Raw genomic sequence first — 57,671 nt, forward strand, 5'->3', positions numbered from 1 at the left:
GCAAAACCGCTGTACCTGCCCGGTAGGCGCTAACTGCAAGCATGTGCTGGCCGTATTGCTGCGGCTGCAACGCGATTACCAGCAACACAAGCTGCAACTGGAGCAACAACCGGTACGCCAGCTCAACCAGTGGTTTGAACAGGTAGAACAATCACTTGCCCCGGCGCAAGATGAAAAAGATGTGGTGCTGTATCTATTGTCATACGGCCAGGCCGGGCTGCAACTTAGCCCGCGCCGGGTGCGCGAAAGCAAAAAAGGCGGTTATACCAAAGGCGTTGCCATTGGCAAATACGATTTGGTGACACCCGGCATACCGCACTGGATTGATGAACAGGATTACCGCCTGCTAAGTTATTTCCGTGCTCAAAGCCTACGCGATTTACCGCTACTGGAAGGTGACTGGGGCTATCAGTTGTTGCAACAATTACTGGGCAGTGGCCGCTGCTTTTTTTCTGAAGCGCGCTACGCGGTGCAGCAAGGGCCGAAACGGGCACTGGCTTTTACCTGGCAGGATACCGCCGCAGGCCAGCAACTGGGCTGGCAACTGGACGACGATGACCGCGACTTCGAACTGGTATATACCGATCCGCCCTGTTATCTGGACACCAGTTACTACCAGATAGGCGAACTGGACACCGCCCTGAGCAGTGCGCAGTTAAAGCTGTTAAACAAAATGCCGCCTATACCGCAGCAGGCGCTGGCACCCAGCATCAGTCGCTTGCAGCAGCTGTTTAACCAAACCAGCCTGCCATTACCCAGCGCCGCCGGATTAAAACAAATCAGCAGCACACCTCGGCCGGTATTGCAGCTAAAAATGCTGCCACACAAAGCTAAAAACCGCAGCGAACCCACTGCTGTACTGCAGTTTCAGTATGCCAGCTACCTGTTGCCGCTTAATCTGACACAAGCACAAACTGAGCTGGTGCAGGACAACACCACCGTTTTTATAAAACGCCACCGGGCGACAGAAACCAGCGCGCTGGAGCAATTGTTACAGCTTGAACTGCTGCAACTGCCGGCATTGCCACCACCTTATAGCGAGCAAAGTGCGTTTGGCGTCGGCGAAGGGCCAGACAACCCGCTGCTATGGCAACCCTTGCTGGACGCCCTGCCACAGTTGGAACAACAAGGCTGGCATATCGCCCGCGATGATAATTTTAATCTGGATATATTAAGCGATGCGCCCTACCTGCAGGTGCAGGACAACGCTGTAGGTGGTTTTGCTTTAGCCATACAGGTTGATATCGACGGCACTCAGGTGCCGCTGTTGCCGTTGATCAGCCAGTGGCTGCGCCAGCACGGCCTGCCCGACGCCGGTAAACCCATCTGGTTGTCATTACCGCAAGGTAAGCTGGCCTTACCGCTGGCGCTGATCCAGCCGTTTATCGACACCATTATTGAACTGCTAAACCCGAACAAGCCACAGTTCAGCCTGGATTTACCAGCCTTTAAAGCGGCATTATTACCGCCAGAAACCGCGAAGGACATTCAGTTTTTAAACGCCCAGCGTGTACAGCGCCTGAGCCACCTGTTACATAATTTTAATGGTATTACGCCGTGCGACGTGCCGCAGGGCCTGCAAGCATCACTACGTGATTATCAATTACAGGGCTTAAGCTGGCTGAGCTTTTTGCGTGAGTTTGGCTTAGGCGGCATTTTGGCCGACGATATGGGCCTGGGTAAAACACTGCAAACGCTAAGCCTGCTACTGCTGCAAAAGCAGCGTGGTGAACTGCAACACCCGGCGCTGATTATCTGCCCTACCAGCGTGTTGGGTAACTGGCTGGCCGAGGCTGAGCGGTTTACACCACAGCTGCGGGTATTACAAATTCATGGCAATAAACGCCAGCCTCTGTTTAATGAACTGGCCAATTACGATCTGATCGTAACCAGCTATCCGCTGGTGGTGCGGGATCATAAGTATTATCAGAACCAGCCGCTGAGCGCCGTTATTCTGGACGAAGCCCAGCATATTAAAAATGCCGGCAGCCTGGCGGCCAAAGCTGTGCGCTTATTAAAAGCTGACTTTAAACTGGCACTGTCGGGCACCCCGCTGGAAAACCACTTAGGCGAGTTAAAATCGATTTTTGATTTTGTGCTGCCGGGCCTGCTGGGTAATGACGCCCACTTTAACCAGGTATACCGCAAACCGATTGAAAAACACGGCGATGCAGAGCGCGCCCATGCATTAAAGGCCCGTATCGCGCCCTTTATGCTGCGCCGCACCAAGGCTCAGGTAGCCAGCGAGTTACCAGACAAAACCGAGATAGTGCAACTGCTGGAATTAGAAAGCGACCAGCGCAACCTGTACGAAAGTATCCGCCTGGTAATGGAAACCAAAGTACGCGAATTATTTGTGCAAAAAGGCGTGGCCGCCAGCCAGATCCAGTTTTTAGATGCACTGTTAAAGCTGCGCCAGGCCTGTTGCGACGCCCGGCTGGTGCCGGTTGAGCATGCCCGCTCGGTGCAAAGCAATGCCAAGTTACAATGGCTGCGCGACACCCTGCCGGAAATGCTGGAAGAGGGCCGCAATATTTTACTCTTCAGCCAGTTTGCCAGCATGCTGACACTGATAGAAGATGAGCTAAACGCACTGGGCATCAGCTACAGCAAACTCACCGGCCAGACCAAACACCGCCAGCAACAGATTGATGCCTTTCAAAGTGGTGAAACCCGGGTATTTTTGATCAGTTTAAAAGCCGGCGGCACCGGTTTAAACCTTACCGCCGCCGATACCGTAATTCACTACGATCCGTGGTGGAACCCGGCCGCAGAAGCGCAGGCTACCGATCGCGCCCACCGCATTGGCCAGAAAAAAGCCGTGTTTGTTTATAAGCTTATCGCCAGCAATACGGTAGAGCAAAAAGTACAACTGCTGCAGCAACACAAACGCCAGCTGGCCGACCAGCTGTTTGCCGGTGGCCAGGGTCAGCCATGGCAAGGCAAGGCCGAAGATTTACTGGCGTTATTCAGTGCTGACTAAGCATAAACTACTTAGTCGGCATACCACATTCTGACCTGGCGTGCCGGAATGCTGAAGTTGTAGCTGCCACCATTGATATACACCAGATTGCCGCCACTTAGCACATCGCGGTAATTGCGATACCAGTAAAAACGGCCGTTGGTGTTAATGTTAAAGCTCTGGTTGCTGCTGCACTTATTAATGCCTACCACCCCTTCCTGGCCACGACGGAACAAAATGGCGCAATCATTCCAGGCCAGCATTTCCATGCCCTGCCCCTGCATACGGTTATGGAAATTCAGCATTTTGCCAATATGATCGGCTTTATAAGCATTGACCCAGCGGTTGCTATCAGTACCGGTGCTGTCACTAAATATCAGCGGTTTACCGCCATCACGGCCCATAATGTAGGCATAGGCCAGATACTCGTCGGTAGCATCCATAATCAGATAGCGAAAGCCGTCATTGGTAGGAATATCATGCGTAATCGTAAAGGTTACCGCCCGGCTGTTTTGCAGCGCCTGGCCGTTAGATAACGGGTTAACCAGCTGGCTTAAGCTACCGCCAAAACCAAAGGCACTGCGAATCGCGCTAAACAGCGGAAAATCGTAGGCTTTATGGTCGGTATAGGCCAGGTAAGGCGATAAAAAGCTGTCGTACTCATTATTACCGGCGCCTCCACTGGTAATTATTTCACCAAATACGTACATGCCGCTTTTAATGCTGCTGGTGAAAATTTCATTAATATGCCAGATAGTCATATGCTTGGCCGCATCAACCCGAAAGCCCTTTACGCCCAGTGCTTTTAACGCACTAAGATAAGCGCGCTGTTGCTGTACCACCCAGCTGTTGGGGTTTAAATCCGGTAAACCGGCATCACCCGCGCCGCCGCACAGCCGCCAGTTTTGTACCTGCCATACATCGTTATAGTTGCTGATACAGTTGGCCGGGTTAAAGTCGCTGGCACCAAACAAGCCCTGGGTTAAATTGCCAAATAAACGCTGGTTATTCCAGTAACTGCTGTTACTGCCATAGCTATTTACTGCCGCCTGGCCGGGGAAATCGGTCGCGCCGTTACGCTCATTTGCCATATGGTTTAATACTATATCGGCGTATACATCAACTTTACGCGCCGGGTTGGCGTCGTTCAGGGCATTGATCATATTTACAAACGACTGCTTGTTGCCTTTGCAGTGGTCAATTACGCGGATATCCTGCGGCTGATAACGCTGCCACCAGGCACAGTTACCCGCGTTCGATTTTAGCGGCGGCGCCACTAATACCGCTTTGTAACCCAGATTTTTAATTTCAGTCGCCTTAGCGGCGACTTCGTCATAATGCCAGTCAAACGCATGTAAAATCGCATCGGCAACAGCAGCCGACGAAAATACGCCTGAACTAACAACTAATGTCAGCCACAATAGCTGACGCTTTAACATGGTACTGATTACTTGCATTGGTCTATCCTTTATTTTTCATTGGTTTATGCAAGCCATCCGTGAGTGGGTAGCAGTGTGGTTAAGCCCACACCACTAAGTGTTATTGACAACAAGCTCCGTTAACACACCGCGAGCCTACGCCTTTAGCTGCAAAATTTATTGCCTATATACGCCAATTTTACAACTTAGCTACATTGGGAACAAAGTGTCTCATTGACCCGTTGCCATGCCGGATTTAGGCTTAGCAACACCTGAGTTAACACCAGACAACAGCAGGCAGAATAACAATGAAAAACCTGACCGAACATTTAAGCCAGTACGCTTTGTACCACCGCGACGAGCGCAATATTCTTACCCACTACGCCGGCATACCGCTAATAGTGGTGGCAGTATTTGCCCTGCTGTACTGGCCATTATTTACGCTGGCAGGCATGGTTATTACACCGGCATTATTATTGTTTATTGGCAGTATGGTGTTTTACCTGCGGCTGGACTTGCGCTTTGGCCTGGTTATGTTTGTTTTTAGCGGCATTAGCCTGCTGCTGGCGGCGAAACTGGCCGCCTTACCCTTCGGGCTTTGGCTTGGGAGTTCAATCGCCCTCTTTGTTGTCGGTTGGGTATTGCAGTTTATTGGCCATTATTACGAAGGCAAAAAACCGGCCTTTGTCGACGACTTAGTGGGCTTACTGATTGGCCCATTATTTATTATGGCCGAACTGGGTTTTAAACTTGGCCTGCGCAAACCGCTGCAGCACCGCATTGAGCAAATTGCCGGTAAGACGCATTAAGTCAGTTGCTGTTCAGCGCGGCTGATTAAGCTGAGCAGCGAAAATAAATTGTCGTAGCAGAGATCGGCTTGCTGTAAGTCAACCGTTGAAGGCATGGATGCCTGAGTCGAGCCCCCACGGAAGGGTTTACGGCGTGTTGACGTGAGCAAGGCGAGCTCTGCGTCAACAGCTGCATGGCTGTTCTCACTGAAGTAAGTGGTAGTGAATGAAGTTTTTATCCTGTTGTACCGGCAGCTTTTTGCTGCTGTTTTCTGTATTTGCTTTAGCTGCACCCGCCAATTTTGACCAGGCCAAACGTTTAGCCCAGCGCATTCACGCCCCTGAAGCAAAAAGCTTTTATTGCGACTGCGACATTAGCTGGCAAGGCAAAAAAGGCATACCCGATTTAGCTGGCTGCGGTTACCAGGTGCGTAAAAATGGCCCGCGCGCTAACCGGATAGAGTGGGAGCACGTTATGCCGGCGCATCACTTTGGCCACCAGCGCCAGTGCTGGCAAGACAGCGGGCGCAAAAACTGCGTAAAAACCGACAGCGTATTTCGTGCCATGGAAGCCGACTTATACAATCTGGTACCAGCGATTGGCGAGGTAAACGGCGATCGCAGTAATTACCGCTTTGGCGTATTACCCTCTACTCCGGCAAAGCACGGCGCCTGCCCGGTTAAGGTAGATTTTAAACAACAGGTATTCGAGCCCGCCCCACCGGTGCGCGGCGATATAGCCCGTATCTACTTTTATATGGCCGACAAATACAACCTAAACCTGTCCCGCGCCCAGCAGCAGCTGTTTATCGCCTGGCACAAGCAAGACCCGGTAACGCCGCAAGAAATTGAGCTAAACCAGCGCATCCAGCAACATATGGGCCACGACAACCCCTTTGTCAGCGGCAAGCGCGAATGGAATTTAGGCTACAAGCCAACGGGCTATGGTTTAAAGGTCAGCCGGTAAAGTGGCTGGTAACTTTTACCAGCTGCAAGCAATAGTTACCTTTACGGCACGGCCCCGCTGACAGCAGCTAATTTGTAACCTCATAATATAAATCATGTTTTGTAAAAAATTCGCCACTGGCACTTTCTTTGCTCTATCTAGATGCATGAAAAAACCCACTTACCCATAAGGAAAGTTAACATGAGCGAAGTTATTACAGGTTTATTTAAAAGTTCTTCGGCCGCCAGCAACGCTATTTTTCGTTTAGAAAGTGCCGGTGTTACCCACAATGATATTTCAGTTATTGCCAATGGTACTCACTCTAAAGAAAATTTTGCCGTAGATGAGGGCACAAAAGCCACTGAGGGCGGAGTAATCGGTGCCGCGTCAACCGGCATTGTAGCGGCGGTGATCGCTGGCATGACCGCTGTCGGCGCAGTAGCAACCGGCGGTGCTGGCCTTGTTGTAGCAGGCCCCTTAGTTGCCGCGCTTGCCGCAGGTGGCGCAGGTGCCGCGGTTGGCGGTTCACTGGGTGCAATCATCGGTGCTTTTATTCCTGAGCATGAAATAAAGTACTATGAAGATGCCATTAAAGAAGGCTCTGTTCTGGTAGGTGTAAAATACACCAGCCATAACAAAGACAGAATCAAAGACATTTTGGAACAGGCCGGTGCAGAGAAGGTTGCCACAGCCTAGTTAAACAACAACGGAAAGAGACTTCAGTTCTCTTTTCGTTGTCCTCTTCTGATATATTTTTATATGCCGACAAATACAACCTCAACCTGTCCCGTCCCCCGCAACAGCTGTTTATCGCCAGGCATAAGCAAAACACCACAAGAAATTGAGCTAAACCAGCGCATCCAGCAACATATGGGCCACGACAAACCCTTTGTCAGCGGCAAGCGCGAGAGGAACTTAGGCTATAAGCCAACGGGCTATGGTTCAAAAGTCAGCCAATAATATGGCTGGTAAAACCACGATATAAGCCTGTAGATGCCTCTATTTAGTTTTTATCCACAACTTGCGAGCAGTAAACCCGCAAGTTACCTGCCTTGTTTTTAAACAAATTTAAAATGCTTGATTTAAAAACAACCAGCAGCCTAGACTAGGTGCAATTTTAGAACTTCTTAGATCTGAGCCAATTTATTTGCGGGTTTAGAGCTTCTGTACAAGCATTTGTGTATCCATATGAAGGAGATGAAGTGTCAACTGAGATAGAGCTGGAATTACATAAACAATTTAAGGCCGCACAAGAGAGGTACATTTATTTTTTGCTTGCAGTGTCAGTATCTGCCATCGGTTACGCAATCACTCAAATCAAAGTAGAGCCTTTCAACTTAAATCATATTGCTTTTGCTCTTTCAATAACTTTATGGTCACTCAGTTTTATATCAGGGTTAAAATTTGCTCAGCTGACTGTCGATTCTACTTTTAAAAATATGATTTACCTTTTTCTTAAGCGTGAGCTTAAAAACTATCCCGAGCACACTGAGCTGATCTCTAAATACAAATCTGATTTACTAAACAGTAGTCAAAACAGGATGAAGAAACTGGCTTTTTATGGCGGATTGCAGAGCATGCTGCTACTTCTAGGTGCTTTGTCATATATTTGCTGGCACGGATTACTGATATTGTCAGTAACTCCATAACCAAGCCAATAAAAGTTATGCAGTCGTTAAGCACGCTGAACTCTTATATTTACAACTGAGGGTTAGATCCAATTGTTACGGTATCCGCAAGTTAACTATTAATGAAGCGATTGCCTGGAAAATCTCAGGGCCTCAAGAGGTCGAAGATCAAGAGATTGAGAATAAATGGTGGTGAACCGGCAAACAGTGACCGCCATAACTAAAACCGTGAAACAACACCAAGCAGCAGTAGTCAGGAGACATGACAATGGACAGTATTCACATTGATGGTGTAGCGGTAACACCAGCGGCGTTGCGGATATACGAAGAACTAATAGACATAGAGTTACTGCATGTCGAAGAAAACACGGTATTTCCAAAAAAGGCTAACACCCTGAGCTATGCCTTTGCCAAAGACGGTATTGCCATGGGTTACTATAAAATACTGTCTGCAAAAGCCTCTGAAGTGGAAGGGCTGACATTATTTACGCTGCATAAACAGTAATAAAACCTGAAATTTCTTCTATGGTTTGTCGGATTACGCACTGGCTGGAGGACGTTGTAGTCGGCGCCATATTGACAGTACTCTGCGCCACATATAAGTTTGCCATCCACCAACACATTACCCTGACGCTTATAAACGCCCCGCAACGACTTAGAAAATGGACTCCTGTATGCGCTACTGGCAAATCTTCGTTCTGCCCCTTGTTACTATCCTCGCCGCTTGCAGCGATAATAATGCCCGTATGCACCAACAACTGTGCAGTGCAGAATACCGCTACAACACCGAAGGGGCAGATGCAGCCATCGCCGCCATGCGTGAAGTTGGCAACGACCGCGAGTATGTTGTAGGCAACAATGTTGCGCGGTTTTTAATTCTGCGCGGTGCTAAAACTCAAAGCATTAATGACTTTGATAAAGCCAATGCCATACTGGACGCGATGGAGCCGCTGCCTGATGATCCGGAGCAAGTTACTGCCCGCTACATTAGTGTGCTTCGGTTTCTGGCCACAGCCAACGGCAGCAGCGATAATGGTGCCCGCGAGGAATTGACACAGTATTGTAGCGGGTCGGCTGAACCGGAAGCTGAGTGCCTGCACGCAAATATAATGGAGATCTTTCAGATACTCGGCACCAGCAATGGCACAACAAACAAGTCGTCTCAGGATTTGGCGAACCTCTTCAACCAAACCTATAGTGCTGTGTTTAATGACCCAAGCCTGGACGTGCAGCTGGATTATTCCCGCTCAGTAGTTACCAGTTGCGGCAGCCATGAGTAACGCCCTTTTCTGGCTACGTTAGCGGCCGGTCTGTTCTCGATCAATAAGCAACTAAGCCAGAGGAGCCTGTAATGAAAACGCCCGGTTACATTACCGCTGACCAGCCACCCACTGCGTCTGAATATATCGCCCTGCGTTGCAAAGTGGGCTGGGACAGCGTTGAGCTTAGCACTGCGCAAAACAGCCTGAATAGCTCACTGTTCAACACCACCGTGCGGCTTGATGGCCAGCTTATTGGTATGGCGCGTGTTGTGGGTGATGGCTTTATGTATTTTTATATTCAGGACGTGATTGTTGACCCTGACTATCAGGGCCTTGGTATCGGCCATATGCTTATGGCCAGAGTAGAAGCCTATTTGGCCAGCGCCTGCACAAACGGTGCTACCGTTGGGCTATTGGCTGCCAAAGGCAAAGAGCCATTTTACCGCCGCTACGGTTTTATTGAGCGCGATGGCGAGACACTGGGTAAAGGTATGTGCCGTTTTGTAGGCGAATAACACAAGAGACAGCCTGCTTTAAATTTAAATGCCCCCGTTAACTCCTTGCAAAGAGTAAAGAGGGGCATTTAGCTATGCTGACACAGAGTTTTTATTAAACCCTACAATTTAAAGCGGCCTACTTCCTGCTGCAGTGACGCGGCAAGGTTTGCCAGTTCCTGCGCTTGTGCTTTGGCAGCCTGGGCTTCAGTTGATAAACTTTCTGATACAGTCCGGATAGATTCTGTGTTGCGGTTAATTTCACTGGTAACCGATGTTTGCTCTTCGGCTGCGGTGGCTATTTGAATCGCCATACCAGAAATTTCGTGAATGGCCTGGCTGATTTTTACCAAACTCTCACTGGCTGAGTGGGCGTCACTTACGCTGGTTTCTGCCATTTGGTGGCTTTGCGTCATCGACTTCACCGCTTTGGCTGCAGTTTGTTGCAGGGTTTCAATCATGGTTTGAATTTCTTGTGTTGATGAGTGCGTCCGCTGCGACAGCACCCGTACTTCATCGGCTACCACGGCAAAGCCCCGCCCTTGATCACCGGCGCGAGCAGCTTCAATAGCTGCGTTTAATGCCAATAAGTTGGTTTGCTCAGCAATGCCACTGATGGTAGATAAAATACTGCTGATTTTTTGCGAATGGGCGTTTAATTCACCAATAATGGTACTGGCTGTTTCTACTTCATGGGCCAGATCGCGAATAGAAGTCTGGCTTTTTGTTACTTGCTGTTTGCCGTGTTCAGACAAGCCTACCGCATCTTGTGCCGTTTGCGCCGTATGATCGGCATTGCCGGCAATTTCCTCAGTGGCGGCAGCCATTTCAGTAACAGCAGTGGCCACCATGGTGACTTCATCTTGTTGTACTTCAATGCGCTGGCTGGTTTGCATGGCAGAGTTACTGCTGCTTTTTGCCTGAATTTCCAATTGGCCGGCAATATCGTGCATGCGTGAAATCATGCCGTGTAAACGCGAAACAAAACGGTTAAAACCAGAGGCGAGTATGCCAATTTCATCGTGCTGGCTGGCCGTTTTAATGCTAACAGTCAGGTCGCCTTCACCTTCGGCAATATTATTAAGCGCCTGGGCAACACGCTCTAAATCGCGGAACTGCAGTTTGAAAATCGCAATAAGAATAATGCCGAACAATATCATTAAGGCACCGCCGGCGAATGACATAATCCAGGCCAAACCGGTAGATTGCGCCATAATCTCCTGCTTACCCATAACAAAAATTAAGGCCCAATCGGTGTGTGGAATAGCAGTGGTGTAAACCAATTTGGTGGCACCATCCAGAGTGTGCTCTGTCAGCGTGGCGGTACCCATAGTTTGGGCTAACCACGGCAGCGTAAAGCTGCTGTCTATGTCGGTAATTTGTTTTTCATTCAGTACTTTGTCGGGGTGGCTGATAATCAGGCCAGTTTTTTGCACCATAATGCCATAACCGTCGCCGGGTACTTTCAGCTTTAAAACGGCATCGGTTAACTGTTCAATAGTGAGGTTGGCTGCAACGACACCATGCAGCCGGCCGGAAACCATCACCGGTTCGGCAATGGTAACAACTTGTTTTTTTAGCGATGAACTAATGTAAGGCGCGGTAATGGCAATAGTGCCTGCGGCTTTTGCATCCAGATACCAGGGCCGGGTGCGCGGGTCCAGGTTGGCGTTGTCCAGTGCTGCGTCCTGGTACATCATTACTCCTGCTTCACTACCAAAAAAGGTAGAGCCAAACCGGGCTGCATTTTGAGTTTGCAGTAAATGCAGCCGCACATTTACTTCCGGGTCCGCTTCAATGATTGATTTCAAACTGCTGATGTTACTTTTTTTGTCTTCCATCCACTGCCCTACACCACCGGCAAAGGTAATGGCCAGTTGGTCTATTTTTTCCTGGGTGTCGGTCAAGGCATGATGGCGGATAAAGTAGGTCGTAAGGCTAACCAGTGTAATCACGGTAACCAAAACAGCGGCTAAGCTGCTAAATAACAGCCGCATTTTTAGCGTAGAGTGCATGAAGATTTCCTTGTGCTGTAGCTCTGACAAGCATTAGGACAGAATGAGTACTGCAAGTATAGATTAATTTAAAAAACAACGAGCTGGGCAAAGGCTGTGTTGTGCTTGTCTCAACTGTTGTTAGTACAAAGATACCGCAGTTTGTTTCACTATTGCTAAAAACTGCCAACGGTTAAAGCCAAACTGATAATCATACTAAACCAATTGAGATACTAAGGCAGAATTCATGACTGTAGTGGCCAATAGCTGCACAAAGCTTATCTTGCACTGGCGATTAACGGTTTTGTGTCTATGGTGTCGGTTTGAGTTAGTTGATTTGCCATAAGATGGAAATACAATCCGTGTTGCTGTTGCATAAGTTCTGTATGTGAGCCTTGCTGTACTACACAGCCGTCTGATAACACCAGAATACGGTCAGCCTCGACGATAGTGGAATAACGATGAGCAATAATAAATGTAGTACGACCTGCCATCAGAGTGCTTAACGCTTGCTGTACCTTGGCTTCACTGGCTGAGTCGAGTGCGCTTGTTGCTTCGTCCAGGATCAGTATTTTCGGATCCCGCAGTAATGCTCTGGCAATAGCAATACGTTGCTTCTGACCGCCGGATAGCTGAACTCCACGATCGCCCACCACTGTTTGGTAGCCCGCAGCAAAACTTTGAATAAACTCATCCGCATTGGCCAGCTTTGCCGCTCTTATCACATCGTCTGAGCTAACATCTTTGCCCGCTACGGCAAAGGCTATGTTTTCAAAGATAGTACCAGAAAATAATGATGGCTCCTGTTCAACGATAGCAATGTTTTCACGCAGATGGCTGACATTCTCAGGCTGCATACTAATGTTGTCAAAACTAATCCGGCCTTTATCAGCCATATAAAAGCCTAGGATCATACTAGCAATTGTCGACTTACCCGCGCCGGATGAGCCAACCAACGCCACTATCTCACCTGCAATGACGTTGAAACTGACTCGGTTCAGCGCGAGCTGGGTTGAGCGCTCCGGGTAAGAAAACGACACATTATCAAAGCTGATATTACCCGTTAATGCAGGGTGTGTTGCGCTTTGCGGTTCATCTGATGGCGCACTGGCAATAATCTCAAAAACTCTGTCAGTAGCACCTATAGTGCGCATCCACTCCGTCCAGAAGTCACCAATAGCCGCCGCTGCATTGGTTACCATAGCAGCGTAAATAATAAAACTGGTTAACTCACCAATAGAAAGACTACCACTACTAATCAACGTAGCACCAAACCACAACGTAATCAGCAAAGCCATGTAGGTCAGAAAAGACGTGATGCCATGAAAATAAGCAAAAAATCTGACACAGGCTACAGATACTTGTAATGCGCTATTCGTTGCAGACGCATAAGCTTTTTTCGCCGAAGCCTGCTGATTAAAAGCATGCACTAAACGTATGTTGGTAAAATGCTCATGAGCCACTTTGCCACACAAAGCTTGCTGTTGCTGCACGGCCGTAGCCCGTTGCGTGATCCGCCTACCCACCCAGCGTCCCAGATATAAACTCAGCGGTACAAACACAACTAACATTACACTTAGTGCTGGAGAAATCAGCAGCAGCATGATGACGCCGCCGACAAATGTCAGCGCCGCCCTTAATGAAATAGCCAGCCCCATGGTTAGGGTATCATGCAGTATTTCTACATCAGCTGATAGCCGGTTGGTTAATTCACCCACATTGTGTTTGTCATAAAACCTTATTGGTTGTCTCAGTATTGCATTGTATACCAATTGCCTGATCTTACTAACAACCATGTAACCTGTTGATTCAAAACAGTAGTATCGCATCGCCGTTGCCACAGCTTGCACAGATAACAGCACTAACATGGCGATAGCAAAAGTGCTATACCAACTGCTGTCTTGCTGCAGCTGAATATTATCAATGAAATATGCCAGCGCTTTAGGGTAACTTAGCTGAATGACAACAGTCAGCAGCATGATCAGCAAGCCCAGCGCTAACCGCCGACCGAACCCCTGCAGCAACGCAAAGCGCTGATAATGCTGATTCAGTGAACCGGCTTGATGGCCGTTCAATTTAACGCTCCTGCACTTTGCTGTATTTCCATCATCTGTTCACAGAAGCTTTGCCAGTTTTCATCACCCAAAGTTCCGCCGGCCTGCACTCGGGCATCGTGATCAATAAATAAATAAAACGGAGATATTTGCCTTGGATTAAGCAATTTATAGTTTTCTTGACTGATGAGCACAGCGTGCTGCTGCAATACAGCACTGGACAGAAAACGCCGGGTTCGCCACGCTGTTTCACTGCTTACCAACCAAAGATGTACCTCTGCAGCAGTTGCCAGCGGCAATAGAGCCTCCACTTCTGCCTTTTTTTCCTGACATTTTGGGCAACGGCTGGATAAGAACACCAGCACTGCAGGCTGCTCACCGGCATTAAAGCTGGTAACTTCTCCACTAACTAATAAGGTGGCCAAGACCGGGGGCAGTTCAGTTTGCGGTGTAGGTGTTAACGGCAGGGCATCGGCTATGGGCAGACGACGTAACGTCCGCATGACATTTAACGTTAACATCAGATTTAAAATCAGACTAAACAGCAATATGCTTAGAACAATATACAATACAGTGGCATCAACCATTACCTTCCCTCTGCCATATCAATAAGTTGTAACATAATATCGCTGAGATTTATCGTAATAAGGACCAGTAATACCGCCAGACTGGCAGAGAAAAACAGCCATTGCAACGCCATCTCAGAAGCAGGGTTGTCTAAACAGAGAAAGGCCATAAACGCCATTATTACTAGCCCGTTACGTAGCAAATCGTAGTCTGTTACCGGGCGATCCTTTTCACCAAAACAACTGCATTTGATCATGCCAGTAGCTAAATAGCGGTACAGCAATACCACACTAAGCAAGCTGAATAACCCACCGGCAACAATGATGGCAAGCTGGTGTCCGGTTGTCAGAATAATCAGTGCCAGCGCCCATTCCAGAGCCAGAATACCAGATGCCAGCATACGACTGTAAACAGTAGGAATACGAAAAGACTCCGTTAATTGCTGCTTAAAATAAGCATAAGTGCGGCTTTTACCCCAAGCAGCAGCAAATAGAATAAAGCCCAGGTAAAATCGAATTACTTCAGCCAAAAACAGCTCATAACCCATCACGATACCTCGATTTCTAACCACCGCGACATACCGTTTCCGGCTTGCTGTCTGCTGTTAGCCAAGCCTCGGCTGACCAATAGCACATCCTGCCAGGAGTCATCCGGCGTATTGCGTACAGCACCTCCTACATCTTGCTGCAACAGCACTGATATTTGCCAAGCCAGCAGTTCAATGTCAGGACGGATATTCAGTTGCAAACCCAGCTGTATCATTTCAGCAGGCGTTATGGCATAGCTATGTGAGTGATAACCAAACATTAACTTATCAATAATGGCAGTGCGCACATCGGGTTCTGCTGTAGGCATTTGATACTGTAACAACTCTGCTGCTATCTGTTTCAGCTCCAGCGTTGTACGGTAGAACGCTGTCAGAGTAGGAGGGAAAATACTGCTGCATAATATTGACAATAGCTCGGCTTTATTGCTATCTGCGTTTATGTCAAACCAGTCCTGCGCCATTTTGCTGAACAACTGAATATCCATACAAGACAGCGCTGAGGTCGTTCCATCGTCAGCACCGCCCTCCAGATGTGGGTCCAGCGGCGAAAAAACTGCCATCTGTCCAGCCACTATTTCATCTGCCGCCAATGCAAGCAAAGTTGCAGACGACTGACAATAATAAGGCACGATAAAACTAAGATGCGTAGTAAACTGGCGCAGCAACAGTGCAATACGCCTTGCTGCGTTCACTACACCACCGTGACAGTGCAATACCACGTCCAGTCGTTTTGTTTTGCCAATTGCCATCAGTTGTTCGTATAGTTTTGGCAACAGTGCCATGTCAAGTTGGGATGCTGCCAGCACCAACACCCTGCTGTCACGGCATTGCTCCAACTCAGTAATAATAGTTTGCAAGCGCTGAGCTACTGACTGCGACATTGCGCCTCCCCGGTTAAAGTCGCTGCCAGAGTATGCAGCAGCTGATATTCAGGCACTAACTGCTCTATAAACAGGAACTGACCGTTGGGATTGTTTTCAAGAAATACGTACTCGTTCTCCGGTGTGACGATAATATCCAGCGCACTGAAGTTTAAGCCATAACTGTTGACAAACTCGCGACAGCGATTGGCAATCTCTGGCGGCAGTTGAGTCGCTTCATATCTGATGTCAGCCGATATATCTCGGCAATCAACTGTCGTTCTGACATCATCCTGCGAGTATATTTTGGCGGCAAATACGTGCCCCGCAATCACTGTTACCCTAAGTTCATACTGCTTAGCAATATATTCCTGAAAATAACAAGGCAGCTCATTAACCGATTCAAGATCTGCCATCATATCATCATCAATAATAGTGGTCGTGATGCCTTCAACAACACGATCCGACGCTGATACTATTTCAGCAGCAAGTAACGATGTTGATAGTGGCTTAAAAATAATGTCGCCAGCTATTTGTTTTTTAAATGCAAGAACTTGTGCAGCAGAATTTGTAATAAGTGACGCGGGTACCCTGAATCCCAGTTTCATTGCCCGCTGCAGCTGCTCAGCCTTCCAAATAGCACCACGCAAAAACTTTGGATGACTTACCCAGTAGCAGTCTAATGTATATAACAAACCAAACAACGCGTGCTCAGTTTCCAACCTGGCATATGCCAACTCTTGCGGTGCTAAATCTGCGCTGATAAACGCATAGTCAGCCGGTTTTCTCAACCAGATAGCACCAACATCAGTCAGATTCACACTTTGGCCAGATGGCAAATGCGTAATCGTGCTGGTTAATATTCCCTGCCAGAGTAGTTGGGAAATCTGGTAATCACGCGGAAAACAATCAAGGTCAATTCTGAATGGGTTGCTGTTGTAATTGTTTAAGTGAGGGGTAATTAAGTCAGCATGTAAGTCAAAGCTATTGCTGACAATTAAGACGCGTCTTGTCATCTTCACTCTCTGGCAGCGCTATTAATAAAGAAAGCCTTGCCAAGCAAGGCTTGAAAGTACGCAACGCAAGCTTAACAGAACATTCCAGAGTCACTGTAACGGAAATCCCTCATAGGACCAGTGCAACCAGCAACGGCAACGCCTGCACGAGCTTTCCATTGTGATTCTGTTTTAACGGCTTGATTTTTCTCGGCCAACTTAAATGCAAATAACTTTTTTTCGTTTTGCTTTTTCATATGTTCACCTTTTGATTTTATTGAAATCTCTCGAAAAATAACGAGAGAAAAACAAAACTAGCCCTCAAAAGTCACCAAGTCAATACAATAAATTAATTCAACTAATATAATCAGTCACTATATTTACCTAAACTCACCTGGATGTTACATATTGCATAATATTCACAAAGGTATCCGTCCAGTAGGTATCGCGGTTGGCGGCCAGATAGGCCAGCAGATCGGCGTGGGCGTCTGCCGACACACTTAAGTGATCGCCACCGATGCCATGGAAAGTAAAATTCACCATAGTGCCGTATTGCGCAGCCTGTTTAACCAGCGCGATTAGCTCGGCACCGCTGCTGCCAACCGGTGCTATCACCTCAACTGCATACACATTTACCTGCGCCATATCAGCAACAATAGCCCCTGTTTTGGCCTTTATCGCGACAAAATCGCTGTATATCAGCGGTAAATAAGGCTGGCCGCCAGCTAACTCATCACCGCAGGGGGCGGTAAAGGTACGCTCGGTTTTGCCGTCAATGGCAAATAACATACTGTTAGCTAAACGAATTTGTTGCACCAGTTGCACAGCACTGATGGTATCTAAGTTATTTTCTGCTGCTACCCAATCACGGCCGGGCTTGCCCGCAGAACATTGATGAAACAGCGTATGGTTACCCAGTTCATGGCCCTGTGCCGCTGCCGCACGCCACTCGCTTAAACGCGCAGTTAACAGCGGGCTGGACAACTGCAGGTAAAAACTGGCTTTCAGGCCCTGTGCATTTAGCGCGGGAAGTGCCACATCCAGCTGTGAGGCCAGCGTATCATCATACGCCAGGCTAACGGCCGCTTTAGCGCCATTTGGCCAGTTGAACCCCGGCTGCACCTGAGCACCAGCGCTTAATGCGATGCAACAGCCGAGTAAAAAAATAATCCGTGTCAGCATATCCAACCTCCTCTACGTGATACAGCAGCCTAAACCCGCGCAAATGCCACAGGCGAGGGGCTGTGTCAGCGCCAGACTGCTATTACAGACTGGCAACACACTCAATTTCTACTTTGGCGTTCAGTGCCAGGCCGCTGGCGGCAAAGGCGCTACGCGCAGGCAGCGGCGCAGCAAAATAGCTTTTATAAATTTCACTGGCTTTGGCCCAGTCTGCAATATCTGCCAGCATCAACGTGCATTTGGTTACATCTTGTGCTGTTAGCTGGTGCTCTTGCAATACCGCCATTATATTGTCCATTGCCTGCATCATCTGACTTTCAATGTCAGCACCGGCCAGTGTCATAGTGCCGGGAAAATTACCAATCTGACCCGACAACCACAGCATGCCATCAGCTTTACGCGCAGCAGAAAACGGCAGTCGGCTGTCATCGCCGCGATAAACAAAGCGGCCATTTTTCAGCACATGAGCAATATCGCTGCTGTTGCTGATATCGTCAAATGGATTGGTATTCAGGATCAATAAATTGGCTTTTTTAGCCACGCTAATAGTACCCACTTCGTCGTCGATACCTATCGCTTTTGCACTGTTCAGCGTAGCGGCCTGTAATGCCTGTGCCGGTGTCAGGCCGGCTAGTTTTACCAGCAACTGTAACTCGTGGTGTAGCTCAGGCAACGGTGCGGCATCATCAAAAGCATCAGTGCCTGCCGCGATGGCTATGCCGTATTGCACTGCCAGTTTGGTCAGAAAAATGCCGTGCTGAAACATCAGCTCGCGGTTAGGGCCCTTATCACGGTGTTGCTCAAATACTGTCAAAGTGGCGTCCAGCACTATGCCTTGCTGCTGTATGCTGCGCAGTAAACTATGGTAGTTGCTGCTGTCAAACGATGCCGTTTTAACGGCTTCGCTGATAGTGCCATCCTTGCGCCGCCAGGCTTTATAAGCCGGAATCACTTCAGCCGATAAATCCGGTACATGTGATATCACCTCGACCCCGGCTGCTACCACTGCAGAGGGTTTATCCGGGCCGATATAAGCATGCGACCATACTTTTATACCGGCCTTTTTCGCCGCTGTAGCCAGCTGCTTTACCTTACTGGCCGGGACATCGGCATAAATTTTAATGCCACTGGCGCCGGTGCCAAGCGCACGCTGCATCAGGGCGTCAACAGCGGTATTATCATCAACCCAGCGCATCCAGTCCGTCTCACCAGGCGTTCCGCCTTTTGCCGCTGCTGCAGTTCTCGGGTCGCTGAAAAAGCTTTTGCCGCCCAGAATAACGGCATAATAAATATCCGGAGCCTGGATCAGATCCAGCTGTGCACTGCGTTTTAACCCAGCCAACACGCGCACATCACCGGCCATATCCCGTACCGAGGTTACCCCACCGCGCAGCAGTTTTTGCAGGCGCTGACGTGTTATGGCGGCATTATTGTAGCCTTCCGGTTCAGTCGCGTGATGCACATGGGCATCAATTAAGCCCGGCAGCACATACTTGTCGGCCAAATCTACCTGCACATAGTCTGCCGGTACCGGCTGGCTGGCGGGTAAAATGGCGCTGATTTTGTCATCGTGCAGCAAAATGGTTTGGCCGGGTTTTAGCGTAAGGTTTTCCACATCGGCCAGATTGACGTTAGTTAACGCGATCTTAGCTGCTAAAGCCGGCAAACTAATCAGAGTAGTAACCAGTAGACTGGCACCGGACAGCCATTGAAGTAGGCGCATACTGTTGTTTCCTGCTGTTATTGTCATCAACACTATATAGCCGGCCATGTGCGCTTAGTAGGGTATTTAACGGTTAAAAGCTGTCGCCAGTCGATAAAACAGCCGATTTTAGCTGTAGCTGCTTATGTCTCTGCACTAAAGTACTAAACCACTTTTGCTATCAAGCACCTATAGTTTCTACCACGCTGAGGCCTGCTGCTGCGGTTGGTATAACACAGACAGGGAGAGGCTGCGTCGCTTCGGTGTTCAATACAATAATAATGATAAGGAACAGACGACGTGAAAAAACACAACTCTACACTGGCGGCCTTAGTTACACTTGGTCTGCTAAGCTCTGCGGCGGCAACCGCCGGTAGCTGGCAACAAAATGTCGCCATTGGCGGTTTTAATAAAGTGCATCTTTATACACCGGATTCAGTATCCGCTATTGGCCAGGGCCGTGGCCTGCTGGTGGTTCTGCATGGCTGCACCCAATCAGTAGACGCCTATTTAACTGCCAATCTGGCGCAAGCAGCCGAACAATATGGTTTGGTTGTTGCCGTACCCGATGCAATGAACAAAGCCGGTTTTGGTTGTTGGTCATACTGGCAGGGCACTAAAGCCCGCAGTGCCGGAGACTATAAAAACCTGATCACCCTGGCGACCACACTAACAGCCAATAGCAGTTATCAGATTGACCCGAATCAGGTTTATATTGCCGGTTTGTCCTCCGGGGCCAGCTTTGCCCATACCACTGCTTGCCTGGCACCGGATATTTTTGCGGGTGTGGGTGTAAGTGCCGGCCCCAGCATTGGCACCAGCTCTAACGGTGCAATTGGCCCCTGTGAAACAGCCAATGTCGCCAGCCGCTGTGCGCAATATGCCGGCAGCTATGCCAGCCATTTTACTAGCCAGATAGCCTCTATTGCCCATGGCCGCAGCGATACCACAGTAAACCTGTGCTACAACGAGCAAAATGCCACCGGCATGGCTGATTTGTATAACGTAACGCGGTTAAGCGGCGAAAACCTGATTAGCGAAGGCAGCAGCCGTACCGCCGATGAAACCCTGTGGCAGGATGGCCGCGTATCAATGCTGTGGTTTAATGGTGTTAACCATGCATGGTCTGGTGGCCAGGCTGCCAGTGGCGCTTATATCAGTGCAGGCAGTATTAATTATGCCAGCTATCTGGGGCAGTATTTTCAGAATAATAACCAAAGGGTTAACCGCAACAGTGCGCCAGAGCTCAGTAATATCAGCGTTAGCCAGGCGAATAACCAAATCAGTGTCAATGGTATCGCCACTGATGCCGACGGTGACAGCATCAGCATTAGTGCCAGCTTTACTAACAGCCTGAACCAGCAACAAAGCGCCGTTACTACGCCGGACACCACAGGTAATTTCAGTCTGAGCAGCCCGACACTGGCAGACGACTGGTACCTGATAAGTGTGAGCGCCAGCGACAGTAACGGTCTGATCAGTAGCACTTACAGCGCCTCGTTACTGCTGGGCCCGCCGCCACCGGATGCAGCACCCCAGCTGAGTGAACTGCAGGTAAGTGTTGATGGCCAGTGCGCTACGGTAGCGGGTAAGGTGTTTGACCTAAACCGCGATTTAGCTTCTGTTAGTGTGGAATTCAGTAACGGCAGCGTGAATGCCACTGTTAATGACGAGCTGTTCAGCGCTCAGCGCTGCAACCTGCCCGGTGGTGCAAATACCGCGCTGATAACGGCACTGGATCAAAGTGGTTTAGTCAGCAGCGAGCTACTTAACTTCACTGTAGATGCCGGGCAGAATGCTACGCTGGATCAGCATATTAGCGCCGGCCGGTTAAATTACACCAATTATGCCAACTGCTATCTGGAGTACAGTACCGCCAGCTTCGTGCTGCGCGAGCAACTGGTAAGCAGCGCACAATGCCGCTGGCAGGATGATGACGGCAGCTGTTTTGGCCCAACTCAAAGCTGCAGTGCAACGGGCGATGGCGGCGACAATGGCGGTACCACGCCGCCACCGGCAGACTGTGTGCAATTTAGCAGCAACAATTACAGCCACAAGGTTGCCGGCCGGGCATACAGCACGGGCAACCCGCTGCTACCAGACTATTTTGCCACCGGCAGTAATACTGCATTAGCAGGTTCAACCTGGGGTATCAGTATTCTGCACTCTACCAGCAGCGGTTACTGGCAAGCAGGCGCTTGCCCACAGTAAGATGCTGTAAATTGGCTAAAACAACGCTATGCTAAAGCCCGTGCTCGTAACGGGCTTTATAATTTCTGAGGATACGCTATGACAACTGCTTTATATGCCGCAATACTCGGCCTGTTCTTTCTGGTGCTGAGTGTTAACGTGGTGGCGAAGCGCCGCCGTTTTCAGGTAGGTATAGGCAGCAAAGGTGAACTGTGCCTGGAGCGCGCTATCCGGGTACATGCTAATTTTGCTGAGTATGTACCCTTTGCCCTGTTGTTAATGTTTCTGGCCGAGTACAGCGGTTTAGCTCCGCTGTATCTGCATATTTTAGGTATTACGCTGCTATTGGCCCGGTTAAGCCATGCCTGGGGCGTGCGTCAGTTAAAAGAACCGTTTAAATTTCGTGTATTTGGCATGTTGCTGACATTCGGCGTTATTACCCTGGCTGCGTTGGCCATTATTATGCTGTACTTTATGCGCCTTTATATAGCCGGGTAACCGGTGGTGGTACAGCAATTATTTTCAGGCCAAGCCCCCCTGCAGCTATTTCTATGCGCCGTTAACTAAGGTATAACGGCGCAATGAAAATACCGAAACGTATTCAGCCGCTGGTCGACGAAGGTCTGGTGGATGAAGTAATACGCCCGCTGATGAGCGGCAAAGAAGCTTCTGTGTATATTGTGCGCTGCGGCGAGGATATCCGCTGCGCCAAAGTGTATAAAGAAGCCGACAAACGCAGCTTTAAGCAAGCGGTGTTATATCAGGAAGGCCGTAAAGTACGCAGTACCCGCCGCGCCCGCGCGATGGAAAAAGGCTCTAAGTTTGGCCGTCAACAGCAGGAAGAAAGCTGGCAGAATGCCGAAGTAGATGCGCTGTTTAAACTGGCTAAAGCCGGTGTCCGTGTGCCGCAACCCTATGGCTGTTACGACGGCGTATTGCTAATGGAACTGGTATGCGACGACGAAGGCATGGTAGCGCCCCGTTTAGCTGATGTGGCAATGGATGCCGACTTAGCCATAGCCGATCACGCCACCATGTTGCACTATATTGTTATTATGTTGTGCGAAGGCCTGGTGCATGGCGATTTATCCGAATTTAACGTGCTGGTGGATGACCACGGCCCGGTAGTAATTGACCTGCCGCAAGCGGTGGATGCCGCCGCCAATAACAATGCCAAATGGATGTTTTGCCGCGATGTAAACAATATGCGCGACTATTACGGCCAGTATGCCCCGGCACTACTTAGCACCCAATACGCCGAAGAAATCTGGGCGCTGTATGAAGCCGGTGAACTACACCCGGAAGTAGAGCTAAGCGGCGAATTTATTGCTGATACCAGCGAAACCGACGTCGACGCCGTATTAGAGCAAATAAAAGCTGCCTTTGCCGAAGCTGAAGAGCGCAAAGCCCGTTCACTTGAGCAAGACGATTAACACTTTAGCCTGAATCCGGGTCAATAAAGCTGTTGCCTGCCAATGCATTTATGTTTAGCTTAAACAATGTATTTAGCCGCAGGACTCCCTTTTGCAGCAGGCCCGTTTTCTTACCGACCAGCGTTTAATTAATACTACAGACTACCTTAGCGCTGCAGAGCGCTACCGTGGCCTGTTGCTATGCCCACTGTGTGGTGAAAAAGCCTGGTTTATTAAAGCGGTTAACAGCGACAGCATAAACCGTGCTGCCTGCTTTGGCTCGCACCACCAGGACGGTTGCGACGCAGCCACCTTGCGCCTGAACACAGAAGATGAAGCAAGCCCGGGCCATAAAGCGGATACCGTACGTGAACCCAGCGCGCGATATGCCCCGGCCGGTTTATGGCAGAGTATTAAAGCGCCGCAACTGGGCGGCAGCAACGGCTATGACGTTAACAGTGCGCTGCGCCAGTTATTAAGCCATTTATGCCGCAATGCGGACTTTGCTGCGCAAGGTCAGAAATTACAGCTACTGGCCGCCTCCGGCCGTGAGCTGATGGCCGGTAAACTGGCCGATTATGTAGTGCATGTGAATGATATCAGCGATAAGCATTTAGAGGCGTTGTATATTTTTTGGGGCCGGATCAACAACGTTAACGAGCGTGAATTTGACAATCCGGAAGACGACGAGCTGTGGCTGAATATCGGCGACTACCGCAAAGAGCCCAGTGTTTTTATCGACGCAGATCTGCGCCGCAGCCTGGTAAAACGCTTTAACCTGGCCGACCTGGATGCGCTAAGCGGTGCCGACTTTATTCTGCTGGGCCATGCCGGTAAATCGGCACATGGCAAATTTACCCTGCATATTGCCATGAGCAAATACATTGCTTTTCGGCTGTATGGTATTGCTTAAAAGCAGCGTAAAGACCCGGGCAGTAAAGTTTTGCTGTCTGCCGTTAAGTAAAATGCTGTCATAGAGCTGGAAATAAATTCGCCTTGTGCATCTTGCTCCTGCAGCTCTATTTTGCAGTCCCATACCGGTTGCAGCTGGCCGTTTTCCTGCTCAAATTTTGAAGCCGCGCAGGATGACTTTACACTAACGTTATTATCGCTGGCATAACTCACCGATAAATTAGTGGCAAAATGCTGGCCCAGTGTCAGGCTTTGCGCCGGGTTGGCAGCAGAGGTTTGCTGGCAATTTGGCTCGCTGTTTAACGGTAATGCCATGTGCTGCATAAACACCTGAAACACCTGCTCTGCCGAGGGCGGCGTTACAGCCGCGGATCCGGCACAAGCGCAAGTGGTAAACAACAGCACAAGCAAAGCGACATTTTTCATATAAATTTACCGTAATAAAATTCAACCGTAGTGCCTGCAGTTCTGTAGGCGTTAGTAAACTTAACTTTAAACGCTTCCAGCGTGTCGGCCACAACCTTGTTGCCGGTATTGCTGTAATTCCACACCTTACCGTGTGACAAAATACCAATGTGCTTGCGCGGGTGGTTACCCATCACCAACGAGCCGCCAACCTTGCTAACATTAGATGCCAGCGTAACGAAAATCAGGCATTCCGTCATCGCGGCGCTTTTATCCTCCAGCAAGCCGGTTTGTTGTGAGCGTTTAAAAATATCGTCTACCCGGATAGTGGCACCAGCCTCGGCTTTCTGTTTATCGTCCCAGGTAAAGTTTTTACAGGTTGGTCCCGCAAATTCATAGCCCATAACATGAGAAACAAAGTGCGCGCAGTGGTTTTGGCCATTATTCTGGCCAAGGCTAAACGAACAAAGGTAGCTGATATGCTGATTAAGATTGTTATCAATATCGGTTGGAACTTGAGACATGCCTCAGATCTCCTGCAAATGTGCGCCGCTACTGCTAAAACCGACACTAAAGCCAAATTGAAAGTTAAACAAAAGGTTAAATTTAGTTTTAAAAAATATAGTATCAGCTGGTATTTTTCAAGCGTAAAAACCACTATTAATAAAAACTTATTAATTAGCTTTTTTAGCTAAATTTTGGCTAAAAATATTACCACCGCAATGTGTAAAACACTAAAGAAGTTAATTTTCAATAAGTTAATCTTGGCAAAGCTTTTGCAAAACCTATGGCAACCTAACTATAAAAAGGACACCACCATGAAATTATCCCAAATTGTTGCCACTGTGAGTTTAGTTATTGCTTCAGGTTGCTTTGTTAATGCTTATGCCGCTGAGCATGGCAGTATTGACAAAGTACTGGGCTCAGCTTCTGTGGGAACTAACGAACACTATGACGATATTTCGCTGGTAAATGGCAGTGTTAAAATGGCCAGTAACAGCAGTGCCAAAAGCGTTTCTACCGTTAATGGCAGCATTGAGCTGCGCGATAACGTAAAGCTGCACAGCGCCAGCACCGTAAACGGCAGTATTGAAAGCGGCAGCGGCTTGCAGGTAGCAGATGAACTAAGCACCGTTAACGGTAAAATTTTAGCCGGTAGCAATGCGATAATTGGTGGCAATGTTACCACTGTGAATGGCGATATTGTGCTGGATAACAGCAACGCAAACCGCGATGTAACAACGGTAAATGGTGATATTAAACTAACCGGCAATACAGTGGTAAAAGGTGATGTGGTATACAAACCTCGTGGTAAGAAAAAAGCCTTTTTTGGCTGGAATAATGACAACAAGCCAACACTGTATATCGGCGCTGATGTAGTAGTAGAGGGCAATATTATTCTGCAGCAAGAGGTTGAGCTACAGATTGAAAACCCGGCGATGCAGGCTAAAGTGGTAACACAGATTAACGACGGCCGTTAACCGGTAAGCGGCGGTATGTTTATCGCCGCTGCTCTGGTTTATCCAAATTGCTATGGTTTAGCGTTTAACACCACACTTTAATCCTGGATTATGTTCAGCCACTGGCACCGGCTCGATACATTTGCAAAAGCTGTCGCGATGGCTGCAGCGCTTAATGCGCTGCCAGCCCAGCAACACACCACGGCGCAGGCCAAAACGTTCAATGGCGGTGTAAGTATAGGCAGAGCAGCTGGGTTCAAAGTTGCAATCAATACCAAACCAGCGCTTTCCTCCACCGCTGCTACGGTAACGCTGTATTGCCCCTAGCAGCAGCCGTTTCACTTTAGCGGGCCAACGTTACGATCATGGCTTCACGGCTCCAGAACAACCAGAACCGCTTGTGCTCAATCACCTGAAACACAACCTGCCAGCCCTGTGCAGCCTGTGCATTGAGCTCTGCCTCAACTTTTTTTAACGGCAAACCCGAGGCACCGAAAAATATAGTGCCACAGCCACCTTCAGCGATATGGATTACTCTGTATTCTTTAAACTGTGTCGCCATAGTATGTCGCCCTTAATATTATTAATGTGGGTTAAAGTTCTTCAATTCACTGCATCGGGTTGTAATGCGGCCCTGAATGCGTCTTTAAAACGACGTGACAGCGCCAGTTGCTGGCCGCTTTTAAGCAAAATATCACCATCGCCGCTGCTGTCGTAGCTAATGCTGTCTATCGCATTATGGTTTACCGCCAAACTGCGATGAATACGGCTAAAACCTTTGCTGCTAAGTTGAGCCAGTGTATTGCTTAACGTAGCGCGCAGCGGATAAATACGGCCTTTGCTGTGCAGGTTAACGTAATTACCGCTCGCTTCCAGCCATTCAATATCCTCTACCCGGATCAAAAACTCTTTATCCAGCTTTTTTACCAGAAAATGCTCCGGCGCTTTAACTGGCTGTGTTGCAACGCTCTCTTCAGCATTATCTAACTGATGCGCTTCACCTTTGATACGGCTGTAAACAAACTGCGCCAGCTGATAACTCAGTAAAAAGAACAGATAACCCCAGGCATCTTTACGGTATTCGTAGAAAAACTCGCGCAGCAGCGGGCCAAAGTTGTAATTGCCCCCCTGCCAGTGATAAATCAGCTCACGCAGGCCTACCATAATGGCCACATGGCAAACAGAAAACACCAGGCTGCCGGTTAAGTGCAGCAATAGCTGGCGGCGTATGCCACTTAGTTGCAACGGGTGGCGGCTAAACCACCAGAACAGCAGCGGACAAAGCAGCAAAGTACTTACCGCACTGCTGTATTCCCACACTATGGGCTCCCACAACTGCAGCGTATTGTTGCTGCTTCTGCTGTGCTCCATCCAGACAGAGCTGGCATTAATAGCCGCATTAATAAAAAAATACACTATTAGCAGCAGATAGCTGAATAATTGCGGATGCTGATCAAACCGCTCAAACAGACTTTTTGTTTTACCGCTCGTCACACTGTGCCACCTGTTATCCCCAAACGCCGCCGGTCAGTCATTCTGCGGTTTCTCATGCTAGTGCAGCAACGCACTATAGCGCAACAGCAATAACGGAGCACAACAATGACAACCACACCTTATCAGCGCCACTACGACCTGGACTGGCTGCGCACCCTGGCATTTGGCCTGCTGATTTTGTATCACATTGGCATGTACTATGTAGCCGACTGGGGCTGGCATATTAAAAGTGACGTAACCAGCGAAGCACTGCAAAACCTGATGATCTTAACCAACCAATGGCGTATGTCGCTGTTGTTTTTTATCAGCGCCATGGCGCTAGCCTTGGCGCAACAACGCAGCAGCCGGGTCAGCCTGCTTGGCCTGCGCAGTAACCGTTTACTTATTCCACTGCTGTGCGGCATGTTTATTGTGGTCGTGCCGCAGGTATATTTTGAAGCTTTATCGCAGCAATTAATTGAACCGGGTTATCTGAGCTTCTGGTGGCAGTATATTAACCCCAATACAGAGCTATTAAGGGATCATCACAGCCCTATTGGCCTGCTAACCTGGAACCATCTGTGGTTTTTGCCGTATTTATGGTGCTACAGCGTGCTGGTGTTGCTGGGCGCGCCACTACTAAACGCGCTGGCTAGGTTACTGCAGCCACTGCCCGGTAGCATTGCTTTGCTGCTGGTGATGGCTGCGCTGATCACCGCCTGGATGTTATTAAAGCAGGCCTACCCGTCCAGCCATGCGCTGGTTGATGACTGGTATAACCATGCCAAATACTTCGTGGTGTTTATTGCCGGTTATCTATTTGCACTGCAGGGTAGCTGGTGGCAAAAAGTCATTTCGGTACGACGCGCCTTGTTAATCTGCGCGCTTATCAGCTACGGCCTGATTATTGCCGACCGCGAAGGGTTACTCGATAGTATTCCTGCCAGCTTTGGCGAATCTGTTAGCGGGCGCATACTGATAGGCCTGGTGTTGGCATTAAATCACTGGGGCTGGATATTAGCATTGATCGGCTACGCTGGCCGCTACCGGAACCGGCCAAGCAATAAGCTGGATAAACAGGGTAACCTGCTGCGTTATGCCAATAACGCTATCTTGCCCTGGTATATGCTGCACCAAACACTGATTATCGTATTTGCCGTCTGGCTAAAACCGCTGGCGTTGCCGGTGGGCATCGAAGCCGTGCTGTTAATTATTCTGACCTGTCTTGGTTGTTGGGCAGGTTATGAGCTGGTAAAACGCTTCTGGCTCAGCCGCTGGCTGTTTGGTTTAAAAGTGAAGCTACCCTCAGTTAACCAGAAACCGCAGACCTTACAGCAAGCCGATTAGCCGATGCTTATAGAGCTTACCCACTTTAACCTGCTGCTCACCATCCAGCCGTAGCAGCTCATGCTCTACGGCTAAAACTTTGTCTTTATTAATCACAAAGGATTTATGTACCTGCACAAACTGCTGGCCCGGTAGCTGTTGCAGCAATCGCTTTAAGGTGCTGTTAACCAGGGTCATCTGTTCACCTTGCCATACTTTGACATAGTTGCCGTAGGCCTCGAACAGGCTGATGTTATTCAGCAGGAACTTACGTTTTTCCCGGTCGACTTTCAGCACTATATAAGGCTCTGCCGGCAGTTTGGTGCTGGTAATGCGCCGCCGCACTTTGTTAAGGGCCGCAAACAGCCGCTCAGCACCAACCGGCTTTAACAGATAATCGACCACATCCAGTTCAAAACCTTCCAGCGCATACTCTTTATAGGCACTGATAATAATCACCGCCGGCCGGTTGTGCAGCACCCTAAGCAGCTCAATACCACTAAGCGCCGGCATATTAATATCCAGCAAGAGTAAATCTACCTGCTGCTGCGCCAGATAGCGCAGCGCCTCTGTCGCGTTGTAGCAGCTGGCCAGCACGCTAATATCGTCACAGCCCTGCAGGTGATGCTTAATTACCTGATGCGCCAGCGGCTCATCATCAATGATTAGCGTCTTTAACACGGCTCCAGCTCCAGCGTTAACTCGGTGCACCATAAACCCGTTTGCTGTTCTGCACTGAAACGGTGTTTGCCGCTATACAACAGGTTAAGCCGCCGGCGCAAATTATCCAGCCCGATACCCGGCAGGCGCTGCCCGGCTGTTGCTGGCACGCTATTAACACAGTGCATACGCAGCCAGCCGTTTTCCACGTTGATGCTCAGCTCGATGCTGCAACGCGACTGGCTTGGTTCCACACCGTGTTTAATGGCATTTTCCAGCACAGTGATTAGCAATAATGGCGCGATCTGCCATTGTTCTGCCTGCGTTGGCCAGACAACGTCAAGCTGGCATTTATCACCGCTGCGAATGGCCTGCAGCGCGAGAAAATCCTGCAGATACTGAATTTCCTGCGCCAGGCTTACCCGCGCATTTTGCCCTTCGTATACCGTATAACGCAGCAGGTTGGCCAATTGCAGCACCAGTGTTGGCGCCTGCGCAGAGCCTGCCAGAGTCAGGGCATATAAGTTATTTAATGTATTAAATAAAAAATGCGGATTAACCTGTTGCTGCAACAGCTGCAGTTCGGTCTGGCTTTGGCGCTGCGCCACTTCAGCCAGGGCTTTTTCTTGTTGCTGGCGCTCAAACGCCAAAATAACCGGCGTGCTGATCAGCAAAATTAAAAAGCAAAAGCGGAAATTTGTCGGCGCGAAAATGTTGTAGTCCTGCGATGGCAGGAAGGTAAATTCGGCAATATTCATCGGTAGCCATAACACTACGGCCGACAATAACGGCGTCAGCAGAATAATGCTAATCAGGCAGCCGGCTATATAGGCAAACACGCCGTTGCGGGCGAGCAACTGGCGGATCAGCAGATAGCGGTTGAGCCAACAGATCAGCAAAACACAGCTGCCCATCAGCAAAAATTGCCATAAGTAGTGCAGGAAATACTCAAAATTAACGATAACAGTATCGCTGTCAATAACCGCCTGCAGCGGCTGGTTGCGCACCGGGTCATCAGTAGAGGCAAAGATACCCGCCCAAACAACTGCCCATGCTGTCATCAGCAAAAGCAGCACGGAATTTAGGGAAAACAAACGGGAGATAAGTTGAAAACGCGCACTGGCATTGCGCTGCGCCAACCAACGACTCAGGCCATAACCACCACTGGCCAGCAGCAACAATAGCCAGCCTTGCACAGAGAATACAGTCCAAACAGCGTAAGCTTGCCACTGCTCTGCCAGCCAGAACAAGCATAGCGGGTACAGTACAAAACCAGCAGCCCAGATCAGGCCCGCCCCCCAAAGCCGCCGCTGTACGCTAGTGCAGGCAGCGAAACGCGCGGCAAAATAATGCGCCAGCAGCAGCGGCGAGCTTTCAGCCAGCAATTGCAGCACGATGCGTAAAAACTCCGCTGCACTCTGACTATGCAGGGAAAAGTGCCGGATAGAAGCGTCCAGCAACAGCGCTGCCATCAACACCAGTTGGTTGCCAGCTATGGCGTTAAACCTGTGTTTAGCTTTGGCGAAAGCCGGGTTAAGCATGGTGTTTTCCTGCCAGATTTTTGCATAGGGTGGCGCAACAGGACACAAGTGTCAGCCAGTGAATGACGAAGTTAGCGCTTTTACTGACGAAAGTAAATTTGCCCGCCATATTAAGCCGTTAGCGTCTTTTATCATCTTAATCAGCCACTTTGTCATCGCTTGCTTGTTGCCAACTGCTGCAGTGCCCAAGCTGGGCTGAATTTATTAAAGGACACACTTATGCTGACCATTCACCAACTCTCTGTTACCTACGCGGATGGCACCCGGGCCTTACAGGATATTAACCTGCAGTTACCCGCCGGTATGGTAGGCCTATTGGGGCCCAATGGCGCCGGCAAATCAACACTGATGCGCACCCTGGCTACGCTACAAAAACCCGATAGCGGCCAGATACAATTTGCCGATCTGGATGTACTACAACAACCAGATAGTTTGCGTCAGCAACTGGGTTACCTGCCACAGTACTTCGGTGTCTACCCGCATATGAGCTGCATGGCGTTACTGCAGCATATGGCGGTGTTAAAGGGCATTCATAATAAAGCCGAGCAACAACAACAGATTGACACTCTGCTGCAACTAACCAACCTTAGCGCCGTGGCGAAGAAACAGGTCGCCAGCTTTTCCGGCGGCATGCGCCAGCGCTTTGGTATTGCCCAGGCCCTGCTGGGTAACCCACGGTTATTGATTATGGATGAGCCCACCGCCGGGCTGGATCCGGCCGAGCGCGAGCGCTTACACGCCTTACTGGTCACTATCAGCCAGCACAAACTGATCCTGCTATCGACCCATATTGTGGAGGACATTGAAAATCTGTGCCCTTTTGTTGCGCTAATCAATCAAGGGCAGATTGTCCAAAGCGGTCCGGTGCCAAGCCTGCTGGCGTCGCTACAAGGCCGCATCTGGCAAAGCCCGCTGCGACCGGACGACAGCAGTACCTTACTCAGCGAAAGCTACCGCTTTGGTGTCCCGACATACCGGCTGTTAAGCCAGCAACAACCCTGCGCCGCGGCAGTGCCGGTAGCGGCCACTTTGCAAGATCGCTATTTCTTTGAACTGACAGACAAGGCGGCTAACCATGTTGCTGCTTAAACTGCTGCATAATGAATGGCACTACCTGATACGCCAACCGTTGCTGTGGTTGGCACTAATACTGCTACCATTAGCGGCGTATATTTTTGCGACCGGCATTACTGGCATAGACACTATCGCCGACAAACGGCTGCAAGCCTTACAAATGACCCTACTGATGTTCTACCTGCCTTTGCTGTGCGGCGCGCTGGCGCCCTTAGTGTTTCTGCGTGACCAAAATCACGACATGACGGAGCTTATCCACACAACACCAATCCAGCTGCCACACCGCTTGCTGGCTCGGGTCAGCGTATTATCATTGCTCTGTGCCGGATTAATGCTGATTGGCTTTAGCATCATTTATTATCTGCTGTGCCGGCATTTTGGTTTTCAGGCCTCGTTGCTGCGGTTAAACCTGTGGGATTTTACCTTTATGGCCTTACCCGCCTGCGCCTTTTATGCCATGCTGGCCGGCTGCCTGACGCAGCGTTTTTCCAGCAATGTGGTGCTATACGCCGTATTTGCCAGTCTGTGGTTGGTGTATCTGGTTTTGGCCAGCATGACCGGCGCCCCCATGTTGGCCGGCAGTACTACTAGCAGCGATGTACTGTTTAATGTTATGCGTCTGTTGGACCCATTTGGCAATACCGCGCTGATAGCCCTGTATCAACACAATCCGCCACAACTCTGCGGCGACAGCATTTTTTATCTGAACCGGCTACTGTATTGCTTGCTGACCGCCGGGCTGTTTTATTTCAGCCTAAGGCTAAAACCCTATCAAAACAGAGTAAAACCGCTGTCAGACGACAGCGGCCATCCGCTGGCGCAACAACAGCCATATCGCGCCGTAACAGCCAAACCCGCCAGTGCGCTTCAGCTATGGCAGCTTACGCGGACGGCACTAACAACCTTGCTTAAACAGCGGCTAAACCAATTTATTCTGCTGGGCTGGACCTTACTGCTGGGCAACGAAGTGCTGTCAGGCATTCATTATGCCGAGCCGCTGGCGGTGCTTCATCCTACCAGCCTGGATGCGCTTAATCGCATTGCCGATGATGTGCTGCCCTTTCTCGGCAGCCTGTTAACCTTGCTCTGGAGCTACCAGCTTAACTGGCGGAACCGCCATAGCGCGATGACCGAGCTGATTGCTGCGGCACCGGTACGCTCTGGCATACTGCTGGCGGGCAATATGCTGGCCTTAACCGCGCTGATTCTGTTAATGATGCTGCTAAGTGCCCTGGCTTGCCTGGCGGCAGAATGGCTGGCCAACAGCGAAATTAACCTCCGTCTTTACCCTGAGGTACTTGGCAAGGTCGCGCTGTCATTAACTTTACTTGGTGCCCTGTTTAGCGTGTTTCATACCCTTTGCCGCTCGCCGTTAACGGCTGCCGCCTGCTGTGTTGCTACCTTGCTGCTGAAATATACGCCACTTAGCGGCAAATTAGGCTTAACCCATACGATGTGGAATATCGCCGGCTCTCCGCTGCAACCGGCCGATGCCTATTGGCACTTTGAGCAAAGCCAATCGGTATTCTGGCCTTTTATGACATTCTGGTTGTTACTGAGCATTGCCCTGTTGTGGCTGGCGGCGCGTTGGTCACATCGCAGCGGCAGTTTTACTAACCCCAAACGCTGGACGCTAAATCTGAGCAGCAGCCTACTGCTGATATTGGCGGTAATGAGCGGCGTGCATTTGCACCTGAATATCATCGCCGAACGGCCACTGATGAGCTCCGATCTGCGTGAACAATGGCGGGCAAATTACGAACAACGCTATGCCAGCTGGGCAGCCGTGGCCCAGCCGGGTATCAGCCATATTGAGGCGCAGGTGGATATTTATCCGCAGCAGGGCGAGGCGGTTTTCACGTTAGATTACACGCTGCAAAATCGCACGGCTGAGCCGGTTAGCAAACTACTGGTAGGCAATTACTCGGCTACCGCTATTGCCGGGCTTCGCCTGTCGGTGCCACACAGTATTGAGGCAGATCAGCAGCTTGGCCAATACGTACTGACGTTAACACAGCCTCTGGCACCAGGCGATACAGTGCAAATGCACAGTAAACTGAACTTTAGACAACACAGCTACTGGCCGGCAGTGTTACCACAGCTGGTTAAACCGTCTTTTAGTTATCTACGTGGCATACCGCTGCTGCCAACTCTCGGCTTTCAGACTGAGTACCAGTTGCGAAACCCCGAGCTGCGCCAGCAATATGGCCTGGCGCCATTGGAGCTGGCTAAGCCGTCCCAGCTATTTGCCGCAGCGCAGGGCATCGTACCTGTTCACCCGGCTGTAACTACACAGTACGATTGGCTCAGCTTGCACTCGGTGGTATCAACCGATGTCGGGCAAACCCCGCTGGCACAAGGCGAGCTGGTAAGGCAGTGGCAACAGCACGGCCGGCAATATGCCGAGTACCAAACCCGCGGGCCCATCCGCAATGCTCTGGCTTGGTATTCTATTTCCGGTCAGACATTGAGCCGGCAACACGGCGCTACCCGCCTTACGCTGTACAGCCCGCTACTAAACGCCGCCGCTGAGCTAAATATGCAGGCAATGCAGGACACGCTGGACTGGATGACGCAACATATTGCGCCCTATCGCGGCACAGCGCTCAGTTTGCTGGCGATGCCCGATATGGGTGCAACCGGCTACGCCTTGCCACAGCTGATTATGATTAACCACCGGGTCGGTTTTCGCGCTGAACCCTCAGCAGATGCCGGTTTTGATCAGCGCTACCGGCGCGCCGTGCATGAAACCGCACATCAATGGTTTGGCCACGATATAGGCAACGGCGTACTGGCAGACAGCGCCTTTTTAGTCGAGTCACTGGCAAAATATATCGAGCTGGTGCTGATAGAGCAGCGCTATGGCAGCACGGCAATGCAAGCGCTGGTAGAGTATGAACGTGAGCGTTTTGCGCTGGCCGTCAGGCGCAGCACAGAGCAAAGGTCCGCCCTGGTCGATGCCACAGCAAGCCATGATCTCTATTCCCGCGCTACCCTGGTATTTGCCATTTTGCGCCAGCAATTGGGTGACGCCGTAATCCGCCAGGCACTGCAGCAGCTATGGCAACAGCATGCTTACCCGCAAACTCCTGCTACCTCGATGGATTTTGTCCGGGCGCTACAGGCGCAGCTTACGGCACCCCAACAGCAACTGGTGGCACAGCTACTGTTAGGCACGGATCTGAGCCTGCTGCTGGATAGCGACACAACGGAACGTTAACTCGCTGACAGCATACAGCGGCAGAAACGAGGCGGGTTTAACCTAAGGGCCAGACGCCAACAATTCACTGACCGTAACAAACCGGTAGCCTTTTTGCTTTAAGCCTTCAATTATTACCGGCAGTGCCTCGCGTGAGGCCTGCCGGCTTTGGTACATCACATGCAACAAAACAATGCTGCCGGGCTTAGCATTGTTAATCACATACGCCGCCATCGCCTGGGCGCCACTTGCCAGCTTCGGATCCGTTTCCGGTTCCAGATCCCACATAATCGTCAGGCGGTTATGCTCTGCCAGATACCAGGGTAGCACCAGCAGCTTTTTGCCATAAGGTGGGCGAAACAGAATGTCGCCCTGGTACCCTGCACTGCGAATAGCTGCATCGGTTTGTTCAATCTCACTGGCAACTGCGGCGGGCGACATTAACAGCATTCGTGGATGGCTATAACTATGATTGCCCAGTTGATGGCCAGCAGCCAGCAGTTGCCGGGCCTGAAACAAATTTTGTTTTGTTTCTTTACCGGTAACAAAAAAGGTCGCGGTTACCTGTTCTGCTGCCAGTATGGCCAGCACCTGATCGGTATAGCGTTTTGAAGGGCCATCATCAAAGGTGAGGGCAATAACTTTTTCGTTGGTATTCACCCGGTGTATCAGCCCGCCAAATAGCTGAAAGCTGCGGGCTGAAGAGAGTTGCCATATGCCATAAAGTGTCGCAAGCAACACCACAGCTGTGATCAGAACTTTTTTCATCATATCAGTTAGTTTGTGCAATACGCGGCCAGATGCTAAACAGCGTAAACTGAATCGTGGCTGAGTAACAGCAGACTAAACCTGTTGTACTGTTGCAACGTAGTAAACAACACACTGTGACGGAAACACTGACACATGAAAGTTCTATGCTTACTGTTAACCTTGCTGTTCTCGGCTAACGGCTTTGCCGATAGCCGTGCCTGGACAGCCTGGCGCGAGGGTAAAGCGCTGTTGCTAATGCGCCATGCCTTAGCGCCGGGCACCGGTGATCCGGCCGGTTTTGTGTTAGACGATTGCAGTACCCAGCGTAACCTGAACAGCGAAGGACAGCAGCAGGCACTACGCTGGGGTAAATTATTGCGCCAGCAATACCGCGGCGATATACAGCTTTACAGCAGCCAATGGTGCCGCTGCCTCGATACCGCCCGGCTGATGGCACTATCTACCCCCCAACCGCTGCCGCTACTTAATTCCTTCTTTGCCGGCCGTGGTGATGGCGATAAACAAACTCAGGCGTTAGTACAGTACTTTTCTCAAGCTCAGTTAAGCTACCCCACAGTACTGGTAACTCATCAGGTAAATTTTACTGCCCTAACCGGCATTTTCCCGCGATCAAGTGAAGCGGTTATTGTCGCTTTGCCGCTAAGCCAACCGGCAGCAGTATTGGCGCAGCTAAACATACCTTGATACAAATAAAAACGCCCTGCTGTAAAACAACAGGCTATCTTATAGCCACTTCTATTGATGTGCAGGTGCGCATAATGCAAGCAGCAGCCTTAAACAATACAACGGTTCTACGCAGTGGTGGCCTGGCCGCTATTGGCATGGCGCTGTGTTATATCAGTGTAGCGGTGATTTTTTTGGTCTGTTATCAGTACCGTCAGACATCGACACACTTGGCCGGATCCTATATCTGCAGCAGGAATATAGGTTGGTCGCCACCGGTTATGGCATAGGCTATCTGCTGTTTGGTGTGCTGCTGGCGATATTGCTGCAAGCGCTACAACATGCTTTACCAGATAGGCATTCTGCCGTGGCCGGTTTAGCAGAGCGTTTTGGCAATGTCTGGGTAATGCTGATGATGGCATCAGGTATGGCGGCGTTAATTGGGCTGGATATAACGTTACGCTTAGTAGATAGCGAACCTGAGCAGGCTGTGGCGCTGTACCACAGCCGCAGCCTGCTCACTGAAGCACTGGGCGGCGGCATCGAGCTGGTAGGCGGCTTTTGGGTGTTACTGTTCAGCATCGCCGGGTTACAACAGCAGCGCTTTGCCAGGCCGTTGCATCTGCTGGGGCTGCTAGTCGGCAGCTTAGGCATCCTGACCGTGCTGCATACCTTGCCTTATCTGAAAGAGGCCTTTGGTTTATTGCAGCTGATTTGGTTTATCTGGTTAGGCATGGTGCTATTAACCACAGCCGGTGACAAGCGAAACGGCCCTGGTTTGAACCAACCAGTGTGTTAACTTACACAATTTTGCCTTTATAATCCTATTTCTGTAGGATTATAGTTCTTGCTTGCTGTATTTCTCATATAGTCCTAATTTTTTAGGATTATATACAAAACATATAATATTATCGCTATTAATCCTAAATAGTTAGGATTAATATGCAGAGCACAGCGACAATGCTCATTGCAGCTATCAAGGTGGGATTTATGGCGAAACGGGTTATGCCAACCGATAAACCGAATATACAACAGCCAGTAACATTGGCGTCGTTAAGTCAGTTAGTGCGATATAAACGCACAACTCTGGGCGTATCTATTGCTGACGCAGCCCTCTTATTTGGACTATCCAAGCAGACATATCAGAATATTGAAAAAGGCGCGGGTAATGTGCGGGTAGAGAATTTATTTACCGTGTTGGCGTTATGGGGCATAGAACTACAGGTAAAAGCAACGGAAGACAATAATGACTGGCTCTGATAACCTGCCCAAACTAAAGGTCTATGCCAATTCTAGTCTGGTTGGCGAGCTGACATTCATGTCACCAGGCAAATGCCAGTTTCATTATGCAGCCAACTGGTTAGAGCAAGGCTTTGCCATTTCGCCACATATAAGTTTTCAGCAAACGGTATCATCTGAAACCTTGATCAACTTCCTGAAAAACCTGCTCCCTGAAGGCGATGCTTTAAGTAGTTTGCTGAGTTACGAGCGCTTATCCAAAGATAATGTGCTTGCCATACTTAAAGCCATTGGGGCTGAAACCGCCGGCGCTCTATCGTTTCATAACAGCGAGCCTGCAGATGCCGTCAGCAAACTTCGGCCAATTACGGACGCAGAGCTGGCTGAGCGCCTTAGCAGCCAGGACACGAGTCAACTGGTGTACTGGGACGGTAAGTTCCGGCTATCCGTTGCCGGTGTGCAAAACAAGCTTAATGTGTATGTTGATGAAAACCAGCAACTATCGCTGGCTGATGGCAACTACTCCAGCACGCATATTTTAAAATTCTCTGCTGCCAACTATCGCAGTATCGTCGTGAATGAGTTGTTTTGCATGCGCCTGGCTGCAGCAGTTGGCATTAATGTAGCCGAAGTACAACAAAGGCATTTTGGTGGCCACCATGCTCTGCTGGTTACCCGATTTGACCGCAAACGTACTGAACATGGCGTCAGCAAACACCATATGATTGATGCTTGCCAGGCATTAGATTTGCCTCCTGAGTATAAGTACGAACGCCAGTTTGGCGATGATCGCGACGTCGCCAATATCAGAGATGGCGTAAGTTTGAGTAAGCTCATTTCATTTGCCCGTCTTACTGCTGTGCCATTGCTAACCATCCAAAAAATGCTCGACTGGTTACTGTTTAATCTGATTATTGGCAATAGTGATGCTCACGGTAAAAACATCAGCTTTTTTGTTGGCCGCAACGGCATTAGCCTTAGCCCCTTTTATGATTTAGTTTCCATACTGCATGAAGCACAACAACACCCTCAACTTAACACTGATTTGGCAATGGCAGTTGGCGACAACTTCGATATCAATACCATCACCGCATACGACTTACTGACATTCGCAGACGAGGTTGGCCTCAAACCGGCACTGATTAAGCGCCGTCTGGACTCACTGGCTATACGCTGCCAAAATCTGGCCAATCGGCTGGATTTTAGTACAGACCAACTTACCGCCGAACAGCAAGCTCATATAAAAAACTTAACCCAACTCACTTTGCAACGTTGTGAATACTTTCTACAACAAAGCCGTCAATTTAATACAGTTTTACGAGAGGCTTTTTGACCAGTAATACGCTGGCCCTAAAAACGCGATAGCCATACTGATCATGCAGCTTGTGGTGGTGCAGAGCAGAAATTAGTGCTTACCCCTGCAGATAAACAGCCAAAGTCAGGCCTTTAAATTTATTACTGCTAGTCTCATCCCCAGCATATTCTGCTGCCTAAGCCCCTTTAACTGCTGACAAAGCAACTCCTGATAAGGCTGGAATTCGGCCGCTACCGTTTTAGCTTTGACACCGGCGATAAAGCTTAGCTGCTTATCCGGTAGCATAGCCGGGCTGGCGTGTTGTTGCAGTGTGGCGAAATCTGGCAGCAGCATGGCACTGTAGTCTTCGTTTAAGGCGATGCTTACGCCTTTGGCGTCAAAATCGCCGAAGTAAAATGCCGGTTTATTTAAGCCTGACCATGCCATTTTCAGCGCTTTACAGCCGCTGCTGTACTGGCTGTCACCGCGATAGATAATCAGCGGTTGCTGATACTGTAGTTGCAGCGTAAAAGCGTGCAGTTGGTAAAAACAATCCAGGTTTTCTACCACCAGCAGCGCATCAAATTGCGCCAGTGGCAGTTGCTGCCAGTCGATATCAATAAACTCTGCCGCTGTGCCCAGACCACTATCGACCGGCGTATTTAGTTTTAGTAAAACCCGTTGCTGGCGCGGCTGCAGGCCGATGCTTTTTAGCTCTTGCTGGCTGGATGCAGCATTATCCAGCCTGCTGTTCTGATTAAGTGCATCCAGATAGCAGGCTTGTTGTAGCTGGCGCTGCACACGGGCAATATCGTTCAGCAACGCCAGGTTAAAGCTAAAGTGCGGCAGTTGCAGGCTGTTGCCCGGTACCAGCTCATGCTCGACACACCAGGCCAATACCTGCTGCACGGCTTTAACGCTGGTTTTTACCCGCTCGCTGCCACTGGCATTAAGCCGCTGTTGCAGTTGCTGCAAATAGCGCAGTGTTTGTGCGCTCAGCGGCGGGTAGCTCATCAGGCTGCCTGCAGGCTCAGGCTGATATCGCGAATAAGCAGCAGGCTGTTAACGGCACTGGCTGGCACTTCGTCGCGCTTAATGGCAAACATATGCTTTTCATCCTGCGGCAGCGCCTGATACTCGGCAATAATCTGGTACAGCCAGATTTCGCTGTCCCAGCTTAGCTGCTGCTCTGTCAGATAATCCAGCGCACTTAGCGGCCCGGCTTTATCAATCACCCGCAGGTAGAAGTTTTCCACGTCAGTTTTCAGCGCTTGCTGGCGGGCGGCAATTTCTTCATCTTCCATTACTGCGGCAAAACTGGCGCTTTGCTGATCCGGCAGGTTAATGGCAGCGGTTCTGGGTAACGCCCGCACCAGCTCGGCCAGGATCTGGCGTTCGCTGGCTTTATCCAGCGCAATGGCCGCTTGCGGCTGTATTGCTGCAGCCTGATTAAATAACACGGGAACATCAGAGCGGTTGGGATAATCGGCCGGCTGATACTTCGGGTGCTGGCGTAAAAACGCCGCCATATTGGTGATTAGCATTGAACGCGACTGCTGCTGGCGGAAGCGGGCTAACAGCTCGACCAGGCGTTTTTGTACTTCCAGCAGGCTGCTGTGATGCGAGCTAAGCTGGTTTTGTAGCTGGCTTACCAGCAACTTACGCAGCTGGTTATTACCTTCGGATAACTCAATCAGCTCGTTAAAATCCAGTAACACCAGGCCATCGAGCAAACGGCGTAATTGCTTTTGCGCCCGCTCGTTCTCGCGGATTTTATCATCCAGGCTGGCAACAAAACCAAAATCGCTGTTCAGCCGGTGCCATAAGCTGTCTATTGCTTCTTCAAACTGGCCGCTTAAATCGTGTACATGCTCGGTTAGCCGTTGCAGTTGCAGCTCGGCAACGCTGTAATCGCTTTTGTACTGCGCATCGCGGTAGGCCTGCACCCGGTTGCGGATTTGTTCCAGCTTTTCTGCCACGTCGGCATTAATCTGGCGGCGGTTTTCATCGGCCACCATACTGGCAATCAGCTCGCTGACAAGCGGCCGCAGTGCCAGTGGCTGTTGCTCATCCGGGCGCCACAAAATACGCGCCGCAATCAGCTTTTTCAGCGCGCTTTCGCTAAAGGCGGCTTCATCAATAAAACCGTCCAGATAGCCCTGCATCAACGCTTTGTGGTGCTTGCCCAGCAGCGCCAGCCGTTCGGCGCCGACGTTAAACAGGTTAGAGGCCGCGCCAGTATCCAGCGGCGCCATTACAACATCGCCTGCTGGGTTGGGGTGTCATCTACCGGCAGATGCTCTTCATCGCGGATAAAACGAATAACATCAATTAAATAGTCAATTTTGCCGGTAACAATATAGTACTGCCGGTCGCTGTGTGGTTGCAGCAGGTAGCCGTGCTCTTTTAAGCGGCGGAAAATCAGCTTTACCTGGTTGTCCAGCGCGTCGCTCTGGCTGTTAAAAAAGCGGTCGCTGGCCAGTTGGTTTAAGCGCTGGCGCAGGCTTTGGTTATCCTCGGTGCGCAGCACAAATTCCTGCAGCTTAATGGTATCTCCGGCGGTTAAAGCGCTGTCGCGGCCCAGGGTTTCCTGCACCAGTTGCAGCCATTCCAGCAGCGGCAACAGCGATTGCACAGTTAAGGCAAACTGGCCGCTTAATTGCTCGCGCGCGGCTTTATTCAGCTCGTGATACGCCAGAAAATACACGCTGTTATCGTCATTGCTAACTAAACGACGGTTTAACGGCCGCAGGTAGTGGTTAATATCCTGCTGCGTTTGTTCCTGGCTTAAATGGCGGAATGCATCTTCGTCGCTAACCTGGCAGATAAAATCACCGGCCAGCAGCCGTTCCAGTAAAGGACCATGTTGTAACATCAGCTGGCCTCCTGTTGCCGCTGTGCCAGCCGCTCAGCTAACCGGCTGGTTTTAGGTTGAATACGTTTTAACTGGCGTTTGCTCGGATCTTGCTGGCTGGGTTCAATTAAATAACGGTGTTTAAACAGCATCAGCACGTCAGACTCGGGGTTAGGAAAGGCACCGACAATAATAATGTTGTTGGCGCTACAGGCTGCAAACAGTTTCTCTACGTTGTGGTACGCCAGGGTGCCGATTTCATCTATCGGCCAGTGAATCGCCACTTTGGCCTCACCACGCAATAAGCGGGTAAAGGCCAGCAGGTACTTACATAAAATAAGATAGGCCATACCGTGGCTGGATGACTCCAGCAGTTGGCGGTCATTTTTAATCACCAGCTCGGAGCCGCCTTCGCTCAAATGCAGCTCAAGCCGCAGCAAAGATTCAATAGTGTATTGCTCATCGGCACGCAGCAGCTCTACCACATCGGCCAGCGCATTAAGGTACTGCTCTGAAGGCAGCGCTTTGCCCGAGGCGCCCCAGTCGTCGTACAGTTTGGCAAAGTGTTTCAGTGGCTGCCAAAAGCCCAGCTCGTCAATGGTAGATAAAATACGCACTTCGGATTTACTGATGCCTTCTAGCACCAGATCGTCGGCCACCGCTTCGCTTAAGCGGCGGCTTTGCAGGGCAATGCGGCGGTTAATGTCGCTGAATACGGTAAAGAACTTTTTCAGATCGCCGCCAATGTTTTCGCCCATTTCCAGCAACTGCTGTTGCTGATCTTGTAAGATCCGCAGTAAGTCGGCCAGTATCGGCAATTGCTGGCGTTTACCGGCGTACTCGGGCAGTTTGCGTTTTTCGTGCTCCAGCCGGTCAAGAAACTCGCTGCCGGCATCTTTGCTCAGCGTGGTTTCAAACTGTTCCAGTTGTAATTTTAACTGCTGATCCAGCTTGCTGCGCTGCTCCAGCGCTTCATTGCTGCGGGCTAAGCGCTCCACTAAATCGGCTGAAGCCGTAAGCACAGCCGGTGTCACCTCGGCCAAATGCAACTCGGCCAGTTTTAGCAGCAACGGCTTTAACTGGCTTAGCCAGACATCGGCCTGCTGCATTTTGTCCTGCCACTGGCGTTTTTGTTCATCCAGCCGTTTCTGGCTGGCAGCAAAATCAGCTTTTAACTGGCTAAGCAGCTGGCTTAGTTCACGTTGTTGTTGTTTTAATTCGGTTTCTTTGCTCAGTAATTGCGGCCGCAGCTGCTGCCAGTCCAGTTGCATAAAGCGTTGCCACTGCGTCAGTTCGTCCTGGCGGCTTTCGGTGGCTTTAATATCGGTTTTCAGTTGCTCCTGGCGCTGCTTCAGCTCGACCAGCCGTTTCGGATCTATGCCCTTGGCCGATAACTCTTCGTTAAACGCCTGCTGCAACTCACTAAGCTGTTGTTTATTGTCGTCGCGTTTGCGCTCCAGCTGGCGTTCCAGCTCGTCCAGTTGTTCATCAAATACCTGTAGTTCGGCCTGCCAGTCGGCTTTCAGCTCAATTTTTTGTGTTTGATGATCGGCTTTAAGCGCCTGTAAATCCTGTTGTTGCTGCTGTTGCAGTTTTTCCAGTTGCTGTTGCTGCTCTGCCAGTTCGGCACGCGCACTGGCCTGGCGCTGTTTAATCAGCTCGCGTTGGGCGGCTTCCAGCCGGTTACGGGCATCGCGGGCGTAGTCAATATTCTGCTCAGCCTGGGTATATTGCCACTGCGCCTGCTCCAGTTGAGCCTGCACCAGCTCGGCTTGCTGATGGCTGTCTTTCAGCGTTTTTTCGGCGGCAGCCTTAGCAGCCGTTGTCTGCTCCAGTTGTTGCTCTGCACTGTGTATGCGGTGACGGATGGCGGCTTCATCCTGAGCGTAGTCGGGCGTATCTATTGCCGCCAGCTCCAGTTGCAGGCCATACAAACTGTCGCCCAGTTCTGCCAAATGCGGCTGTAAATCCTGCCGTTCTAATAAACGCTCGTCCAGCACCTTACCCAGCTTTTGCTCCCAACCGCTGTAATGCAGGCGCAGATAATGCCGCAAACTGCCCTGCTCCGGTGTCAGCTGGCGGTGTAGTTGCTGCAGTTGTTGTTCAGCCAGATGCCGCGCTTTACTGGCGTGTTCCAGTTGCTTATCGGCCTGCTCACGCTGTTGCCGGGCTTGCTGATATTGCTGCTGCAGTTGCTGCACCTGCCGCGCCTGCTGCTGGGCCTGCTGCTGGGTTTGCTCCAGCCTAAGCTCGGCACTACGCAATTCATCATGCTCGGCGTCGGTTAACGCTGAATGGCTCAGTTGGCTTTGCAGTACCGCAATGCCATTGCTGCACTGGGTTAATTGCTCGGCAAAGCGCTGTTGTTGTTGCTGTAAACGCTGCGAAAAGGCGTTTTCGAGCGCCGAGAGTTTAGTGTCTTGCTGCTCGCGGGTGCTGTCTTTTTGCTGTTGCAGTTGTTTGGCTTTACCCCGCTGTTGCTCACTTAAGCGGTTAAAAGCCTCAAGCAATTTGGCTTTACGCTGCTCTAACTGACGCTCCATATCGCCATGTTGCTCTACCATCAGTTGGTATTGTTCCAGCAATTCCTGCAGAGTGTCGCGCCACAATGGCAGCGCGTCGGTATCTCGCTGCAGTTTGGCCATATCGCGGCTTTCAAAGCTATCGTACTGCTGTTGCAGCTGATCTAACCGCGCGCTGGTTTCGGTTAAATCTGCTTCAGCTTTGCTCAGTTTACTGTTTTGCTCCATCTGCTGCTGTTCAAACTGCTGCTTTAAATGTTGCAGCTGGCCGCGCAATAGCTGCACCTGTTGCTCGGCATCGGCCTTTTGCAGTTTTTGTTGCTGCTCGTCCTGCTGCAATAACGGCAGTAGTGCTGCCAGCTGGGCTTCAGCACTGTCCAGTTGTAATGCCAGTTGTTTTAAGCGTTCAAAATCCTGTTGTAGTTTGTCCAGCCGCATCGACTGGCGCATTTGCTGGATCCACTCGCGCGCCTTGGTGTTTTTCACCTTGGTAGTAGGCAGAGTTACGCCGTCTTCTTCAAAAATGGCCGCTAACATCGCTTTTAGCGTATCCATTTTGCCTTCTTTGGCATGCACGGCGCTAACCAGCTTTTCAATATGGCGCAGCTTATGGCCACTGCTAACCAAACTAAAGCTGGCCGCTAAGCGGCGCAATTTTACGCTATCGGCGTTGTTGCCACGCAGTGCTGCGGCGTCGTTCTGAATAATGCTGCGGTATTCACTGGTCGCACTGATTTTATGCGATACCTGCACCTCAGCCAGACTGCGCATTGCAGCGGCCCAGTCGTTATAGCTGTGGCCTTTTACGCCCTCTGCAGTGTGCTGCAAATACTGGTCGCTATGGTAAGGCGCATTGATAAAGCGGTAATCAACACCGCCATCATTTTTGCGCGTTAATACCACCTGGCAAATATCGCCGTTCTCGCGCTGATATTCATACACGATATAACTATTAGAAAACGGCAGATAAAATTCATCAAACTTTTTGCGGGTTTTCGGTACCACACGGTTGGGCTGCTCACCAAAAAATACCGGCACCAGGCGTTGTAAGGTGGTTTTACCCGAGGCATTAGTACCGCAGATATTGGTGTGTTCATCCAGTTGCAGTTCCACGACACCAGGCAGGTGGGTGTGAATAAGCACAATACGAAGTAATTGAGACATAGCGCATCCTGTCAGCCGCGCTGTAGTTGTCTGCGTAAATGGCGCGCGGCGGGTATCAAATATTGCCGGTTATTATCCACGGAATGAATGCAAACGCCAGCAAAACGCTAGCTTAGTCGGTTATTACCGGCTTCTTACTCAAGGTACGCCAGCACCATTCTAATGGCCCTTGGTTAAAGTGGCTGAAGTACCAGCGGCAGAACAGCAGTTGCAGCACAATCATGCTTATAGCAATACCCAGCAACGCAGCACGATCGAGGCTGGCGAACCAGTCTGGCCGTATTACACGAAACAGTAATACCATCAGTAGCGTCTGGCTGATATACAGCGTGAAGGCCATCCTGCCACAGGGTGCCAACCATCGTTTTAACCAGCTATTTTCGCGCCAGTTAATAAGCATGCTGGCAAACGACAACGCCATTAGTAACATTGCCACCTGTTCCCACGGCAGCGCAGTGTTCAGATCATAAGCGTAACCGGTAATATGGTCTGTCAAAACAGTGACAGTACTGATAGCAAAGGCAAGCCAGAACAGCATTTTTGTTGTTGCCATGCTGTAGCCTCTGTCAAACCAGGCACTTTTATACAACGAAACACCAAACAGCATTAGCGCTGCAATTAACCAATATAAAGACAATGCAAAGGCTATCAGCATAAACATGGCATAAATCACATTCTGTATTATTTGCTCATGGTAAGGTCCGGCCCAAAACTGCTGCTCAGCGGCTACCATCTCAGCAGTTAAAGGCAGTAAAGGTTCAGCCTGAGCAAACAACAAATAAACGGCATAAAACAGCGGCAAAACCAAACCATAAGCAAAAAACCGCACCGCTTTGCGCCATAAAACGCCACTATCCAGTTGCAGATAACCCCGTTTTAACACCATAAGCCCGGCCAGCGCATACCAGAGTAAAATATCGCCACTCCACAGCAGAATGCCATGCAACAGCCCAAACAACCCCAGCCAATACAGCCGGCGTTGCAGATACGCTGCGCCATACTTATGGAAAATCAAAAACATACCAACACCAAATAATAAATTAAATAGTGTCAGAAAACGGCCGGATATTAACAGGGTCTGTAAGTTGTATAAGCTGGTATCCAGTAAGCTGACACCGGCCTCATGCCAGATCAGGCTATGCGAGTAATCGAAGGGATAAGCGAAGGCAAAAATGTTCATCAGCAATATGCCCAAAACGGCAAAACCACGAATGATGTCAAGCTGAGCCAAGCGCTGCATAAAAACCTGCTGAAACGACAGACATGAAAACAGCTGCTGTTTCGTTTTAATTTAGTGAACAGAAAGTATGTTTAATTTGTGCTGAAAACTCAACAAACAAATTTAAAACAGTTGGTTAAGTTGTTCTTATGCGGGCAACGTCAGGCCGGGTATAACGCACCACTAATGTGCATGAACAAAATGCACAAAATCAGCAAAACGCTCTAATTGCAGCTTAAGCACACAATGTTGAGCAAAACCCTGTTTGCTTCCAGGCTTGCGTTGCGGCCTGAGTTCATTTGCTGTTCAGCCGCTACAAAAATAAAACTATGATCAACAGGGCTGGATAGATGAAACCATATAATACACTTTTGCCGGTGCTCGCATTGTCGTGCCTGGCGGCACCGTCGTACGCCACTGAAACCGAACAAGATTTAGCGGCACAGGTTGCCAAACTCAGCGAACAGGTAGCTGAACTGCAAAAACAAACCGACTCCCCCGCTATTAGTCTCAGCGGCCGCGTACAGCTGGATTACAACTGGTTTAACGGCGCCTATAATGCCAATGAAAACGGCAGCAGCGGCAGTGATTTATTTCCGCGCCGCGTGCGGGCGGCGATAGATTCAGAATTTGAAAACTGGGACCACACCTTACTGCTGGAATTTGCCGAAGGCACCGCCGAAATTATTATGGCGCGGGTGCGCTATTCCGGTTTCGACGATGGCCTCCGCCTGCAATTTGGTAAGTTACGCGAAGATATCTCGCTAAACGCACTGACCAGCAGTAAAAATACCGGCCTGATTGAACGCAGCAGCCTGGCTGATACCTTCTCACCTTACTTCCGCTGGGGCGCATCGGCGTATCAGTATAATAAAGACAACGGCCTACGCTGGGCGTTGGGGGTATATAAAAATGATGCTTTTGGCTCAGACGGCGAAGATGACAGCGGCAAGTTAGCGCTGGCCTACACCGGCCGCTTAACCTGGTCGAAAACCTCTGCCGATCAGGTATGGCACCTGGGTGCCTGGCACTCACAACGCGATATGGCCGGCAATGAGCTGGCAGCACGGGTTGCCCGTGGTGAGCTGCGGGAAACGGCAGTGCGGCTGGTTGATTATGCCGCCGGTGGCGATGTGGTCACGCTGGACAGTTTACGCCAGTCGGGGTTGGAGCTGGCTTACCAGCTGCGTAGCCTGACAGTGGAGGCTGAATACGCCCTGCGCACCCTGAATACCGTCGACAACGCCAGCCTGCTCGATGGCACCGATCACAGCGGTTATTACCTTAACGTCAGCTTTTTTCCCGGTGGCGAGCAGCGGCCCTACAGTGCTGGCTCTGCGGTGTTTGGCCAGCCGAAAGACATCCGCAATGCCTGGGAGCTGGTAGCCCGTGTCAGCCGGCTTAACACCGCCAACGCCGGCCAGGGTACCGATGTTACCACTTACACCCTCGGCGGCGCTTACTACCTTAACCCGAAAGTAAAATTTATGGCCAACCTGATGCACAGCAGTGTTTCCGGCGCAGGCCAGCAGGCGCTTAGCGGCGAAGAAGACAGCGGCACCGGCTTTGCCGCCCGCGTACAGTACTTATTCTAGGAAATCTTACGATGAAGATGATCAGCTTACTGAAAAAAACCGTTCTTGCAGCGGTACTGGCGGGCTTTTGCCACAGCGCACTGGCCGAACTGCACATTATTATTCCCGGCGGCCCCGGTGGCGGTTGGGACACCACAGCGCGCAGTGTAGGTGAAGCGCTGATGAAATCCGGCCTGGAAAGCCGTACTTCATTTCAGAATATGTCTGGCGGCGGTGGTGGCCGCGCTATTGCCTATATGATTGAAATAGGTAACAAGAAAAACGACATTTTGATGGTCAATTCCACCCCGATCGTGATCCGCGCTTTGTCGGGTGCCATTCCGTTCAGCCACCGCGACTTAACCCCGGTAGCTAACCTGATAGCCGACTACGGTGCCTTTGTCGTGCGGAACGACTCGCCCCTGACCAGTTGGCAGCAGGTGATTGAACAGCTGAAAACCAACCCGTCCGGCTTAAAGTTTGCCGGCGGTTCAGCGCGCGGCAGTATGGATCATCTGGTGGCTGCGCAGGCTATTGCCGCAGCCGGTATTCCGGGCCGTAACCTGCGTTATATCCCTTATGACGCCGGCGGCCAGGCGAAAGCCGGTTTGCTGTCGGGCGAAGTAGAGCTGCTGTCTACCGGGTTAAGTGAAGCGCTGGAGCTCGCCAACGGCGGTCAGGCACGTATTCTGGCGATGACGGCAGAGCAACCGATAGCTGATTACCCGGAGATCCCTACGCTGCAGTCGCTGGGTTATGACATGAGCTTTACTAACTGGCGTGGTTTTTTCGCCGCACCCGGCACTGCGCCAGAGCAAATAGCCGCCTACAACGACACACTACAGAAAATGCTGCAAACACCGGAATGGGAAACCGTGCGCGCACGCAACGGCTGGATCAATCTGTATCAGGGGCCGGAAAAGTTTGCCGCCGCACTCGCCGAACAAGAGCAGGAACTTAAGCAGGTCATGCTGGACCTGGGTTTTATCCGTAACTAACCGTCAGAGGCAGCAATGTTAAATCGCGATACGTTAGGCGCACTGATTTTTCTGGCATTTTTTACCGCTTATGCGGTGTTTGCCTGGCAAATTCCGTTGCTGCCATTTGAAGAAATGGACGCCGTTAATTCGGCGTCTATCCCCAAAGTTTATGCCGTGCTGGGGCTGATGTTCAGCCTGCTGGCACTGTTGGCACAAGCTATTAAGCGCCAGCATAGCAGCGGCGATGGTTGGCCACAGATTAACCGCAAAAGCATCGGCCAGACCGCGGTATTACTGCTGTTAATGTGGGTTTATACCGCCTTACTGGAACCTATCGGCTTTTTGCTGGCAACCTCTGTGTTTTTGTCTGCCGGCTTTTTTATTATGGGTGAACGCCGCTGGCGCGTATTGCTGCTGGCTTCGGTGCCGGTTGCGGTGGTGTTCTGGCTGATTGTGACAAAGTTGCTGGGTATCTATCTGGTACCCGGCGAACTGTGGAGTTAACTTATGTTAGATGGCATTTTACTTGGTCTGTCGACCGCGCTGCAGTGGCAGAATCTGCTGTATGTTATTGCCGGTTGCTTTGTCGGCACCTTTATCGGCATGCTGCCCGGCCTTGGGCCCATTACCGCCATTGCGCTGATGATCCCCATTACCTACAGCATTGACCCCAGCTCAGGCATGATCCTGATGGCAGGGGTCTATTACGGCGCTATTTTCGGTGGCTCTACCTCGTCTATTTTAATTAACGCACCCGGCGTAGCTGGCACAGTGGCGTCATCGTTTGACGGCTATCCGCTGGCCAAACAAGGTATGGCCGGTAAAGCACTGGCCATTGCGGCCTGGGCGTCGTTTACCGGCGGTACTATCGGTGCGCTATTGCTGATGCTGGCCGCCCCCACGCTGGCCAAAGTTTCGCTAAGCTTTCAGTCGGCCGACTATGTCGCGCTAATGTGTCTGGGCCTGACCGCGATAGCGGCATTTTCTAACAAAGGCACCTTTTTAAAAGCCATGATGATGACAGTGTTCGGCCTGACATTATCGACCGTAGGCATAGACCCGTCTTCCGGCACCGAGCGCTTTACCTTTGGCAATACCGATTTGCTCGACGGCATCTCGTTTTTGCTGATTGCGATGTCGACCTTTGCACTGGCCGAAGCCCTGAGCAATGTGCTAAAACCGGAAGTAAAACAAAGCGCCGGCGAGCAACCGATGCAAATTGGCTCTATTCGCTTAAGCAAAGCTGAAGTAAAAGAAATCAGCCCGACTATTGGCCGATCGTCGTTGCTGGGCTTTATTATCGGCGTACTGCCGGGTGCCGGTGCCACTATTGCCAGCTTTATGGCCTATGCTGCCGAGCGTAATCTGGCGCCAAAAGCTTTACAGGAAAAATTCGGCAAAGGCTCGTTACGTGGCCTGGCCGCGCCGGAATCTGCCAATAATGCCGCCTGTACCGGCTCTTTTGTACCGCTGCTAACCCTGGGTATTCCGGGCTCCGGCACCACGGCTATTATGCTGGGTGCTCTAATTGCCTACGGTATTCAGCCGGGACCAATGCTGATGCAAGACAACCCCGATGTATTCTGGGCGGTAATTATCAGTATGTATTTGGGTAATATAGTGCTGCTGATTCTTAACCTGCCGCTGATCCCGTATCTGGCGCGGGTACTGATTATGCCCAAAGCTATCCTGACGATGATGATCCTGTTTTTCAGCCTGATTGGCGTTTATCTGGTGTCGTTTAATACCTTTGACCTGTTTATGATGATTGGCTTTGCGCTGGTAGCATTGGTGCTGCGCCTGCTGGCGTTCCCGATGGCGCCGCTGCTGCTGGGGTTTATCCTCGGTGATATGATAGAAAGTAACTTCCGCCGCGCCATGATGACATCAGACGGCTCACTGAGTATCTTCTGGGATAAGCCGCTGACACTGGGTATTATGCTGCTGGCTATAGTGGTACTGGCCATGCCGTTGCTAAGCTTTCTGCGCTTACGTAAGGCGGCAATATAACAGCAAGATAAGGAGAACCGGCTTACTCTAAGCTAACCGTTGCAGCCCCGGACGGGCGAATCGAGCCCCCAGGGAAGGGTTTACGGCGTGTTAGCGTGAGTAAGACGGTTCTCTAAATTCCCCCCTGATATACAGCAGGAGCAGCATGAAACGACCTAAAAAGCTCGAAACAAGGTTAATTCTCTGGGTTACCGGCCTGTGCCTGCTGCAGTTGCTGGTATTTGGTAGCATAGTGTATGCGCTGCTGGCAGAGAACCTGCACCAGCAAACCGGTGAGCGGGCGTTAACACTGGCCAACGCCGTCGCCAGCCGGCCCGATGTGCAACGCGCCCTGCTGCAACAACGGGCAGATGCCAGCCTGCTGAATACCGTAGAACAGTTGCGCCAGCATACCGGCGCCGACTTTATTGTCATTGGCGATACTGCCCAGCTGCGGCTGGTGCACCCGGACAGCAGCAAAATTGGCCTGCCAATGGTCGGTGATGACAGCCTGCGTGCGCTCAGCGGTGAGCGTTATATCTCTGAAGCTATTGGCAGTTTAGGCTTATCTATCCGCGGCAAGGTGCCGGTGCTAAGCGATAGCGGCGCTATTATTGGTTTAGTGTCGGTAGGCTATTTAGAGCAATCAATTAAGCCCCTGCTATACAGCCACGGCTTGCAGTTACTGCTACTGGGCTTACTGCTGGTGGCATTAAGTATATTTAGTTCTATCTGGATCAGCCGCCGGGTGCGCCATGCTATTTTTGGCCTGCAGCCGGATGAAATCGGCCGTTTATTTGCCGAACAGGAAGCTATTTTAAACACCGTGCGCTCTGGCATTATTGCCGTAGACCCTGACGGCCGCATCCGTAAGCTGAACCAGCGCGCCTGCGAAATACTCGAGTTAGCGCCAGCGCGGCATAACGGCAAACTCAGCCTGGATGAAGTCCTGCCCGACCACAGTGCTTACTTGCTGGCTGATCAGCACTTGCCTATTCGCGGCTTCGAGCTATTTGCGGCCGGCAAACGCATTGTTATGGGCCGCTCGGTGTTACAGGTGCAGGGCCAGACCGACGGTGTGTTGCTAAGCATGCGCCCGGTGGATGAGCTGGAATACCTTAGCCAGCAACTGGCCAAATTACAGGAGTTCGCCGAGCTGCTGCGGGTGCAAACCCACGACTACGCCAATAAACTCAACACTCTGGGCGCGTTAATCCAGATGGGCGCTTACGATAAAGCCATAGAGTTGATTGGCCAGGAGTCACAGGGCTTTCAGGCGCAAATTCATAACCTGCTCGAGCATATCAGCGAGCCTTTGATTGCCGGGTTGTTACTGGGTAAACACCATAAAGCCCGGGAGATGAATATCCGTTTTGAAGTCAGCAGCGACAGCCAGCTGGCACTGATAGAACGCAAAGACATGCCGGAGCTGGTATCTATTTTGGGTAACCTGATCGACAACGCACTGGAAGCGGCGCAACATGCGGTACGTTTTCGCGCACCGGCGGTGCGGGTAACGCTGGATGATGTCGGTACTAACCTGATATTTGATGTGGAAGACAGCGGCTTTGGCCTGGCTGCCGATCTGGACACCATTTTCACACCGCAGTACAGTTCAAAAAACGACGCCCGGCACGGCATCGGTATGTATCTGGTAAAAACCCATCTTGACGCCTGCCACGGCACGCTGGAAGTGGGTAAGTCTGATCTTGGCGGCGCCAGGCTCAGTGTGTTTATCCCCAAACACGGCAGGCAAAACGCATGACTTACAGCGTTGTGATAGTGGAAGATGAAATAGAAGTGGCGCAATTACTGGCGCAGTACTTATTGTCGCCGGATAAAAGGCGCGCTAACGCACCGCGTTATCAGGTATTGGGTATTGCCAGCGATCTGGCCACGGCCCGCTCGGTGTTGTCGGCACTAAACCCGGCGCTGATCCTGCTGGATGTGTACCTGCCCGATGGCAGCGGCCTGACTTTATTGTCTGAACTGCGCGCCCGCGACACCAACAGCGAAATTATGCTGTTAACCGCCGCCAAAGAAGTACAGGTGCTGGAAAAAGCCATGCAACTCGGTGTTTGCGACTTTCTGGTCAAGCCCATTATGTTATCCCGGCTGGACCAGGCATTAAGCCGGTTCGAAGAAAAACAACAGCATCTGTCTGCCGCACAGGAAGTGACCCAATCAATGGTAGATGCGCTGTTTTTAAACCCCGCTGATAGCGGTAAAGACAATGCGAATGTGCGCCTGCCCAAAGGCGTTGATGGCCTGACACTGCAAAAAGTACGGCAGGTGTTCAATGCAACCCCCGAGCAAGCCTACACCGCCCAGCGTATCGGCGAGCAACTGGGCATCAGCCGCTCTACCGCGCGGCGTTATCTGGAATATTTGCTGGAAAGCACAGAGCTGATGGTCGACCAAAATTACGGCGCCATCGGCCGGCCCGAGCGTAGCTACCGCAAGTGCCGCTAGCTGGCGTAAATGTTAACCACTATCGCCAATAGCGATAACTTGACTTTTGTTAACAATATCACTATAAATGCGAACCATTCTCATTGTATTTTATATTGATAAGGTTGGTTATGTCTGCACTGCCCCGCTTTACCCCGTCACGCATCGCTTTGGCATTGTTATTCTCTAGCCCCCTACTGCAAGCAAACGACGATGCCATAGAGCATATTCAAGTCAGCGCCACGCGCAGTAATGCGCCGGTGAGCACAGTGCCGGCCACCATTACCGTGATCAGCCAGGAGCAAATTGCCAGCCAGCTGGCCTTTACCCAGGATATCTCAGCGATTTTAGGCAACCTGCTACCCGGTTTTTCACCCAGCAGACAGAAGCTGACTTCAGCCGGTGAAACGCTGCGTGGCCGCGAGCCACTGTATATGATTGACGGTGTGCCGCAGTCTAACCCACTGCGTAACGGCTCGCGCGATGGCAAAACCATTGATCCGGCGATGATAGAACGCATTGAAGTGATCCGCGGCGCTAATGCCATTCAGGGTATGGGCGCCAGCGGCGGCATTATTAATATTATTACCAAATCGGCCGGTGACAACCGCCATCAGCTCAGCGCCGGTTTCACTGCCCCCACGGCAGGCGGCAGCGATAGCCAAAGCTATAAAGCCAGTTACTTGCACAGTTACCAGCAACAAAATCTGGCGTTGGTGGCTGGTGCTGCCGTCAGCGATACCGGTATGTACCGCGATGGCAACGGCAAACTGATTGGCGTTGATGGCACCCAGGGTGACACCATGGACTCACGCAGTATCGACTTGTTTATCAAAGCCCGGCAGCAACTAAGCAGTGATCAAAGCCTGCAGCTAATGGTAAACCATTACAAGCTGCGCGGTAACGGCGATTATGTGCAGGTAGCGGGTAATGTGGCACAAGGCATTGCGGCCACTTCAGTACGCGGTGAAACTGAAGGTGAGGCGCCACAAAATGAGGTAACTACCGCTACGCTGGACTACCAGCATCAGGCCGTGTTGGGTGGCAGTTTAAGCTGGCAGCTGTTTTTACAGGACTTCGCTGCCTTGTATGGTGGCGGCACCTTCGACGCCTTTCAGGACCCGGCTTACGGCGCAAATTTGTATGATCAATCACAGAATAAATCCACCAAATACGGCAGCCGCTTAACCTGGTTTAAACCTAACCTGGCATTGAGCGGGCTGGACTTAAGCACCGGCGTTGATTGGCTACAGGATGAAACCTATCAGGAGCTGGCGCTGACCGGTCGCAATTGGGTGCCGGAAGCGGAGTTCAGCAATATCGCGCCTTTTGCCCAATTGCGTTACAGCGCAATACCCGACTGGACCTTCAGCTTGGGTGGCCGTTATGAATACGGCAAACTAAAAGTCGCTGATTTTACTACGCTGGCGTCATACAACAGTACCTTTGTTGAGGGCGGCGAACCGGACTTTAACGAGCTGCTAACCAATGCCGGTGTGGTATGGCAATTTCACCCTAATGTAAGGTTGTACGGCAGCTACAGCGAAGGCTTTAGCATGCCGGATGTCGGCCGCGTGCTGCGGGATATCAACACCCCGGGCTTGTCAGTAGACAGTTTTCTGACATTGCAGCCGGTGATTTCCGATAACCTGGAGCTGGGGGTGGAATTCAGCTTTGACAACTGGCAACTGCGTGCCAGCGCCTATCGCTCGGACTCTGATTTAGGCTCACGCTTAGAACCCGATGCCGACGGCATTTACAGCGTAATGCGGGAGAAAACCGAGATAGACGGTATTGAAGCCGAAGGTCAGTACTATTTCAGCAGCGACAGCCAGCTTGGCTTTAGTTATGCCCGCACTAATGGCCAGTTCGACAGTGATAACGACGGCAAGGTTGACACCGACCTGGGCGGCGTGAATATCGCACCGGAGCGGTTAAACCTGTACTGGCAACAACAGTGGCTGCCGGCACTGAGCAGCCGTTTGCAAGCTAATATTTTATTCAGCCATACGCTAAACACTGCTGAGCAGTTTAATGGTTATACCACGCTGGATTTAAGCAGCAGCTATGATACAACTTATGGCCGCTGGACCCTGGGGATAGAGAACCTGACCGACAAACAATACTTTACCTACTACGCGCAAAGTACGCCGGCACCGGCACGCTACTTTGCCGGTATTGGCCGCACACTGAATTTAAGCTGGAGCCACAGCTTTTAAATGGCCTTAACCGCGGCGCGGCTGCATCGCTACCTAAGCTGGGCGCTGGGCATCTGGCTGGTATTGCTGTGTGTTAGCGGCGCGGTTTTGTTGTATAAAAACCCGCTGTTACGCTGGCAATATCCACAGTTGCAGCAAATTCAGCCGGTAGCGGATATCAGCCATTGGGGGCCGCTGCTAAACCAGTTGCAGCAGGATGCGCAATTTCGTTATGTGAAATTCCCTGCCGCCGATGCGCTGTGGCTGGAAGCCGTTACGTTCGATAACCAACGGCACTACTACAATCAGCAGCACCAGCTATTGTTAACCCGCGAGGTACATAGCGACTGGCTGGATTGGCTGTACGATTTTCATCTGCATTTGCTCTCTGGTGAAAGTGGCCATACTGCGAACGGCGTTATCGGCTTGCTTAGCCTGCTGTTATTACTCAGCGGCCTGTGGCAATGGTGGCCACGCCGCTTTAGCCGGCGCGTGTTTAACCTGCCCCGCCCCGACACCAGCCTGCGTAGCTTACGCCAATACCATAGTGTGCTGGCGTTGCTGCTATTGCCACTGTTGCTGTTAACCAGTGCCACCGGCGCCATGATGGTATTTAGCCAGCAAACGCAAACTGTGCTACACACCTTAATACCGCCATCTGCCCCTGCACCACAGCCACTGCGCAGTATTACTGCTGTGCCGCTTATTGCTACTAACTGGACAGCCGCATTGCGAAACGCACAACGGCACTGGCCCACACAGGCACTACGGCTGGTTAGCTTGCGGCAAAAGGACAGCGACCCAATAAGCTTTCGTGCCAAAACCACAGACGAATGGCACCCGAATGGCCGTGGTGTACTGCAACTTAATCCGTTGGATAACAGCGTGTTGTTCGCGCTGCCGGCAGCTGAACTGGCATTGGCCGATCGACTGCGAAATAGTTTCTACCCGCTGCATCTTGCTGCGGTGGGCGGCAGCCTGTATCAGTTGGCATTGCTGCTAACCGGCGTGTTTAGCCTGGCGTTATTATTACTGGGGTTAATGTATAGCTGGCAGCGAATTAAGGCTCGTTCAGCTCGTTATGATGCTTACTAAATACCGGTATCGTCAGTTGCCATTTCATTGCGGCTAAGCGCAGCAATAACAGTGCAGCCATACCCGTTACCATAGCCGGCAATTGTGCTACACCCAATGCCAGTAAGCCGGTGTATACCACGCCGCCGAAAATGCAGGTTACTGCATAAAGCTCGCCACGAAACACCATCGGCACCTCCCGGCACAGCACATCGCGGATCATGCCACCACAGACACCGCTCATGGTACCCAGCAATATGGCTACCATAGTTGAAGTACCGTGATCCAGCGCCTTTTGTGTACCCATAATAACGAAGAATGCCAGCCCCAGCGCATCAAACAGTTGCAGGGTATTATGCGGAATGGTTAAACGGTTGCGCACCAGTAAAATAGTGGCCACTACAGCGATAAAAATGGCGTAAAAATAGCTGTTATTGTTAATCCAGATCACCGGAGTATCCAGAATCACATCGCGCAAGGTACCGCCACCAATAGCAGTCACACTGGCCAGCACAATCACGCCAAAGCCGTCCATCTGGTTGCGCCATGCTGCTAAAGTGCCGGAAATAGCAAACACCGCAATGCCCAGTAAATCAAACCAGTGAAAATAGCTTTCCATATCTGCCCC

The 57,671-nt window shown here is 50.7% G+C and carries 53 protein-coding genes (1 of these 53 only partly in view); 29 read left to right on the plus strand and 24 right to left on the minus strand.

What is annotated here, in order from left to right:
* Positions 1–2,983, plus strand: the 3' portion of a protein-coding gene (locus tag AR688_RS15750; protein WP_068236129.1) for a DEAD/DEAH box helicase. 221 nt of this gene lie to the left of the window's left edge; 2,983 of the gene's 3,204 nt are visible here — the last part of the coding sequence; the start codon falls outside the window, past its left edge; it ends in the stop codon at positions 2,981–2,983.
* 11 nt (positions 2,984–2,994) lie between these two features.
* On the opposite strand, the gene AR688_RS15755 is transcribed toward AR688_RS15750, so the two are convergent.
* Complete coding sequence (locus AR688_RS15755) at positions 2,995–4,419, minus strand: alpha-amylase family glycosyl hydrolase (RefSeq protein WP_068236131.1); 1,425 nt, start codon at positions 4,417–4,419, stop codon at positions 2,995–2,997.
* A 269-nt stretch (positions 4,420–4,688) separates the two neighbouring features.
* Between AR688_RS15755 and AR688_RS15760 the strand changes: the two genes are divergently transcribed.
* The 7 genes from AR688_RS15760 (at position 4,689) to AR688_RS15790 (ending at position 9,519) form a co-directional block, all read left to right on the plus strand.
* Complete coding sequence (locus AR688_RS15760) at positions 4,689–5,189, plus strand: Mpo1 family 2-hydroxy fatty acid dioxygenase (protein WP_068236134.1); 501 nt, start codon at positions 4,689–4,691, stop codon at positions 5,187–5,189.
* Between the two features lie 205 nt (positions 5,190–5,394).
* A complete protein-coding gene (locus tag AR688_RS15765; RefSeq protein ID WP_068236137.1) occupies positions 5,395–6,135 on the plus strand; it encodes an endonuclease in 741 nt (246 codons plus the stop codon).
* 180 nt (positions 6,136–6,315) lie between these two features.
* Positions 6,316–6,810 carry a hypothetical protein gene (locus AR688_RS15770; RefSeq protein WP_068236139.1) on the plus strand — a complete coding sequence of 165 codons (495 nt, stop codon included), beginning with the start codon at positions 6,316–6,318 and terminating at the stop codon, positions 6,808–6,810.
* Between the two features lie 506 nt (positions 6,811–7,316).
* Entirely contained in the window at positions 7,317–7,763 is a 447-nt protein-coding gene (locus tag AR688_RS15775) for a hypothetical protein (protein WP_068236145.1), read from the plus strand.
* A gap of 247 nt (positions 7,764–8,010) precedes the next feature.
* Entirely contained in the window at positions 8,011–8,247 is a 237-nt protein-coding gene (locus AR688_RS15780; protein ID WP_068236146.1) for a hypothetical protein, read from the plus strand.
* 169 nt (positions 8,248–8,416) lie between these two features.
* Complete coding sequence (locus AR688_RS15785) at positions 8,417–9,022, plus strand: hypothetical protein (protein WP_068236147.1); 606 nt, start codon at positions 8,417–8,419, stop codon at positions 9,020–9,022.
* A 71-nt stretch (positions 9,023–9,093) separates the two neighbouring features.
* Positions 9,094–9,519: a GNAT family N-acetyltransferase gene (locus AR688_RS15790; RefSeq protein WP_068236150.1), complete on the plus strand. Its 426-nt coding sequence runs from the start codon at positions 9,094–9,096 to the stop codon at positions 9,517–9,519.
* Positions 9,520–9,620: 101 nt separating this feature from the next.
* On the opposite strand, the gene AR688_RS15795 is transcribed toward AR688_RS15790, so the two are convergent.
* From AR688_RS15795 to AR688_RS15830, 9 genes are all read right to left on the minus strand, one after another.
* The gene (locus AR688_RS15795) at positions 9,621–11,513 is read right to left on the minus strand and encodes a methyl-accepting chemotaxis protein (protein ID WP_068236153.1); all 1,893 of its coding nucleotides are present in this window, start codon (positions 11,511–11,513) and stop codon (positions 9,621–9,623) included.
* Positions 11,514–11,770: 257 nt separating this feature from the next.
* Positions 11,771–13,567, minus strand: a complete 1,797-nt coding sequence (locus AR688_RS15800; RefSeq protein WP_197412255.1) for an ABC transporter ATP-binding protein — start codon at positions 13,565–13,567, stop codon at positions 11,771–11,773.
* The gene (locus AR688_RS15805; RefSeq protein ID WP_068236156.1) at positions 13,564–14,133 is read right to left on the minus strand and encodes a hypothetical protein; all 570 of its coding nucleotides are present in this window, start codon (positions 14,131–14,133) and stop codon (positions 13,564–13,566) included. The genes AR688_RS15800 and AR688_RS15805 overlap by 4 nt, the downstream gene beginning before the upstream one ends.
* Positions 14,133–14,684, minus strand: a complete 552-nt coding sequence (locus AR688_RS15810; protein ID WP_156420329.1) for a MauE/DoxX family redox-associated membrane protein — start codon at positions 14,682–14,684, stop codon at positions 14,133–14,135. The genes AR688_RS15805 and AR688_RS15810 overlap by 1 nt, the downstream gene beginning before the upstream one ends.
* A complete protein-coding gene (locus AR688_RS15815) occupies positions 14,660–15,541 on the minus strand; it encodes an SDH family Clp fold serine proteinase (RefSeq protein ID WP_068236164.1) in 882 nt (293 codons plus the stop codon). Before AR688_RS15815 ends, AR688_RS15810 begins: the two co-directional genes overlap by 25 nt.
* On the minus strand, positions 15,526–16,536 hold the full coding sequence (locus AR688_RS15820) for an MvdC/MvdD family ATP grasp protein (RefSeq protein WP_068236168.1): 1,011 nt from the start codon (positions 16,534–16,536) through the stop codon (positions 15,526–15,528). Before AR688_RS15820 ends, AR688_RS15815 begins: the two co-directional genes overlap by 16 nt.
* A 71-nt stretch (positions 16,537–16,607) precedes the next feature.
* On the minus strand, positions 16,608–16,772 hold the full coding sequence (locus AR688_RS20375; RefSeq protein WP_197412257.1) for a hypothetical protein: 165 nt from the start codon (positions 16,770–16,772) through the stop codon (positions 16,608–16,610).
* Between the two features lie 133 nt (positions 16,773–16,905).
* Positions 16,906–17,697, minus strand: a complete 792-nt coding sequence (locus AR688_RS15825; protein ID WP_082694816.1) for a polysaccharide deacetylase family protein — start codon at positions 17,695–17,697, stop codon at positions 16,906–16,908.
* Positions 17,698–17,779: 82 nt separating this feature from the next.
* Complete coding sequence (locus AR688_RS15830) at positions 17,780–19,420, minus strand: amidohydrolase family protein (RefSeq protein ID WP_068236171.1); 1,641 nt, start codon at positions 19,418–19,420, stop codon at positions 17,780–17,782.
* Positions 19,421–19,699: 279 nt separating this feature from the next.
* On the opposite strand from AR688_RS15830, the gene AR688_RS15835 reads away from it, so the two are divergent.
* The 4 genes from AR688_RS15835 to AR688_RS15850 all read left to right on the plus strand — a co-directional run bounded on the left by AR688_RS15835 (position 19,700) and on the right by AR688_RS15850 (position 23,914).
* A complete protein-coding gene (locus tag AR688_RS15835) occupies positions 19,700–21,610 on the plus strand; it encodes an extracellular catalytic domain type 1 short-chain-length polyhydroxyalkanoate depolymerase (protein WP_068236174.1) in 1,911 nt (636 codons plus the stop codon).
* Positions 21,611–21,688: 78 nt separating this feature from the next.
* Positions 21,689–22,087, plus strand: coding sequence for an MAPEG family protein (locus tag AR688_RS15840; RefSeq protein WP_068236177.1), 399 nt, complete (start codon positions 21,689–21,691; stop codon positions 22,085–22,087).
* 83 nt (positions 22,088–22,170) lie between these two features.
* Positions 22,171–23,022 carry a PA4780 family RIO1-like protein kinase gene (locus AR688_RS15845; RefSeq protein ID WP_068236180.1) on the plus strand — a complete coding sequence of 284 codons (852 nt, stop codon included), beginning with the start codon at positions 22,171–22,173 and terminating at the stop codon, positions 23,020–23,022.
* Positions 23,023–23,113: 91 nt separating this feature from the next.
* Positions 23,114–23,914, plus strand: coding sequence for a hypothetical protein (locus AR688_RS15850; RefSeq protein ID WP_068236183.1), 801 nt, complete (start codon positions 23,114–23,116; stop codon positions 23,912–23,914).
* On the opposite strand, the gene AR688_RS15855 is transcribed toward AR688_RS15850, so the two are convergent.
* On the minus strand, positions 23,911–24,339 hold the full coding sequence (locus tag AR688_RS15855; protein WP_068236186.1) for a hypothetical protein: 429 nt from the start codon (positions 24,337–24,339) through the stop codon (positions 23,911–23,913). The genes AR688_RS15850 and AR688_RS15855 overlap by 4 nt on opposite strands.
* A complete protein-coding gene (locus AR688_RS15860) occupies positions 24,336–24,842 on the minus strand; it encodes a hypothetical protein (protein WP_156420330.1) in 507 nt (168 codons plus the stop codon). Before AR688_RS15860 ends, AR688_RS15855 begins: the two co-directional genes overlap by 4 nt.
* Before the next feature lie 294 nt (positions 24,843–25,136).
* On the opposite strand from AR688_RS15860, the gene AR688_RS15870 reads away from it, so the two are divergent.
* Positions 25,137–25,799 (plus strand): hypothetical protein, encoded by a 663-nt coding sequence (locus AR688_RS15870; protein WP_068236197.1) that lies wholly within the window; start codon positions 25,137–25,139, stop codon positions 25,797–25,799.
* 57 nt (positions 25,800–25,856) lie between these two features.
* Here AR688_RS15870 and yidD read toward each other — a convergent pair whose 3' ends face one another.
* Genes yidD through AR688_RS15885 form a run of 3 tightly spaced genes read right to left on the minus strand, consistent with a single transcriptional unit; the run spans position 25,857 to position 27,272 of the window.
* Positions 25,857–26,120, minus strand: coding sequence for a membrane protein insertion efficiency factor YidD (gene yidD, locus AR688_RS15875; protein WP_068236200.1), 264 nt, complete (start codon positions 26,118–26,120; stop codon positions 25,857–25,859).
* Position 26,121: 1 nt separating this feature from the next.
* Positions 26,122–26,340, minus strand: a complete 219-nt coding sequence (locus tag AR688_RS15880; RefSeq protein ID WP_068236204.1) for a DUF4177 domain-containing protein — start codon at positions 26,338–26,340, stop codon at positions 26,122–26,124.
* A 41-nt stretch (positions 26,341–26,381) separates the two neighbouring features.
* On the minus strand, positions 26,382–27,272 hold the full coding sequence (locus AR688_RS15885) for a LytR/AlgR family response regulator transcription factor (RefSeq protein WP_068236207.1): 891 nt from the start codon (positions 27,270–27,272) through the stop codon (positions 26,382–26,384).
* 105 nt (positions 27,273–27,377) lie between these two features.
* Here AR688_RS15885 and AR688_RS15890 point away from each other — a divergent pair, with 105 nt between their 5' ends.
* Positions 27,378–28,598 carry an acyltransferase family protein gene (locus AR688_RS15890; protein WP_068236209.1) on the plus strand — a complete coding sequence of 407 codons (1,221 nt, stop codon included), beginning with the start codon at positions 27,378–27,380 and terminating at the stop codon, positions 28,596–28,598.
* On the opposite strand, the gene AR688_RS15895 is transcribed toward AR688_RS15890, so the two are convergent.
* Together AR688_RS15895 and AR688_RS15900 are read right to left on the minus strand one after the other, a co-directional pair.
* Positions 28,581–29,258, minus strand: a complete 678-nt coding sequence (locus AR688_RS15895; protein ID WP_068236212.1) for a LytR/AlgR family response regulator transcription factor — start codon at positions 29,256–29,258, stop codon at positions 28,581–28,583. The genes AR688_RS15890 and AR688_RS15895 overlap by 18 nt on opposite strands.
* On the minus strand, positions 29,252–30,778 hold the full coding sequence (locus AR688_RS15900; RefSeq protein ID WP_068236215.1) for a sensor histidine kinase: 1,527 nt from the start codon (positions 30,776–30,778) through the stop codon (positions 29,252–29,254). Before AR688_RS15900 ends, AR688_RS15895 begins: the two co-directional genes overlap by 7 nt.
* Before the next feature lie 58 nt (positions 30,779–30,836).
* Here AR688_RS15900 and AR688_RS20245 point away from each other — a divergent pair, with 58 nt between their 5' ends.
* Genes AR688_RS20245 through AR688_RS15910 form a run of 3 tightly spaced genes read left to right on the plus strand, consistent with a single transcriptional unit; the run spans position 30,837 to position 35,072 of the window.
* Positions 30,837–30,977, plus strand: coding sequence for a hypothetical protein (locus AR688_RS20245; RefSeq protein ID WP_156420331.1), 141 nt, complete (start codon positions 30,837–30,839; stop codon positions 30,975–30,977).
* A 20-nt stretch (positions 30,978–30,997) separates the two neighbouring features.
* The gene (locus AR688_RS15905) at positions 30,998–31,867 is read left to right on the plus strand and encodes an ABC transporter ATP-binding protein (RefSeq protein ID WP_068236218.1); all 870 of its coding nucleotides are present in this window, start codon (positions 30,998–31,000) and stop codon (positions 31,865–31,867) included.
* Positions 31,854–35,072, plus strand: coding sequence for a M1 family aminopeptidase (locus AR688_RS15910; RefSeq protein ID WP_068236221.1), 3,219 nt, complete (start codon positions 31,854–31,856; stop codon positions 35,070–35,072). Before AR688_RS15905 ends, AR688_RS15910 begins: the two co-directional genes overlap by 14 nt.
* Before the next feature lie 42 nt (positions 35,073–35,114).
* Here AR688_RS15910 and AR688_RS15915 read toward each other — a convergent pair whose 3' ends face one another.
* Positions 35,115–35,822, minus strand: a complete 708-nt coding sequence (locus tag AR688_RS15915) for a polysaccharide deacetylase family protein (protein ID WP_068236223.1) — start codon at positions 35,820–35,822, stop codon at positions 35,115–35,117.
* Positions 35,823–35,954: 132 nt separating this feature from the next.
* Here AR688_RS15915 and AR688_RS15920 point away from each other — a divergent pair, with 132 nt between their 5' ends.
* The 4 genes from AR688_RS15920 (at position 35,955) to AR688_RS15935 (ending at position 39,057) form a co-directional block, all read left to right on the plus strand.
* A complete protein-coding gene (locus AR688_RS15920; RefSeq protein WP_068236226.1) occupies positions 35,955–36,506 on the plus strand; it encodes a histidine phosphatase family protein in 552 nt (183 codons plus the stop codon).
* A 145-nt stretch (positions 36,507–36,651) separates the two neighbouring features.
* Positions 36,652–37,284, plus strand: coding sequence for a hypothetical protein (locus AR688_RS15925; protein ID WP_231732114.1), 633 nt, complete (start codon positions 36,652–36,654; stop codon positions 37,282–37,284).
* Between the two features lie 191 nt (positions 37,285–37,475).
* Positions 37,476–37,745, plus strand: coding sequence for a helix-turn-helix domain-containing protein (locus tag AR688_RS15930; RefSeq protein WP_197412258.1), 270 nt, complete (start codon positions 37,476–37,478; stop codon positions 37,743–37,745).
* Positions 37,732–39,057, plus strand: coding sequence for a HipA domain-containing protein (locus tag AR688_RS15935; RefSeq protein WP_068236232.1), 1,326 nt, complete (start codon positions 37,732–37,734; stop codon positions 39,055–39,057). The genes AR688_RS15930 and AR688_RS15935 overlap by 14 nt, the downstream gene beginning before the upstream one ends.
* 105 nt (positions 39,058–39,162) lie before the next feature.
* On the opposite strand, the gene AR688_RS15940 is transcribed toward AR688_RS15935, so the two are convergent.
* From AR688_RS15940 to AR688_RS15960, 5 genes are all read right to left on the minus strand, one after another.
* Positions 39,163–40,032, minus strand: coding sequence for a DUF7281 domain-containing protein (locus tag AR688_RS15940; protein WP_068236236.1), 870 nt, complete (start codon positions 40,030–40,032; stop codon positions 39,163–39,165).
* Positions 40,032–41,273, minus strand: coding sequence for a hypothetical protein (locus AR688_RS15945; RefSeq protein ID WP_068236239.1), 1,242 nt, complete (start codon positions 41,271–41,273; stop codon positions 40,032–40,034). The genes AR688_RS15940 and AR688_RS15945 overlap by 1 nt, the downstream gene beginning before the upstream one ends.
* Positions 41,273–41,893 (minus strand): condensin complex protein MksE, encoded by a 621-nt coding sequence (locus AR688_RS15950; protein ID WP_068236242.1) that lies wholly within the window; start codon positions 41,891–41,893, stop codon positions 41,273–41,275. Before AR688_RS15950 ends, AR688_RS15945 begins: the two co-directional genes overlap by 1 nt.
* Positions 41,893–45,558 carry an ATP-binding protein gene (locus tag AR688_RS15955; RefSeq protein WP_068236245.1) on the minus strand — a complete coding sequence of 1,222 codons (3,666 nt, stop codon included), beginning with the start codon at positions 45,556–45,558 and terminating at the stop codon, positions 41,893–41,895. Before AR688_RS15955 ends, AR688_RS15950 begins: the two co-directional genes overlap by 1 nt.
* A gap of 112 nt (positions 45,559–45,670) precedes the next feature.
* The gene (locus AR688_RS15960) at positions 45,671–46,798 is read right to left on the minus strand and encodes a DUF418 domain-containing protein (protein WP_068236247.1); all 1,128 of its coding nucleotides are present in this window, start codon (positions 46,796–46,798) and stop codon (positions 45,671–45,673) included.
* Between the two features lie 329 nt (positions 46,799–47,127).
* Between AR688_RS15960 and AR688_RS15965 the strand changes: the two genes are divergently transcribed.
* From AR688_RS15965 to AR688_RS16000, 8 genes are all read left to right on the plus strand, one after another.
* Positions 47,128–48,372, plus strand: a complete 1,245-nt coding sequence (locus AR688_RS15965; protein WP_068236250.1) for an OprO/OprP family phosphate-selective porin — start codon at positions 47,128–47,130, stop codon at positions 48,370–48,372.
* A gap of 11 nt (positions 48,373–48,383) precedes the next feature.
* On the plus strand, positions 48,384–49,349 hold the full coding sequence (locus AR688_RS15970) for a tripartite tricarboxylate transporter substrate binding protein (RefSeq protein ID WP_197412259.1): 966 nt from the start codon (positions 48,384–48,386) through the stop codon (positions 49,347–49,349).
* 15 nt (positions 49,350–49,364) lie between these two features.
* The gene (locus tag AR688_RS15975) at positions 49,365–49,835 is read left to right on the plus strand and encodes a tripartite tricarboxylate transporter TctB family protein (protein WP_068236253.1); all 471 of its coding nucleotides are present in this window, start codon (positions 49,365–49,367) and stop codon (positions 49,833–49,835) included.
* A 3-nt stretch (positions 49,836–49,838) separates the two neighbouring features.
* Complete coding sequence (locus AR688_RS15980) at positions 49,839–51,341, plus strand: tripartite tricarboxylate transporter permease (RefSeq protein ID WP_068236256.1); 1,503 nt, start codon at positions 49,839–49,841, stop codon at positions 51,339–51,341.
* Between the two features lie 145 nt (positions 51,342–51,486).
* Positions 51,487–53,085: a sensor histidine kinase gene (locus AR688_RS15985; protein WP_068236259.1), complete on the plus strand. Its 1,599-nt coding sequence runs from the start codon at positions 51,487–51,489 to the stop codon at positions 53,083–53,085.
* Entirely contained in the window at positions 53,082–53,792 is a 711-nt protein-coding gene (locus AR688_RS15990; RefSeq protein WP_068236262.1) for a response regulator, read from the plus strand. Before AR688_RS15985 ends, AR688_RS15990 begins: the two co-directional genes overlap by 4 nt.
* 110 nt (positions 53,793–53,902) lie before the next feature.
* A complete protein-coding gene (locus tag AR688_RS20680; RefSeq protein ID WP_068236264.1) occupies positions 53,903–55,990 on the plus strand; it encodes a TonB-dependent receptor in 2,088 nt (695 codons plus the stop codon).
* The gene (locus tag AR688_RS16000; RefSeq protein ID WP_068236267.1) at positions 55,991–57,064 is read left to right on the plus strand and encodes a PepSY-associated TM helix domain-containing protein; all 1,074 of its coding nucleotides are present in this window, start codon (positions 55,991–55,993) and stop codon (positions 57,062–57,064) included.
* On the opposite strand, the gene AR688_RS16005 is transcribed toward AR688_RS16000, so the two are convergent.
* Positions 57,030–57,662 carry a trimeric intracellular cation channel family protein gene (locus AR688_RS16005; RefSeq protein ID WP_068236269.1) on the minus strand — a complete coding sequence of 211 codons (633 nt, stop codon included), beginning with the start codon at positions 57,660–57,662 and terminating at the stop codon, positions 57,030–57,032. The two genes, AR688_RS16000 and AR688_RS16005, sit on opposite strands and share 35 nt — an antisense overlap.
* Positions 57,663–57,671 lie beyond the last annotated feature (9 nt).

The organism is Rheinheimera sp. EpRS3 (genome assembly GCF_001513785.1).
In the GTDB taxonomy this organism is placed as follows: Bacteria; Pseudomonadota; Gammaproteobacteria; order Enterobacterales; family Alteromonadaceae; genus Alishewanella.

Coding starts and splice junctions, on each gene's coding strand:
- AR688_RS15755 (WP_068236131.1), bottom strand. CDS start 4,419: ATGCAAGTAATCAGTACCATGTTAAAGCGTCAGCTATTGTGGCTGACA.
- AR688_RS15760 (WP_068236134.1), top strand. CDS start 4,689: ATGAAAAACCTGACCGAACATTTAAGCCAGTACGCTTTGTACCACCGC.
- AR688_RS15765 (WP_068236137.1), top strand. CDS start 5,395: ATGAAGTTTTTATCCTGTTGTACCGGCAGCTTTTTGCTGCTGTTTTCT.
- AR688_RS15770 (WP_068236139.1), top strand. CDS start 6,316: ATGAGCGAAGTTATTACAGGTTTATTTAAAAGTTCTTCGGCCGCCAGC.
- AR688_RS15780 (WP_068236146.1), top strand. CDS start 8,011: ATGGACAGTATTCACATTGATGGTGTAGCGGTAACACCAGCGGCGTTG.
- AR688_RS15785 (WP_068236147.1), top strand. CDS start 8,417: ATGCGCTACTGGCAAATCTTCGTTCTGCCCCTTGTTACTATCCTCGCC.
- AR688_RS15790 (WP_068236150.1), top strand. CDS start 9,094: ATGAAAACGCCCGGTTACATTACCGCTGACCAGCCACCCACTGCGTCT.
- AR688_RS15795 (WP_068236153.1), bottom strand. CDS start 11,513: ATGCACTCTACGCTAAAAATGCGGCTGTTATTTAGCAGCTTAGCCGCT.
- AR688_RS15805 (WP_068236156.1), bottom strand. CDS start 14,133: ATGGTTGATGCCACTGTATTGTATATTGTTCTAAGCATATTGCTGTTT.
- AR688_RS15815 (WP_068236164.1), bottom strand. CDS start 15,541: ATGTCGCAGTCAGTAGCTCAGCGCTTGCAAACTATTATTACTGAGTTG.
- AR688_RS15820 (WP_068236168.1), bottom strand. CDS start 16,536: ATGACAAGACGCGTCTTAATTGTCAGCAATAGCTTTGACTTACATGCT.
- AR688_RS20375 (WP_197412257.1), bottom strand. CDS start 16,772: ATGAAAAAGCAAAACGAAAAAAAGTTATTTGCATTTAAGTTGGCCGAG.
- AR688_RS15825 (WP_082694816.1), bottom strand. CDS start 17,697: ATGCTGACACGGATTATTTTTTTACTCGGCTGTTGCATCGCATTAAGC.
- AR688_RS15830 (WP_068236171.1), bottom strand. CDS start 19,420: ATGCGCCTACTTCAATGGCTGTCCGGTGCCAGTCTACTGGTTACTACT.
- AR688_RS15840 (WP_068236177.1), top strand. CDS start 21,689: ATGACAACTGCTTTATATGCCGCAATACTCGGCCTGTTCTTTCTGGTG.
- AR688_RS15845 (WP_068236180.1), top strand. CDS start 22,171: ATGAAAATACCGAAACGTATTCAGCCGCTGGTCGACGAAGGTCTGGTG.
- AR688_RS15855 (WP_068236186.1), bottom strand. CDS start 24,339: ATGAAAAATGTCGCTTTGCTTGTGCTGTTGTTTACCACTTGCGCTTGT.
- AR688_RS15860 (WP_156420330.1), bottom strand. CDS start 24,842: ATGTCTCAAGTTCCAACCGATATTGATAACAATCTTAATCAGCATATC.
- AR688_RS15870 (WP_068236197.1), top strand. CDS start 25,137: ATGAAATTATCCCAAATTGTTGCCACTGTGAGTTTAGTTATTGCTTCA.
- AR688_RS15880 (WP_068236204.1), bottom strand. CDS start 26,340: ATGGCGACACAGTTTAAAGAATACAGAGTAATCCATATCGCTGAAGGT.
- AR688_RS15890 (WP_068236209.1), top strand. CDS start 27,378: ATGACAACCACACCTTATCAGCGCCACTACGACCTGGACTGGCTGCGC.
- AR688_RS15900 (WP_068236215.1), bottom strand. CDS start 30,778: ATGCTTAACCCGGCTTTCGCCAAAGCTAAACACAGGTTTAACGCCATA.
- AR688_RS15905 (WP_068236218.1), top strand. CDS start 30,998: ATGCTGACCATTCACCAACTCTCTGTTACCTACGCGGATGGCACCCGG.
- AR688_RS15910 (WP_068236221.1), top strand. CDS start 31,854: ATGTTGCTGCTTAAACTGCTGCATAATGAATGGCACTACCTGATACGC.
- AR688_RS15915 (WP_068236223.1), bottom strand. CDS start 35,822: ATGATGAAAAAAGTTCTGATCACAGCTGTGGTGTTGCTTGCGACACTT.
- AR688_RS15920 (WP_068236226.1), top strand. CDS start 35,955: ATGAAAGTTCTATGCTTACTGTTAACCTTGCTGTTCTCGGCTAACGGC.
- AR688_RS15930 (WP_197412258.1), top strand. CDS start 37,476: ATGGCGAAACGGGTTATGCCAACCGATAAACCGAATATACAACAGCCA.
- AR688_RS15935 (WP_068236232.1), top strand. CDS start 37,732: ATGACTGGCTCTGATAACCTGCCCAAACTAAAGGTCTATGCCAATTCT.
- AR688_RS15940 (WP_068236236.1), bottom strand. CDS start 40,032: ATGAGCTACCCGCCGCTGAGCGCACAAACACTGCGCTATTTGCAGCAA.
- AR688_RS15945 (WP_068236239.1), bottom strand. CDS start 41,273: ATGGCGCCGCTGGATACTGGCGCGGCCTCTAACCTGTTTAACGTCGGC.
- AR688_RS15950 (WP_068236242.1), bottom strand. CDS start 41,893: ATGTTACAACATGGTCCTTTACTGGAACGGCTGCTGGCCGGTGATTTT.
- AR688_RS15955 (WP_068236245.1), bottom strand. CDS start 45,558: ATGTCTCAATTACTTCGTATTGTGCTTATTCACACCCACCTGCCTGGT.
- AR688_RS15960 (WP_068236247.1), bottom strand. CDS start 46,798: ATGCAGCGCTTGGCTCAGCTTGACATCATTCGTGGTTTTGCCGTTTTG.
- AR688_RS15965 (WP_068236250.1), top strand. CDS start 47,128: ATGAAACCATATAATACACTTTTGCCGGTGCTCGCATTGTCGTGCCTG.
- AR688_RS15970 (WP_197412259.1), top strand. CDS start 48,384: ATGAAGATGATCAGCTTACTGAAAAAAACCGTTCTTGCAGCGGTACTG.
- AR688_RS15975 (WP_068236253.1), top strand. CDS start 49,365: ATGTTAAATCGCGATACGTTAGGCGCACTGATTTTTCTGGCATTTTTT.
- AR688_RS15980 (WP_068236256.1), top strand. CDS start 49,839: ATGTTAGATGGCATTTTACTTGGTCTGTCGACCGCGCTGCAGTGGCAG.
- AR688_RS15985 (WP_068236259.1), top strand. CDS start 51,487: ATGAAACGACCTAAAAAGCTCGAAACAAGGTTAATTCTCTGGGTTACC.
- AR688_RS15990 (WP_068236262.1), top strand. CDS start 53,082: ATGACTTACAGCGTTGTGATAGTGGAAGATGAAATAGAAGTGGCGCAA.
- AR688_RS20680 (WP_068236264.1), top strand. CDS start 53,903: ATGTCTGCACTGCCCCGCTTTACCCCGTCACGCATCGCTTTGGCATTG.
- AR688_RS16000 (WP_068236267.1), top strand. CDS start 55,991: ATGGCCTTAACCGCGGCGCGGCTGCATCGCTACCTAAGCTGGGCGCTG.
- AR688_RS16005 (WP_068236269.1), bottom strand. CDS start 57,662: ATGGAAAGCTATTTTCACTGGTTTGATTTACTGGGCATTGCGGTGTTT.